At 35.7% G+C, this 57,671-nt stretch carries 58 protein-coding genes and 1 tRNA gene (1 of these 59 cut by a window edge); 12 read left to right on the top strand and 47 right to left on the bottom strand.

From position 1 onward, the window contains the following. Positions 1–1,149, bottom strand: the 5' portion of a protein-coding gene (locus tag RTP52_RS03480; protein WP_312369259.1) for a bacterial Ig-like domain-containing protein. It extends 309 nt beyond the left edge of the window; only the first 1,149 of its 1,458 coding nucleotides appear in the window; the start codon lies at positions 1,147–1,149; its stop codon lies off the left edge, out of view. 459 nt (positions 1,150–1,608) lie between these two features. Then, positions 1,609–1,692: transfer RNA gene (locus RTP52_RS03475), tRNA-Leu, on the bottom strand. A gap of 386 nt (positions 1,693–2,078) precedes the next feature. Between RTP52_RS03475 and RTP52_RS03470 the strand changes: the two genes are divergently transcribed. Continuing rightward, positions 2,079–3,413: a helix-turn-helix transcriptional regulator gene (locus RTP52_RS03470; protein ID WP_312369257.1), complete on the top strand. Its 1,335-nt coding sequence runs from the start codon at positions 2,079–2,081 to the stop codon at positions 3,411–3,413. Between the two features lie 237 nt (positions 3,414–3,650). Next, positions 3,651–3,995 carry a DUF6514 family protein gene (locus tag RTP52_RS03465; protein WP_312104188.1) on the top strand — a complete coding sequence of 115 codons (345 nt, stop codon included), beginning with the start codon at positions 3,651–3,653 and terminating at the stop codon, positions 3,993–3,995. Positions 3,996–4,238: 243 nt separating this feature from the next. Here the strand turns inward: RTP52_RS03465 and dtd are convergent, their stop codons facing one another. Both dtd and RTP52_RS03455 read right to left on the bottom strand, forming a co-directional pair. Beyond that, positions 4,239–4,688 carry a D-aminoacyl-tRNA deacylase gene (gene dtd / locus RTP52_RS03460; RefSeq protein WP_312369255.1) on the bottom strand — a complete coding sequence of 150 codons (450 nt, stop codon included), beginning with the start codon at positions 4,686–4,688 and terminating at the stop codon, positions 4,239–4,241. Positions 4,689–4,799: 111 nt separating this feature from the next. Continuing rightward, positions 4,800–5,972 carry a phosphopentomutase gene (locus tag RTP52_RS03455; protein ID WP_312369253.1) on the bottom strand — a complete coding sequence of 391 codons (1,173 nt, stop codon included), beginning with the start codon at positions 5,970–5,972 and terminating at the stop codon, positions 4,800–4,802. Positions 5,973–6,144: 172 nt separating this feature from the next. On the opposite strand from RTP52_RS03455, the gene RTP52_RS03450 reads away from it, so the two are divergent. Further along, on the top strand, positions 6,145–6,813 hold the full coding sequence (locus tag RTP52_RS03450) for a phosphatase PAP2 family protein (RefSeq protein ID WP_312369251.1): 669 nt from the start codon (positions 6,145–6,147) through the stop codon (positions 6,811–6,813). Between the two features lie 76 nt (positions 6,814–6,889). Here RTP52_RS03450 and RTP52_RS03445 read toward each other — a convergent pair whose 3' ends face one another. From RTP52_RS03445 to RTP52_RS03435, 3 genes are read right to left on the bottom strand one after another with little or no spacing between them, the layout of a single operon-like run. Then, complete coding sequence (locus RTP52_RS03445; protein ID WP_312369250.1) at positions 6,890–7,906, bottom strand: glycosyltransferase family 2 protein; 1,017 nt, start codon at positions 7,904–7,906, stop codon at positions 6,890–6,892. A gap of 17 nt (positions 7,907–7,923) precedes the next feature. Next, complete coding sequence (locus RTP52_RS03440) at positions 7,924–10,461, bottom strand: cysteine peptidase family C39 domain-containing protein (RefSeq protein WP_312104201.1); 2,538 nt, start codon at positions 10,459–10,461, stop codon at positions 7,924–7,926. A gap of 6 nt (positions 10,462–10,467) precedes the next feature. After that, entirely contained in the window at positions 10,468–11,703 is a 1,236-nt protein-coding gene (locus RTP52_RS03435; RefSeq protein ID WP_312369248.1) for a class I SAM-dependent methyltransferase, read from the bottom strand. A 301-nt stretch (positions 11,704–12,004) separates the two neighbouring features. On the opposite strand from RTP52_RS03435, the gene RTP52_RS03430 reads away from it, so the two are divergent. After that, positions 12,005–12,598, top strand: a complete 594-nt coding sequence (locus tag RTP52_RS03430) for a hypothetical protein (RefSeq protein WP_312369246.1) — start codon at positions 12,005–12,007, stop codon at positions 12,596–12,598. Positions 12,599–12,800: 202 nt separating this feature from the next. On the opposite strand, the gene RTP52_RS03425 is transcribed toward RTP52_RS03430, so the two are convergent. After that, a complete protein-coding gene (locus RTP52_RS03425; protein ID WP_312369245.1) occupies positions 12,801–13,559 on the bottom strand; it encodes a sensor histidine kinase in 759 nt (252 codons plus the stop codon). Positions 13,560–13,752: 193 nt separating this feature from the next. Between RTP52_RS03425 and RTP52_RS03420 the strand changes: the two genes are divergently transcribed. Continuing rightward, entirely contained in the window at positions 13,753–14,169 is a 417-nt protein-coding gene (locus RTP52_RS03420; RefSeq protein ID WP_312369243.1) for an HIT family protein, read from the top strand. A 192-nt stretch (positions 14,170–14,361) separates the two neighbouring features. Here RTP52_RS03420 and RTP52_RS03415 read toward each other — a convergent pair whose 3' ends face one another. Both RTP52_RS03415 and RTP52_RS03410 read right to left on the bottom strand, forming a co-directional pair. Then, complete coding sequence (locus tag RTP52_RS03415; RefSeq protein WP_312369241.1) at positions 14,362–15,429, bottom strand: undecaprenyldiphospho-muramoylpentapeptide beta-N-acetylglucosaminyltransferase; 1,068 nt, start codon at positions 15,427–15,429, stop codon at positions 14,362–14,364. 24 nt (positions 15,430–15,453) lie between these two features. Continuing rightward, entirely contained in the window at positions 15,454–15,702 is a 249-nt protein-coding gene (locus RTP52_RS03410; protein ID WP_312104228.1) for a TIGR03905 family TSCPD domain-containing protein, read from the bottom strand. Between the two features lie 290 nt (positions 15,703–15,992). Here RTP52_RS03410 and RTP52_RS03405 point away from each other — a divergent pair, with 290 nt between their 5' ends. From RTP52_RS03405 to RTP52_RS03395, 3 genes are all read left to right on the top strand, one after another. Then, on the top strand, positions 15,993–16,685 hold the full coding sequence (locus RTP52_RS03405; RefSeq protein ID WP_312369239.1) for a 5'-methylthioadenosine/adenosylhomocysteine nucleosidase: 693 nt from the start codon (positions 15,993–15,995) through the stop codon (positions 16,683–16,685). A 102-nt stretch (positions 16,686–16,787) separates the two neighbouring features. Continuing rightward, positions 16,788–17,300 carry a transcription repressor NadR gene (locus tag RTP52_RS03400; RefSeq protein ID WP_312104217.1) on the top strand — a complete coding sequence of 171 codons (513 nt, stop codon included), beginning with the start codon at positions 16,788–16,790 and terminating at the stop codon, positions 17,298–17,300. Between the two features lie 141 nt (positions 17,301–17,441). After that, positions 17,442–18,515 carry a PTS transporter subunit IIC gene (locus tag RTP52_RS03395; RefSeq protein WP_312104220.1) on the top strand — a complete coding sequence of 358 codons (1,074 nt, stop codon included), beginning with the start codon at positions 17,442–17,444 and terminating at the stop codon, positions 18,513–18,515. A gap of 187 nt (positions 18,516–18,702) precedes the next feature. Here RTP52_RS03395 and yfcE read toward each other — a convergent pair whose 3' ends face one another. Next, positions 18,703–19,251 (bottom strand): phosphodiesterase, encoded by a 549-nt coding sequence (gene yfcE / locus RTP52_RS03390; RefSeq protein ID WP_312369237.1) that lies wholly within the window; start codon positions 19,249–19,251, stop codon positions 18,703–18,705. 279 nt (positions 19,252–19,530) lie between these two features. On the opposite strand from yfcE, the gene RTP52_RS03385 reads away from it, so the two are divergent. Then, positions 19,531–20,364, top strand: coding sequence for a glycerophosphodiester phosphodiesterase family protein (locus RTP52_RS03385; RefSeq protein WP_312369235.1), 834 nt, complete (start codon positions 19,531–19,533; stop codon positions 20,362–20,364). A 290-nt stretch (positions 20,365–20,654) separates the two neighbouring features. Here the strand turns inward: RTP52_RS03385 and RTP52_RS03380 are convergent, their stop codons facing one another. From RTP52_RS03380 to RTP52_RS03295, 18 genes are all read right to left on the bottom strand, one after another. Then, the gene (locus RTP52_RS03380; protein ID WP_312101016.1) at positions 20,655–21,515 is read right to left on the bottom strand and encodes a YwmB family TATA-box binding protein; all 861 of its coding nucleotides are present in this window, start codon (positions 21,513–21,515) and stop codon (positions 20,655–20,657) included. A gap of 53 nt (positions 21,516–21,568) precedes the next feature. Continuing rightward, positions 21,569–21,988, bottom strand: coding sequence for an ATP synthase F1 subunit epsilon (gene atpC / locus RTP52_RS03375; protein WP_312101014.1), 420 nt, complete (start codon positions 21,986–21,988; stop codon positions 21,569–21,571). 9 nt (positions 21,989–21,997) lie between these two features. Beyond that, the gene (gene atpD, locus RTP52_RS03370) at positions 21,998–23,416 is read right to left on the bottom strand and encodes a F0F1 ATP synthase subunit beta (protein ID WP_312101012.1); all 1,419 of its coding nucleotides are present in this window, start codon (positions 23,414–23,416) and stop codon (positions 21,998–22,000) included. 18 nt (positions 23,417–23,434) lie between these two features. Beyond that, on the bottom strand, positions 23,435–24,310 hold the full coding sequence (atpG, locus tag RTP52_RS03365; protein WP_312101010.1) for an ATP synthase F1 subunit gamma: 876 nt from the start codon (positions 24,308–24,310) through the stop codon (positions 23,435–23,437). An 18-nt stretch (positions 24,311–24,328) separates the two neighbouring features. Next, positions 24,329–25,837 (bottom strand): F0F1 ATP synthase subunit alpha, encoded by a 1,509-nt coding sequence (gene atpA, locus RTP52_RS03360; RefSeq protein WP_312369232.1) that lies wholly within the window; start codon positions 25,835–25,837, stop codon positions 24,329–24,331. Between the two features lie 58 nt (positions 25,838–25,895). After that, a complete protein-coding gene (gene atpH, locus RTP52_RS03355; protein ID WP_312101006.1) occupies positions 25,896–26,444 on the bottom strand; it encodes an ATP synthase F1 subunit delta in 549 nt (182 codons plus the stop codon). After that, positions 26,432–27,016, bottom strand: a complete 585-nt coding sequence (gene atpF, locus RTP52_RS03350; RefSeq protein ID WP_312101004.1) for a F0F1 ATP synthase subunit B — start codon at positions 27,014–27,016, stop codon at positions 26,432–26,434. Before atpF ends, atpH begins: the two co-directional genes overlap by 13 nt. A gap of 39 nt (positions 27,017–27,055) precedes the next feature. Then, positions 27,056–27,316 (bottom strand): ATP synthase F0 subunit C, encoded by a 261-nt coding sequence (atpE, locus tag RTP52_RS03345; protein ID WP_012201736.1) that lies wholly within the window; start codon positions 27,314–27,316, stop codon positions 27,056–27,058. Between the two features lie 48 nt (positions 27,317–27,364). Beyond that, complete coding sequence (gene atpB, locus RTP52_RS03340; protein ID WP_312101020.1) at positions 27,365–28,108, bottom strand: F0F1 ATP synthase subunit A; 744 nt, start codon at positions 28,106–28,108, stop codon at positions 27,365–27,367. A gap of 38 nt (positions 28,109–28,146) precedes the next feature. Next, complete coding sequence (locus RTP52_RS03335; protein ID WP_312101000.1) at positions 28,147–28,527, bottom strand: ATP synthase subunit I; 381 nt, start codon at positions 28,525–28,527, stop codon at positions 28,147–28,149. A gap of 60 nt (positions 28,528–28,587) precedes the next feature. Continuing rightward, complete coding sequence (locus RTP52_RS03330; RefSeq protein ID WP_312369230.1) at positions 28,588–28,881, bottom strand: AtpZ/AtpI family protein; 294 nt, start codon at positions 28,879–28,881, stop codon at positions 28,588–28,590. A 238-nt stretch (positions 28,882–29,119) separates the two neighbouring features. Then, positions 29,120–29,548: a ribose 5-phosphate isomerase B gene (rpiB, locus tag RTP52_RS03325; protein WP_312100995.1), complete on the bottom strand. Its 429-nt coding sequence runs from the start codon at positions 29,546–29,548 to the stop codon at positions 29,120–29,122. A 209-nt stretch (positions 29,549–29,757) separates the two neighbouring features. Beyond that, positions 29,758–30,213 carry a low molecular weight protein arginine phosphatase gene (locus RTP52_RS03320; protein ID WP_312369229.1) on the bottom strand — a complete coding sequence of 152 codons (456 nt, stop codon included), beginning with the start codon at positions 30,211–30,213 and terminating at the stop codon, positions 29,758–29,760. A 43-nt stretch (positions 30,214–30,256) separates the two neighbouring features. Continuing rightward, positions 30,257–31,315 (bottom strand): L-threonylcarbamoyladenylate synthase, encoded by a 1,059-nt coding sequence (locus RTP52_RS03315; protein ID WP_312100989.1) that lies wholly within the window; start codon positions 31,313–31,315, stop codon positions 30,257–30,259. A 61-nt stretch (positions 31,316–31,376) separates the two neighbouring features. Then, entirely contained in the window at positions 31,377–32,090 is a 714-nt protein-coding gene (locus tag RTP52_RS03310; protein WP_312369227.1) for an N-acetylmuramoyl-L-alanine amidase, read from the bottom strand. A 54-nt stretch (positions 32,091–32,144) separates the two neighbouring features. Next, complete coding sequence (locus RTP52_RS03305) at positions 32,145–33,929, bottom strand: glycosyl hydrolase family 18 protein (protein WP_312100985.1); 1,785 nt, start codon at positions 33,927–33,929, stop codon at positions 32,145–32,147. Between the two features lie 738 nt (positions 33,930–34,667). Continuing rightward, positions 34,668–35,270, bottom strand: coding sequence for a hypothetical protein (locus tag RTP52_RS03300; protein ID WP_312369225.1), 603 nt, complete (start codon positions 35,268–35,270; stop codon positions 34,668–34,670). Positions 35,271–35,483: 213 nt separating this feature from the next. After that, on the bottom strand, positions 35,484–36,809 hold the full coding sequence (locus RTP52_RS03295; protein WP_312100980.1) for a serine/threonine protein kinase: 1,326 nt from the start codon (positions 36,807–36,809) through the stop codon (positions 35,484–35,486). Positions 36,810–37,226: 417 nt separating this feature from the next. On the opposite strand from RTP52_RS03295, the gene RTP52_RS03290 reads away from it, so the two are divergent. After that, positions 37,227–38,009 (top strand): adaptor protein MecA, encoded by a 783-nt coding sequence (locus RTP52_RS03290; RefSeq protein ID WP_312100977.1) that lies wholly within the window; start codon positions 37,227–37,229, stop codon positions 38,007–38,009. A gap of 207 nt (positions 38,010–38,216) precedes the next feature. On the opposite strand, the gene RTP52_RS03285 is transcribed toward RTP52_RS03290, so the two are convergent. Then, positions 38,217–38,417 (bottom strand): DUF1858 domain-containing protein, encoded by a 201-nt coding sequence (locus RTP52_RS03285; RefSeq protein ID WP_312100974.1) that lies wholly within the window; start codon positions 38,415–38,417, stop codon positions 38,217–38,219. 262 nt (positions 38,418–38,679) lie between these two features. On the opposite strand from RTP52_RS03285, the gene RTP52_RS03280 reads away from it, so the two are divergent. Then, positions 38,680–38,847, top strand: a complete 168-nt coding sequence (locus tag RTP52_RS03280) for a DUF362 domain-containing protein (RefSeq protein WP_012201749.1) — start codon at positions 38,680–38,682, stop codon at positions 38,845–38,847. A gap of 148 nt (positions 38,848–38,995) precedes the next feature. Here the strand turns inward: RTP52_RS03280 and RTP52_RS03275 are convergent, their stop codons facing one another. The 4 genes from RTP52_RS03275 to RTP52_RS03260 form a co-directional block, all read right to left on the bottom strand. Next, the gene (locus RTP52_RS03275; RefSeq protein WP_312369222.1) at positions 38,996–39,883 is read right to left on the bottom strand and encodes a MerR family transcriptional regulator; all 888 of its coding nucleotides are present in this window, start codon (positions 39,881–39,883) and stop codon (positions 38,996–38,998) included. Positions 39,884–40,174: 291 nt separating this feature from the next. Further along, positions 40,175–41,503, bottom strand: coding sequence for a replicative DNA helicase (gene dnaB / locus RTP52_RS03270; protein ID WP_312100964.1), 1,329 nt, complete (start codon positions 41,501–41,503; stop codon positions 40,175–40,177). Between the two features lie 14 nt (positions 41,504–41,517). Next, positions 41,518–41,964: a 50S ribosomal protein L9 gene (gene rplI / locus RTP52_RS03265; RefSeq protein ID WP_312369221.1), complete on the bottom strand. Its 447-nt coding sequence runs from the start codon at positions 41,962–41,964 to the stop codon at positions 41,518–41,520. Continuing rightward, positions 41,965–44,019, bottom strand: a complete 2,055-nt coding sequence (locus RTP52_RS03260) for a DHH family phosphoesterase (protein WP_312100958.1) — start codon at positions 44,017–44,019, stop codon at positions 41,965–41,967. Between the two features lie 487 nt (positions 44,020–44,506). Between RTP52_RS03260 and RTP52_RS03255 the strand changes: the two genes are divergently transcribed. Then, positions 44,507–45,304, top strand: a complete 798-nt coding sequence (locus RTP52_RS03255; protein WP_312369219.1) for a hypothetical protein — start codon at positions 44,507–44,509, stop codon at positions 45,302–45,304. Between the two features lie 202 nt (positions 45,305–45,506). On the opposite strand, the gene RTP52_RS03250 is transcribed toward RTP52_RS03255, so the two are convergent. The 13 genes from RTP52_RS03250 to RTP52_RS03190 form a co-directional block, all read right to left on the bottom strand. Further along, on the bottom strand, positions 45,507–46,571 hold the full coding sequence (locus tag RTP52_RS03250) for a DUF6709 family protein (protein ID WP_312369217.1): 1,065 nt from the start codon (positions 46,569–46,571) through the stop codon (positions 45,507–45,509). A gap of 143 nt (positions 46,572–46,714) precedes the next feature. Beyond that, a complete protein-coding gene (locus RTP52_RS03245) occupies positions 46,715–48,046 on the bottom strand; it encodes an MATE family efflux transporter (protein WP_312369387.1) in 1,332 nt (443 codons plus the stop codon). A gap of 266 nt (positions 48,047–48,312) precedes the next feature. Continuing rightward, entirely contained in the window at positions 48,313–48,696 is a 384-nt protein-coding gene (locus RTP52_RS03240; protein WP_312100951.1) for a hypothetical protein, read from the bottom strand. 26 nt (positions 48,697–48,722) lie between these two features. Further along, positions 48,723–49,322, bottom strand: coding sequence for a hypothetical protein (locus RTP52_RS03235; RefSeq protein WP_312369215.1), 600 nt, complete (start codon positions 49,320–49,322; stop codon positions 48,723–48,725). After that, the gene (locus RTP52_RS03230) at positions 49,309–49,476 is read right to left on the bottom strand and encodes a hypothetical protein (protein ID WP_312369214.1); all 168 of its coding nucleotides are present in this window, start codon (positions 49,474–49,476) and stop codon (positions 49,309–49,311) included. Before RTP52_RS03230 ends, RTP52_RS03235 begins: the two co-directional genes overlap by 14 nt. 60 nt (positions 49,477–49,536) lie before the next feature. After that, positions 49,537–50,838, bottom strand: coding sequence for an SPFH domain-containing protein (locus tag RTP52_RS03225; protein WP_312369213.1), 1,302 nt, complete (start codon positions 50,836–50,838; stop codon positions 49,537–49,539). Positions 50,839–51,062: 224 nt separating this feature from the next. After that, complete coding sequence (gene rpsR, locus RTP52_RS03220; protein ID WP_312100941.1) at positions 51,063–51,338, bottom strand: 30S ribosomal protein S18; 276 nt, start codon at positions 51,336–51,338, stop codon at positions 51,063–51,065. Between the two features lie 79 nt (positions 51,339–51,417). Next, complete coding sequence (locus RTP52_RS03215; RefSeq protein ID WP_312100938.1) at positions 51,418–51,858, bottom strand: single-stranded DNA-binding protein; 441 nt, start codon at positions 51,856–51,858, stop codon at positions 51,418–51,420. A 19-nt stretch (positions 51,859–51,877) separates the two neighbouring features. Beyond that, positions 51,878–52,165: a 30S ribosomal protein S6 gene (rpsF, locus tag RTP52_RS03210; protein ID WP_312100936.1), complete on the bottom strand. Its 288-nt coding sequence runs from the start codon at positions 52,163–52,165 to the stop codon at positions 51,878–51,880. A 305-nt stretch (positions 52,166–52,470) separates the two neighbouring features. Beyond that, positions 52,471–53,901 carry a DUF4340 domain-containing protein gene (locus RTP52_RS03205; RefSeq protein WP_312369211.1) on the bottom strand — a complete coding sequence of 477 codons (1,431 nt, stop codon included), beginning with the start codon at positions 53,899–53,901 and terminating at the stop codon, positions 52,471–52,473. 5 nt (positions 53,902–53,906) lie between these two features. Next, positions 53,907–55,358, bottom strand: a complete 1,452-nt coding sequence (locus tag RTP52_RS03200) for a GldG family protein (protein WP_312369210.1) — start codon at positions 55,356–55,358, stop codon at positions 53,907–53,909. Positions 55,359–55,373: 15 nt separating this feature from the next. Continuing rightward, the gene (locus RTP52_RS03195; protein ID WP_312369208.1) at positions 55,374–56,237 is read right to left on the bottom strand and encodes an ABC transporter permease subunit; all 864 of its coding nucleotides are present in this window, start codon (positions 56,235–56,237) and stop codon (positions 55,374–55,376) included. Next, a complete protein-coding gene (locus RTP52_RS03190; protein ID WP_312369206.1) occupies positions 56,221–57,321 on the bottom strand; it encodes an ABC transporter ATP-binding protein in 1,101 nt (366 codons plus the stop codon). Before RTP52_RS03190 ends, RTP52_RS03195 begins: the two co-directional genes overlap by 17 nt. Between the last annotated feature and the right edge of the window lie 350 nt (positions 57,322–57,671).

The raw sequence follows: 57,671 nt of genomic DNA, 5'->3' as shown, positions 1-57,671 counted from the left end.
AAATAAAGATGCATTTAAGTTCTTTGGTAAGTTAACATCAACTTTACCTTTGTATTTTCCATTTACTATATCAAATTTGAGAGCATTCGAAAAGGTGATGTTTTGTGCTGCTACACCCTGAACAATAAATTCAGAGGATGCTCCACCAGCCTCAGCAATCACGATATGGTACCCTTCATAAGTTATTGTTGGAGACGATAGTCTAAAGTCGGTTATTTGTTGTTTCGTACCGTCACTATATGTCGCTATTACTTCAACATCACTTTTACGAACGGAATATCCAACACCAACTGGATCTCCCTTATAGGTAGCCTTTAAGCTGACAATATCCTTTTGTGCTCCAGTTACTTGAAAAGGAGCAGATAATCCATGATAAGATGCCACAACAAGCTGTACACCAATCTTTGTTATTATTTCAGGGCTTAAGGAATAATTATTGATTGTTTCAGTGGAACCATCTTTATAAACCGCTGTTACTTCTAACCTCCTTGGATCAACACCACCACCAATCATTACAGATTCCCCTGTATAGGTTGCATAGAGTGTTAAAAGTTCTTTTGGAGATGTACCATATACTGTAATATTATATGTTAATCCCTTATAAGTTAAAGTTATCGTATTATTTCCAGTTGAAGTAATTACTTTATTTACTATGTTAAAGTCCTCAACATTTTCAATTGTTCCATCACTATATACAGCCGTTGCTGTAATTTTTCTTGGATCTACGGAGTTTCCTACACTTACGGTTGATCCATAATAGTAAGCACGAAAGCTAGATAATGTCTTTCCTGTAATATAAAACTTCGCTACTTTACCTTTGTAAATAACGATACATTCGTTAGATCCAACCTGCGTAACTTTAGTGGTAGCTAACGTATAGCCTTTCACCTCACTAGAAGTACCGTCCTCATAATACGCCGTTACTTTTAATTTTTCCGGTTCAATGTTATCTCCTACCAAAACAGAAGTACCCGTATAATATGCAACAAGACTAACCACTTTAGGTTCAGTTACTGTATCTGCATATGCTGTTTCTATACTATGTAAATCAAGAGTCCCGCCAACATTAGTTATCCCTAGTAAAAATGCTGTGCTAAAACATGCTATTCTTCTAACAACCTTACTCTTTCCTATTCTTTTCTCAAACATTCTGCTACTCCTTTCTCCTTATGTTCTTAACTTTTATAATGAAAGATTATCAAGCATTCATAGTAACTATTCATTATCTCACATTGATGTTTCAATTCTTGATATGCCTCACTTTGATACATCAATTATCTATATATCATCATAAGTTATTATCGTCATGCCTTTGCGTCTACTTTAGCACTTTTCTTCGATTTGTCAATTATGATAACATTAACCATGTTGAATTCATAGCTTAAACTATACTGATGCGAGTGGTATACTATAAGCAAAAGATTTCTACAAAGCACATCCACAAAAAAATCTATACCAGAAACAAATTCTAGAGCTGTTATGATGGCATTGCCAACCATTTGACTAAATTTTTTTATGCGTTTTCGCATTAATTCGAAAAACGAAGCTAAAAATAAAACAGCCGAAAAACCTAGTAAAATCAATGGTTTTCCGGCTGTTTTTCTATACTGCAGTTGATGGGACTTGAACCCACACTCAGTTGCCTGAACATGAACCTGAATCATGCGCGTATGCCAATTCCGCCACAACTGCATTTCACACTAAATGCGACTTAGTAATTATAGCACCACGGATAAAAAATTTCAACTATGAAACTATAGTTAAGTAAGCTATTCTTGTAACGGATTTGTTCCATAAACTATGAGCCTAAAAGTTATTTTTTATTCCTAATTATGTTTTGGTATAAAAATTTATTTTTTTCTACTATAGATTTTTTTCAAATAAATCATCACAAATAGTGAAATGTCTAATGAAATTTCTACAAATATGGACCTCATTTTCTCTAAAAGTCTATTTCGACAAAATAAACCAAAACTTTTCCTATTATTTGTTACCAAATTGTGACTTTATCTGTTATTTATTTGTAATTTTTCCATATTCATGTTATAATAGCAATAGCGTTTCGGCATAAGGAGGTCATGATGCAATCCGAATATGTACATAACCAAGATATGGCTACGTTCATCATAGAATGGAAAGATGATGAATTAATGCTATCCTATTCTGATGAACGTTTTAATCAGTTTCTTAATATTCCCTATTCTACTGTTCCACCTATACCATTAAAAGATTTCATTGAGGGAAAAGAATATCAGATGTTTAAGAAAGCACTACGGAAACTAGATTCTGACTATAATACATTTCGATGCCATAAGAAGGTAAAAATAAAAGATAAGTTCTTACAGTATGTTATATCGGTAGTATTGGTACCACATCTTGGCAATATTTGTTACTTTTGTTTTGCTACATTAATATATCTTCCCATGACACTAAAAAATTTAGATTCAACTCAGAATCTAAATTATGCTTTATACAATTCTATGAATGATCTTTTATTTATAGTTCAACTAGTTGATCCTAAGGAACTGCAGATAACTACATATAATTCACCGTTTCTCGACTATCTTAAGCTTTCAAAAATAGATGTAGAGAAAAAAAAATTAAACGAAATTGTACCACCTTATGTATTTCACTTCATTACTAACAATGTTACACATGCACTTGGATTTGGTAAGACTTATCGAGCTACACTTCACTACATGTGTTCACAACAAGATATTACAAAATACAGTGTACCAAGCAATGGAGCCTATCACCTTGAGGTCACTTTCGTCCCATTGCAGCAGCATAATTATCGACAGGTACTTTGTTGTGCCAGAGATATAACTGCTGAGGTTGAAGCAAAAAAGATAGCGGCGGACTTATTAGAAGAGTATAGTGCCCTTTTTCACGCAACTACAAACGCAGTTGCTGTATTAAGGGTTGAATCAAAAGAAGAGGCTTCGATTGAACGTATTAACCCTGTAATGACTGATATCCTGCAAAAGTACTCCAAATTTAGTGTACCTGCATTGCTAGAAAGTAAACATTGGGTTAAACTTTTTGAAAAGCGTACTACTTTAGAATCTCCTGTGACTTTGCCTCATGGGAGAATAAACTTTTACTTCAAATTAATTTTAATACCTATTTTACATCAAGAACTCATACGGAAAGTATTCGTTATTATTGTAGATAATACCGAACAGGTTCGATTAAATTCCGGAAGTAACGTATCATTAACTCCAAGAGAGAGGCAAATCCTTATCCTTGCAGCAGAAGGAGAGAAAAATAGTTATATCGCTTCCAAACTTGGAATCACCGTTGGAACTGTGAAACGGACTCTTTCTAATGCATATAATAAACTTAATATTAGTTCACGTGTGGAGTTGCTTCACTATTACTATAATGAACAACTAGGGGGCCCACATTTGTGAATGCTAAGTTTGTTAGATGCTGTTTCTACATTATTCGACTTATCAACCAAAGTGGTATATCAAGATGTCGAAATAGAAATTATAATAAAACAAATGGGCAAATGTTAGAAATTTACAAGACGTGTGTAACAAGCAAGAAATCTAAGATTTAACTTGCTTGACACAGTAACTTTAATAAGTTACTGAAATAAAAATAGCGATGGTACCATCGTTTGCGTAAGGAGAGAGATGAAACATATGTCGAACACAAACAAAACAACAAACCCCGTAACTCTTGACAATGAATTCGTAAATCCAGAGCAATGGTCTGTATCCGAGAACAATTATACGATCAGGTATAAATTGCTCTACTCGGTAAATCCATATTTTGAGGAGTACGAGCTATGGGAGTATGGAATTCGTTGTGAGCTCTACAATCAGAATCTTGAGCTATTAAATGATTCCGTAGTTAGAAACATCAGCAAGGATAAAGCTTACGTTAATAGCATCCTTGATTTATTAATCAAACATAAGGTTTTTCCGGTACACCTTATTGATGTTATCTCTGACAAACTGATAGACGATACTTGCTACGCTAGTTAAATATACATACATAATATCCAGAAAAATTAAAATAGGCTACTAAGTAGACTTGCATAGTATCCATAGAAAATCGAAGTAATCTTTTATGGTATTCATAAAATTAAGGTAGACTTTTATGGTATACAAAGAAATATTCAATTAGACTTTTAATGCATCTATAGAAATTTTATACTCTTATCTCATGTAAAAAACTCTCCAGAGAACGTAATCTATTTACCTTTCTGGAGAGTTTTCTCTATTCGCTTATTTCTTTATTGATTCATCCAGTACAATAGTGAAAGGTCCATCATTTACTAAGGACACTTTCATATCCGCACCAAATCTTCCCGTCTCAACTGTAACCCCAAGTTGTTTACACTTCATAACAAAGTAATCATATAATTCTTCTGCTTCTTTTGGAGCAGCAGCATTGATAAAACTCGGCCTGTTTCCTTTACTTGCATCTGCATACAAGGTAAATTGAGATATGATAAGGAGCTCTCCAGATACATCCGCTAATGATAGATTTGTCTTACCTTGCTCATCTTCGAAGATCCTTAATTTTAGTAATTTATTTATATAAAAATCAGCCGTCTCCTTAGTATCCTCTTTCCCTATACCTAAGAGAACTACATATCCTTTTGAAATCTTACCAATGACCTTTTCATCAACTACCACGTTCGCTTCTCTTACCCTTTGTATCACTAACTTCATGTTATCTCCATTCCTGCGTAAGTTTCAATACGAAGCCTTACCAAGTATTCTGTAGGCATAAACTTCCTGTCTGAAAATATAATCTTTCAGACCATCTCTTATTGTAGTAATTTATTTTTTCATACATTCCTCTAAGAAGGAGTCTCCTTGAATTCTACTTGGAACATTAAAGTACTCTAAAATGGTAGATCCTATATCTGCAAAAGTTTTTCTTGTTCCTAAATTAGTATTTCCTTTAATCTGATTTCCATAAACAATTAATGGTGTATACTCTCTGGAATGATCTGTAGAAGGAGTGGACGGATCACAACCATGGTCAGCGGTAATCATTAAGATATCCTCTTCCTGCATTGATTCTAAAAATCTTGGAAGTTGCTCATCAAAATAAGATAACGCCTTCGCATAGCCATCCACATCATTACGATGACCATATACCATATCAAAATCAACTAAGTTAATAAAACATAAACCTTCGAATTCCTTCTTTTGATATTTTAATGTTTCTTCGATACCTTCTGCATTATTCTTTGTATAAACCATTTCCGTAACACCACTACCTGCGAAGATATCATTTATTTTACCAACTGCAAGTACAGAATAACCTGCCTCTTTTAACTGATTTAGCATAGTATCTCTTGGTGGCTGTAAAGAATAGTCATGACGCTTTGCAGTCCTTCTATAGTCTGGATACTCCCCTTCAAATGGTCTTGCAATAACACGACCAACTCCTGTTGCCCCATGGCAAATTTCTCTTGCGATTTCGCAATAGCGATATAATTCCTCAATTGGCACTATACTTTCATGTGCTGCAATCTGGAATACACTGTCTGCGGAGGTATAGACAATTAAAGCGCCTGTTTCCACATGCTCTTTCCCATAGTCTTTGATTACTTCAGTACCTGAGTACGGCTTGTTACAAATTACCTTCCTACCTGTTCTCTTTTCAAATTCCTCTAAAAGCTCCTTTGGGAACCCTTCAGGAAATGTAGGAAGCGGTTTTTCAGAAATAATTCCTGAAATTTCCCAATGTCCGATGGTTGTGTCTTTCCCTTTCGACGCTTCTGTCATTCTTCCATAAGTAGCTTGAGGTACCACTTTACTATTAGCCATATCAGTTAACCCATCCATATGAAAAAGTCCTAACTTTTCTAAATTTGGGGTTGAAAAAAATTCACTTTTAGCGGCTGCTTTTAGGGTATTGCTACCTTCATCTTTATAATTCGCTGCATCTGGCATTTCGCCAATACCAACACTGTCTAAGACAATTAAAAATACTCGTTTCATAGATTCTCCTTTTTCTATTTTAATAATTTGTTGACAGATTTAAGAATTTTTTCATAATGTTACTCAATACAATATTAAGAAATCTATTGTTACAATAATAGAAATATGTTATAATCACAACGATTTACGAAAACGATAGTATATAGTCCCATTCAAGAAAGGTCGTGTTCACTTGAATACATTCATAAAAAAATACAAACATGCATGGGTATTACTTTATTTCTTTATCTATGCTCCATGGTTCATTTATCTAGAAAAAACAATTACTGTAACCTATCATTCCGTTCATATTAAACTTGATGATTACATTCCATTTAATGAATTATTCGTTATTCCTTATTATATGTGGTTTGGCTTCATCGCTTTAGTTGTTGGCTACTTATTTTTTGTGGACAAAAAAGAATATTATCGTTCCACTGCTTTTTTATTTATTGGTATGACTGTATGCTTATTAATATATACCATTTGGCCAAACGGGCAGGACCTACGTCCAGATTTAGCTACCATAGGTCGTGACAATATCTTAATCGATATTGTTCGTAACCTTTACCGGACTGATACTTGTACAAATGTTTGCCCAAGTATACATGCCTTCAACTCAATTGGAGTTTGCATTGCAGTATTCCATACCGATTCCCTTAAGGATAAACGCTATATCACAATTCCTACCGTAATTCTCTCCATATTAATCTGTATGTCTACCGTATTTTTAAAACAACACTCCGTATTCGACGTTATTAGCGCAAGTTTATTATCGAGTGTCATGTATCTTTTGGTATACGTTCCAGATTATGCGAAAATTTTTGAAAAGAAAAAAGAGCGTATAAAATCAACAATTTGATAAAAGTTAACAAACTATTATATGATAGTAACAGAGGTGTTGTTAAGGTATTATTACCCTTAACAACACCATTTTTTTATCCAAACTTAAAAATTTTCTTAGAAATAGAATAACCCATTTTAACGATACTATGCCCTGCTTTCGTTTTAAACTTCATGGTTGTACCTAAAATTCCCGAACTAACCTTCTTACAAAGTTCGCTATCCTTCTCCTCTAGATATTTCCATAAATCATCTCTTTTTTTGAGGCTCTCTTCAGATCCTTCTTTAATTAGATACACCGAAGATACTGTCATAATGATTCCTAAAAACTTAATCATATACCTTTGAAGTTTTTTATTCTCGATTGACATTACATCTGCGGAATCAATCATTATCTTATTTACTCTAAGCTGTTGGTCAATACGTTTTATCATATTAGCCTCGGTAACCGATTGATCATCTCTTCCTATAAAGTATCGATAAAGGTCAACATTCATATAATACATAGTATTTACATAACGAAGTGGTTGATAAACGAATATATTATCTACATAAAAAGTGTGTTTCGGTAACTCTAACTTGCACTCTCTAAGTAGTTCAGTTCGATAGATTACAGAATGCATTAACATGTATTTTCCTTGCTGAAACTGTCCAACATCATCCCAAGTAAACACTTTATGCTGAGGAAGCGCAGTAGTATAATCTATGACCTTTTGTTTATTTTCGTGAACCTTTTCGTAAACATAATTTGCAATAAACATGTCCACATATCGGCCCTCAGCCACCATTTCTTTTAAAACCTTCAATACCTTTAATAATGCTTCCTCTTCAAGCCAGTCGTCACTATCAACAACCTTATAATACATCCCAGTTGCATTTTTTAAACCGGTGTTTACAGCAGAACCGTGCCCTCCATTTTCTTGATTTACTGCTTTCACAATTGTAGGATAACGCTTTTCGTATTCACTTGCAATCTCAGCAGTCTCATCTTTGGAGCCATCATTTACAATAATGATTTCAACATCCTCACCACCAACTAATATAGACTCTATCGCCTTTCTCATGTATGCTGCTGAATTATAACACGGTATCGCCGCTGTTAAAAGTTTCATTACAATTCTCCTCCATTTTACTCAACATAAGTAATAAATATACTGTTTGCACTTTCAAAAGTTTCTTCCGCCTGTTTCAGAGTCCATCGTTTTTCTCCCCTTGTGGATGGGTCTAACACTGTGACAGAAGTGTTGTCATATCCTGTTATTACTACTGCTTCCTCTAAATTTTTAAAAGCAATGACAGGTCTTTGCTTTCCTACAAAATAAAGAGCTTCATCTAACGTAATACCACGTAGTTCTACTGGTGTTGCTTTCATCTGCGCCTTCAAATACTCAACGGCTGTCTGCTCATTTTTATTATAATTTGCAGTATTTACATCAACATTTTTATACTGAAGCAACATTTTCATACACGCCTGCAGACTGGTAAGGCCACTCTCTTTCGTAAATTGGGATACATTTGTTATCTGTGCCTTGCTTGGCTTCGCTCCTCTTTGCCAGATTACTTGCCCAAGATGGTTCATAACAATTCCCACCTGTTCATCTGCAACTTGTATGGCTTTTCCAGCATCACTGGTAAATTCAATGATTTTACCATAAGAGTACGCAATATAGTAAGAGCGATAATCTTCTGGACGACTGACACGAACTGTTGTATCCTCGGTGATAATGGTATTTACTGTTTTCTTTGTCTCTGGTAACTTTTCCATAACATAATCGCTACCAAGAGAAATATAATATTCCGTTAACATACTGTCTGTTACACGCTTTGTAACTGTAACGGTATTATTGGTGGTAGTAAGCTGATTTAAGATATAGTCTGGCTCGCTAGAACGATAACCAACTCCAACCGAATTATCTTTTTCTACTCTTGTAAGTTCCACCACATTATCGTGCGCATATGCATCGATAACATAGTAGCCCTCTTTCGTATACTGTTTTTTCACAGTTCCCATGCTATCTACGATTAAGACTTCATACATTGGCTCTAAAACCGTACCATCTTCATGTACTGTAATGTCTGAATTTTTAAATTTTCCGTAGATAATATTATTATCGATTAATCCTAATAACTTTAGATTCTCACCATTTCCGGTTGTTATTACATTGGATGCACCACTTTCAAGGTCTAAGATATGAATCTTATTTACTTCAGTACTCTTATCTTCCTGATAAACGATAAATTTATTTGTGTAAGAAAAATATAATTTCTTTTTTGGTACATTGGTAGCTATTGTTTTTAGTGTTTCTGTAGTCAAGTTATAAGAATAAATTGTATCAAAAATATGAAGATAAAATACATCAAAATCATTTCGATAACAAAGACTACCTATCTCTTCTTTTAGGATGTTATAAGTAGTATTAATCGGAATATATATCTGTTCTTCGATGCGCCCTACGGTCTTGTCGTAGGAATATAAGATAAGCCCAACTCTTCCTTCATATTCTCCTCGGTTCATGTAACCATACACTAGAAAATCTAGATTCCCATCATCGTCCATCCTTAAAATCTTGATATCATGTTGGTCAAATGTATCTCGAACAAAATCTGTCTGGTTCTGATAAAAAGAAAATACTTTTACCATGGTATTTTCCGCCAAACTATAAGACCATAGTTCACGTCCGCGAACAAAAGAGATAATGGAGTTATCCTTGTTTGCTATCACTTCGACCTCAGGATGATTGGTTATTCCTAATTTAAACTCACTCTTTGCAAGGCTTGTTCGATCTACGTCAAAGATAGCTTCCATTTCCCTGTCGTAATTGTATAAATACGTACGATTTGAGGTGTATTGGAAACGATAATTTTCTTCCACTGTATAATATTCCAACCCACTACCCGTCTTCACACTCACAATAAATCGAAGCATAACAGAAGCTGTATCTTTCGCTATCTCTGTAATCGTTGGCACTTGCATATGAACCAGCTCTGGATTTAAGTCACCATAAGTAACCATATCCAAACTACTGTTGATATTTACCTTTGCAAAGTTATTTTCCTCTAATCCACGCTTTGTTTCCAAATACTTACCGATATTGTCAGCATTATCTTTCTCAAAGGTAGAATTATGAAACTCTGACACAAACGAAAGTTTTTCCTTTAAATAAAAATTATCCATTACTTTGATTCTCGTGTAATAGTAAATACGCTTTGACTGATCCGTAATTAACGTGATTCGGAGAACATATTCTGTGTCTTTATTTAATGTTTCTTTAAACTTTATACGAGCAACTTTATAATCTTGCTCTTTATCAAATACCAAACAAGAGCCTTCTTCTAAAGTAGTTCCATCCTCCACAGAGATCACTTCATATTTCAATTTCTTTACTAAATTTTCTTTTTCAGTAATCAAAACAGCAAGTTCTTGTGAAGAAGAAATCGGTGTGATGGACTCTCGAACAGTTAATACATCAAGACCAGAACAATAGCCATGTAATAAATTTATCTCCTGTCCCTCCGTAAATAAAGTAACATACGGAAGTGTTGCATTTTCCATTTCCATTGTTTTGGTTTCCAAATGAAAAATCTGCTCCTCCATATTCATCCCAAAATAAGTAAGAGATCCTAGGAAAATCGCAAGCAAAATTAGTATACGATAGATTAATTTCATTTTCGATTATTTCCCCTCTATATCTTCTGTCCACTCTTTCGTGGAAGAAATTAATTGATATAATGTTAAGTTACAATTTAAATATTCAAAAGTACTCTTTAGTTGATTTAGGTTCTTTTGTATTTCTTTTGCAGGTGGCTGACTACCTTTTCTCACTGCTCGAATTAAGATATTTTTAGGAGTATGTTCCATATCAATAAATTCTAATATTTGTACCTTGTATCCAAGAGCCTCCATGAGATTAGCTCGTATTGCATCCGTCATTAAAGCTGCCATACGTTCTTTGATAAGACCATACTTTAGCACTGGCTGTAAATCATCACAGGATATCTGCTTATTTAATTCATGCTGGCAACATGGTACCGATAGTACAACTTTAGCCCCCCATAACGCAGCTTTATAAAGTGCAAAATCCGTTGCAGTATCACAGGCATGTAACGTAACAACCATTGTTACCTGATTGGTACCTTGATAGGATTTTATATCACCTTTTCTAAACTCAAGCTCCTGATAACCATAACGTTCTTTTAGTTCATTACATGTTTTTATGACATCTTCTTTTAAGTCTAGCCCTGTTATCTTAATACGATACCCTTTGATTTCTTTCAGGTAATAATACATAGCGAAGGTAAGATAGGATTTTCCACATCCAAAGTCTATCACCTTAATTTCTTCCTCCTTAGGAAGATTCGGAAGAATATCTTCAATAAATTCTAAATAGCGATTTATCTGCTTAAATTTATCATACTTACTTTTTATTACGTTACCATCAATACTCATAATCCCTAAGTCCACCATGAACGGGATAGCAACGCCTTCTTTTAATAGGTATTGTTTCTTACGGTTATGATCGATAAGCTCAAGGTTACCCTCTCCAAGTAATCCATCACTAGACTTCCAAAGTGGATCCTTAAGTATACGCTGTTTCGTTTTTACCGTAACTGTACCTTTCTTACTGATTAGTATATTTACTTGCTTTAATAAAGTTTTTATTTCCACTTGACGAAAAAGCCCAGAAAACCAATCTGGCAATTTTTCTAAAAGTTCTTCTTTTGCATAATTAGAATGTAAAACTTTAGTACCACAAAAACTACTTGCTTGAAAAAAAAGTTCTTTTTTCAAAAGCACGGGACGAATTTTTATTTTACTTATACTTTCTGTATCTGAAGAATTACTTATAATAATCTGCTCTAAATCTTTTGTTAATGCACTCTCAAATGCCTCATATATTTTTTGATCCATCTTAGGATACCATCCCATCTAATTCATCTATAACCGCATGTATGCGCTGCTCTTTGTCGTACTTGCTGACAATACGAATTTTTCACACTTAAAAACTTGCTTGCTAAGAATACTGAATGAAAAACCTTGATTTTTCATACTTCTATCTTATTGTACCCTTTTTTTGTGTAAACTGCAATAAGCCCTGGGGACAAACAGGTTACAAACATCTTAAGATTTGATTAAAAGATAAGAAAACTTCGGTATCGGTCTTGTAATCATTCGCATATATTATTTGTGAGTATATAAATATGAGGTTTTTATGTCTCCATTTGATGATCGAATTAGTCAGTCTTCCGTTGATTACAATCCTCCTTACTATACAAGCTACTCAAAAAACGGAAACAATTATATCATGCGTCAAAACAATACACCCCCACCGGTAAGAATTCCTTTTTACTCTATTCCACAACCATATAAAGTTCCATACAATACCGCGGTTGAAGTTGCAGAAAGCAAATTAGAGCAAGCTGAAACCTGTGAGGATTTATTGGAACAATATCAAAAGGATTTAGAAATGTTTAGATCATTCTATTCCTATCATCTCAAACGACTTAGAAACGAAATTCTAAAAGAAATCAATCGACTGGATCATGATGGCAGTTTCATCTATGATAAAATTCCTGACCGTACTACGATTCTAAAAATGGTTGATTCAATATACCAAAGAATCTTACCGCTAACGGATAATGAAGTAATAAATGAAAATGAATCAACGGAAGATATTATGGCCTTCCCAGAAAAACTTCCAAGTGCGTTCTCTGGTGTTTGGCTAAAACATGTAATTGAGATACTTGTTTGTCAGGAATTGATTGAACGTAGAAGGAATTTTATAAACAAAAACACGAAAAGATAGATAGGAAACAGGATAGGAAAAGTGTATAGAATGTCTGAACAGTAAAAAAGAGGCTTCCGTATAACAGAAGCCTCTTTTTTACTCTCTTACCTACCCGAATCCACCTCTAGAAAATGAACCCGCAGCGCTGATAAATAAGAGATCGTGTGACTGGGCGTCACGAATTCTCTATAATAAGTGTGTACTTATAGCTTTGTAATCGTTAAGCAGTAATCGGAAGGTAGAATTCTATGTAGGACTCTTCATTGTCACAATTTGCGATGACATCGCCACCATGACGTAGTAGGGTAATTTTCATAAACGAAAATCCAACGCCTGTATTATCTTCTCCAGTACTATAATAAGGTTCAAAAATATTTTGGATATCTTCCTCGTGGATAAACTCGCCACTGTCACTCACTTTCACATGAACGCATTTACCTTTTTTGCTCTTTTCTGAACTAATTGTTAACGACACCTTAATTTGATTTCCAGGTTTAAAACCATTTAACGCTTCCTGCAACAATTTTCTCATCACCTGTCTCATTCGTAACTCATCAAAACAGCATTCGCTTGCATAACATTCTGACTTTTTGTCATAGCTAACCGATAACAAGACACCTTGTTTTTCATATTCCATATTTACTTCTTGTACGACAGACTGAATTAATTCCAGTAAATTACCTTTCTTTAATTCTTCCTCCATACAATCGTATAAACGCTCGAATTCTGTTAAGCGATCACAAACTACCATCATGTCCTGCTTTATATACTGCATATAATTGCTATCTGATGTTTCAGGATAATCATCTTCCAGCAACTGCAGTGAACTTCGAATGCAAGCAAGCCAGTTACGAAGCTCATGAATTGTTCTTGTCGCAATAAATCGATGCTCATCACGAAATCGACGAAAAACATACTCTGCCGTCGAGTTGTCTTTTGTCACCTCGTTTAAAAGCTCATAATCCTTCATTGTTAACATATTAATGCCCCCTTTCAACAAATATTTTAGCAAATATTGTAATATTAAACAACAACAACACGTTGACATGCAACGACAAAATATAACAACTTTAAATACGACATTTTCAGCCATTTAGAGGATATTCTCCCTTGCTAAAATTTAAAAATGTATTATAATAAATGAAACAATTTAAACTGAATGGAGGGTTTTTATGAGTGATAATTCCTGCATCTTTTGTAAACTAGCTTCTGGAGAATTTTCATCTGCAACTGTATATGAGGACGACCTTTTCCGTGCGATTTTAGATATTTCTCCAGCAACGAAAGGCCATACACTACTACTACCAAAAAAGCACGCTGTAAATTTATTCGAACTTGAAGAACCTGAGGTTTCTAAAGCACTTTCCGTTGCAAAAAAACTGTCCGTTGCAATACAAAAAACACTACAATGTGATGGTATTAACATTCTTCAAAACAATGGACCAGCAGCTGGTCAATCTGTATTTCATTTTCATATGCACCTAATTCCACGCTATGAGAATGATCGCGTTACAATCCCTTGGGAAACACTTTCTTATTCTGATGGTGAAGCTGCCAAACTAGCAAATAAAATTCATCAAAACTTATAACTGTACATTATCTCTTCCTATCTTCTGTCGAATAATGTCTATGAAAAATACCAATAAGAATAAGAAAAATCCTAGTAAAATTTTTTTAAAGTAGTTGTCGATTCTATATATAAAAAAAAGCAGAAATCAAATGATGTATATTTAAACAAAATACATCATTTGATTTCTGCTTTTTCTACTTTTAATTTCTATCTATTTTATCCGGACTTCTTCAATTAATTCTATTATTTTATCTACAGCATCGTTTTGTTTACTATTCTTCATAGCTTCAATATAGCTTTTCTGATTATCAAAAACATGATTTACAGCTTGTAATAGAGTTTCATTCGATAAATCCTCTTCTTTAATTACATAACTGTATCCTTGATGCTCAAATGACTCTGCATTGAGTATCTGATCTCCTCGGCTCGCTGCTGCGGATAGTGGAATTAATATATTAGGTTTTCGAAGTGCTAATAATTCACAGATGGCATTCGCACCAGCTCTTGAAATCACAATATCAGCTGCTGCAAATAAGTGATTCAACTCCGCTCCAATGTACTCGAACTGAACATATCCTTTCTGTTTCATAAACGAAGGATCCACTTTCCCTTTTCCACATAAATGAATCACCTGAAAATGCTTTAATAAGGTAGGCAGCAAGTTACGTACTGCTTCATTTACCTTAAGTGCGCCAGTACTTCCACCGATTATTAACAGAACCGGAATATTTGCGGTAAAGCCACAATAATCTAGTCCTTTAATCTTGTTTCCTGAAAATAACTCCTTCCTTATAGGAGTACCAGTTAATACTGCTTTTTCCTTAGGAAGATAGTTTATAGTTTCCGGAAAGTTTGCACATACTTTCGCAGCAGATGGAATACATAATCGGTTGGCAAGTCCCGGTGTCATATCCGATTCATGTATTATGGCTGGTATCTTTCTTTTTTTAGCAGCGAGTACTACCGGTACTGACACAAAACCACCCTTAGAAAATACAACATTCGGATCTAAATTCTTTAGTAACTTTTTCGCCTCACGATAACCCTTTAATACCTTGAATGGATCAGAAAAATTCTTAATATCTAGGTATCTTCGTAATTTACCGGAAGAGATTCCATAATAAGGGATACCAAGTTTTTCAATCAAATCTCTTTCAATGCCTTCGTAAGAACCAATATAATGTATCTCATATCCCTGTTCTTTTAACCCTGCTATCAAAGCGATATTCGGTGTTACGTGACCGGCTGTTCCACCACCGGTTAAAACAATTCGTTTCATAGATTGCCTCCCATGCTATAGCTCCTAGCTTAATTGCTTAAGAGCTTTCGCTAATTGATCCGGACAAGAGGTTGCTTTGAATCCACATTTTAATCCCTGTAATTTCTCGATAACCTCATCGACCGGCATTCCTTCTACAAGTTTAGAAATTCCTTGAAGATTTCCATTGCAGCCTCCGGTAAACTTTACTTCAGTAACAATCTGCTTTCCCTCTTTTTCTTCTACCTCAAAATTAATTTCGTTGGCACAAACTCCACTAGTTTTAAATTTCATCTCATCCTCGATTCCGGCACATTTGCACCTTTTCATATGTTATCCTAACTCCCATTGCATAATTTTATATCAGTTTGATTGAATTTGCAATTAAAAATCTTTAGTAAGCGACCATTGATTGATTTTACTAGGTAAGTTCTTGTAGAATCAGGAAATAATCTGTTATAATAAAACAATAAATGATAATAATTTAGGATAATAAGCTAGAAAAACCATTAGCTTAAAGTTTATGCCATGAAAATTAGGAATGATTTTACTATCGTAAAGGGCACAAAAGAATGGAGGATATTATGATTGGAATTATAGGTGCAATGGATGAGGAAGTAACTCAATTAAAAAATAAAATGAAGCAAGTAACAATTACAAAGAAAGCTGGAATGGATTTTTATAGCGGAAACTTCGGGGATATTGCCGTTGTTATCGTTCGCTCTGGGATTGGCAAGGTGAACGCTTCGATTTGTACACAAGTTCTTGTAGATGAATTTCATGCTTCTGCTATTATCAATACCGGTATTGCCGGTTCTTTAAATAATGACATCAATATCGGTGACATTGTACTATCGACCGACGCACTTCAACATGATGTGGATGCTGTAGCTTTTGGCTATAATCTCGGTGTAATCCCTCGTATGGAGACATCAATATTTAAAGCAGATGAAAAACTATTAACGAAAGCAGAGAGTTTATGTAAAAAAGTAAATCCAGATATCTCAGTATTTACAGGCCGCGTAGTAACAGGCGATCAATTTATTGCAAATAAAGTAGAAAAAGATAGACTAGTTACTAATTTTTCTGGACTTTGTACCGAGATGGAAGGTGCTGCAATCGCTCAGGCTGCGTATTTAAACCAGGTACCATTCTTAATTATTCGTGCTATCTCAGATAAGGCAGATAATAGTGCAACCGTCGATTATCCAACCTTTGAAGCTAAGGCAATTGAACATACTGTAAATCTAGTAACCGCTTTAATTCCAGAGATTTAAGCCTCTTACATTTAAGATTTATATTAAAATGAAATTTCTATTCACCTTATGTGTATAAATGTACGCAGTAAGTGCAGAAAATATGATAGGAAGGAAAAGCATATGGAGGGAAAGGAACGTAGAGATAAACTACTTATGATACTTAACGAGGCGAATGTACCTATCCAAGGAAGCGAGCTTGCGAAGCAACTTGGAGTGACTAGACAAGTGATAGTTAAGGATATCGCTTTGTTACGAGCAATCAATAAAAATATCCTTTCTACTACGAAAGGTTATATCCTTTATTGTCAAGAACCGAAGAAAGTAAATCGTTGCTTTTATGTGAAACATTCAACAGCGCAAATCGAAGATGAGCTAAGTTCCATCGTAGACCTTGGAGGAAAAATTCTTGATGTAATTGTTAGCCATGCTATTTATGGAACAATTGAAGCAGATTTAATCATTAGTAACAAACAGGACGTGATTGATTTTGTTACTAAGGTTAATCAAAAGCAGACAGTTCCTTTAAAAGAGCTAACAGGAGGTAATCACTATCATACTGTTGAAGCTGATAATGAGAATATTTTAGACCGTATTGAGACAGTATTGAAAGAAAAAGGGTATCTTATTGATTAAAACTACATGATTGACATTCTTTTCAGTCTATGATATATTTCTGTCTAGACAGCTGTATATACACCTGTATATACAGCTTTTTTATACGATAGAATAACTATGAAACATTTGGCTGTTGTTTCAAACATTGGGAGGAGAACTATGTCTAACATTAGAAAAATTCTAAATCGAATCTTTATCGACGGGTTAAGCGGAATGGCACTTGGCCTATTTTCCACCTTGATTGTCGGTACCATCTTGCAACAGATTTCAAAATTCATTGGCGGTACGGTTGGAGATACGCTATTTTTAATAAGTAAAATAGCTACTATTTTAACAGGCGCTGGTATTGGCTGTGGTGTAGCATATAAGTTTAAAGAATCACCATTGGTTTTATTATCCGCTGCCACCGCTGGAATGGTTGGTGCCTATGCGTCAAATATCTTAAAGGGTACCCTTCTAATGTCTGATAGCGCGATACCAACGATAGCATTTGCAACTCCTGGAGAGCCATTAGGTGCGTTTATCGCTGCTTATATAGCAATTACAATTGGTCATCTGGTATCTGGTAAAACCAAAGTAGATATCCTTGTAACACCAATTGCCTCGATTGCTTCCGGTTCCATTGCAGGCTTATTAGTTGGCCCAGGCATCTCTAATTTTATAACAGCCTTAGGTGAGCTTATCAATTGGGGTACGGAAAGGCAACCTATTCTAATGGGTATTATCGTATCTGTTATCATGGGTATTGTACTAACCCTCCCAATTAGTTCTGCTGCCCTAGGAATTTCTTTAAAATTAGGTGGAATTGCAGCGGGTGCTGCCTGCATCGGATGTTGTGCAAATATGGTCGGCTTTGCTGTTGCAAGTTACCGCGAAAATAAAATAGGTGGTTTGTTTGCACAAGGTGTAGGAACAAGTATGCTTCAGATGCCAAACATCGTTAAGAAACCTATCATCTGGATGCCTGCAATAATCTCTAGTGCTATTTTAGGCCCGATTTCTGCACTCATCGGCATGACCAATAACCCTACAGGATCTGGTATGGGTACTTCTGGTTTAGTAGGGCAGTTTATGGCCTTTGATTCCATGGTTCCTACGTTTGGTACTGCTGGCTCTATTGGTTTAATTCTACTAATGCATTTTATCTTGCCTGCTGCTATCTCTATTATCGTATCGGAATTTATGCGAAAGAAAAACTGGATTAAGTTTGGAGATATGAAGCTAGATGCCTAATATAATTTATTCATAATATGTAATAATATTTTGATACGACATCGTTTTATACAAACAATAAGCGGCGCACTTTTGAAAGTTTTCCTTGCCATGAATAAAAGCACCAAACAGATTCTCGTTGATATGCTCCCTGTCAAGTACCACAAGGGGAGCATATCATATCACGTTCTGTTTGGTGCTTTTATTATTATAAATCACACTTCCATTCTCTAATACTTTCTCCATCCAAAGATTTTATCAAAAACGTACCATTTTCGTAAACCATATAGCTATTCTTATTACCTTCCTTTGGAATTGAAACAGATCCAGGGTTTAGATACATACCTTTCTCCATCTTACGGATTGCTTGAATATGAGTGTGTCCATGAATTAGTATATCTTTATCACTAATTGGAGGAAGTTTCTCTTCATGAAATAGATGCCCATGAGTAGCAAAGATGGTAATTCCATCTACATAAAGTAACAAAGAGTCAGACATTACTGAGAACTCCAATACCATCTGATCCACTTCTGCCTCACAGTTACCTCTGACACATAAGATTTCATTTTTCTTTTCATTTAACATACGAATGACTTCCTTGGGATTATAATCCTTTGGTAAATCATTTCTTGGGCCATGATATAGAAGATCACCAAGTAATATTAATTTCTCCGGTTGTTCCTTATCATAACAATTCATTAATTTTTCACAATAATATGCAGAACCGTGTATATCGGATGCAAACATAAGTTTCATAAGGTGTCCTCCTTAATGTTCTTCTTACTATATATGTTGAACTTTACTATAGAAAACTTAGTTCATCTTTTATATCTTATAAAAGCAGCTAACATAATGCAAGCAATTTTCAAAGAAAAGGACAATCTAATTTTTGCTAGCGTTGACTGGCATAAAATCTTGTGCTAGAATTCAAATATATTACGGCATCTATTTGATGCCATTTGCAACTAAAATAAAGTAACTATAAAACAAAAAGAAAGGATGGCCCTAGGTAATATTTTTAAGGGCAAAACTACTATGAATGTAATAATTACGTTACTTATAATCCTTATTGTTTTTATGCTCCTTGTTATCTTCTTAATTGCTCCAGGTAAATATCAAAAATCTATGGTAGCACCATTGGAATATAAAAATTATGCTCATCGTGGTCTTCATAACAAATCGAAAACAATTCCAGAGAACTCTATGGCTGCTTTTCGTAAAGCTGTAGAACATGGATATGGAATTGAACTAGATATCCAATTTACAAAAGACAAAAAAATTGTAGTTTTTCATGATGATACCTTAAATCGTGTCTGTGGCATTGATAATCGTTTGGATTTTTATACCTATAAAGAATTGAAGCAATTTACACTTTGTAATACAAACGAACATATTCCACTTTTTACTGATGTTCTTAAATTAGTAAATGGGAAAGTGCCTTTAATCGTTGAACTAAAAAATGGTCCAAAAAACAGCTTACTCTGCGAAAAAGCTTATGAAATTCTAAAAAACTACCAAGGAGATTTCTGTGTAGAAAGTTTTCAACCTTTGATAGTAGCTTGGTTTAAAAAGAACGCTCCAGAAATATTACGTGGACAGTTAAGCGCCGGCCCGGATGAATTTAAAAAACAGCTTACAAAGTTTCAAGCTTATGCCATAAGCCGTGTTTTAACAAACTTTGTTGCAAGACCACACTTTATTGCATACCATAAGAAAAAAAACGCTTGGTTAGTAAAATTGTCTGAGTTTCTGGGTGCCATTCCTGCTGTTTGGACAATTCGGAAGAATGATGATTCAGCTTATTATGAGAAAACGAATAAAATGGTCATTTTTGAATACTATTTTCCGGAAGTTAATTATAAAAAATAATGAATAGAAGTAATTTCGAATTACAAAAATAATAAAAGAAGTAATTTCGGATTACAAAAATAATAAAAGATATAAATAGAAATAATAAAAGCAGAAATAAAACATGAAGTCAATTTGAATTTCAAAAAGACTTCATGTTTTATTTTTAATAGTCCTGACAAGGAATAGTTCACAGAACGAGCTTTTTCTTTATGACAATTCTTCTTGTAAGGGAACGGGTTTTCTTAATTATAGTTGTTCTTGTAAGAAAACATAAACAACTCTATTGTATATCCAAATAAGTAATATCTTTACCAGTCTCCACTAATAATAGGGGTTGCAAGATAGATTTTTGTTGTATCATTCTCTTCGTCATAATTCATAGCAACTTGAATATTAATTTTGTTTCCATCTACTTTAATATACTCATCTAATAGTCCAGTATAAGCATAGATGGTATACAAATCATTCTGACGATTTTCGTATACAATTGTACCATTTAAATTATCTATCATACGATCTGCTATTTTGTCTTTTGTCTCCAGGAATAGATTCCCTGCAAATGCTCCACTAAACTGTAAGGTAGTATTAATATTTGTTGTAGCTACTTTTAGCTGCTCAAACAGTGACTTAATAATCTTTTGATACTCTAAAATATCATTATTTGTATCCTCATAGATTGTTAAACGTACCATTACATACTGAGTAACTCCAGAAGCTTTCTCTAAATTTTGTGCAAATGCATCAATAGAGCTGTTACCATTCACCGTAACAACTTTAATCGTCGTCTTTGCTCTTTTTGCTTCTCTTATAAAAACTGTTTCTTTTCTTTCTGACGTCTCATAATTTTCTATCTTCTGATCGAATCGTATTCCTAACCCATTCGAGAGATAAGAAATTAGCGATAGCTTTTCTTCCTGTGTTAAGTACTGATTCCCATAATTTGCAGTTACCTCTAATGTACTTTCCATTAATCCGGAATTCGTATTCATAAAAGCTCCGATAATATCTCCATCTTTCATAAATACTTTATTTACAACGATTTGTGCCCCGACTGCAACCCACAATAGCATAACTATGGCAACTAAAAAACGCATCCTTTTATTGCTTAGAACTTCTCGAATCGGTATGTGTCTACGTTTCCGATCATAACTAAACTGAAAATCACGCATAATAAAACCTCCATTCCTTTCTTTTGATTATTGCCAGGAAATGGAGGTTTATTCTATTTCTGATACTTTTCTACAACTTCAATACGTAATGCGGATCTGCGAAGTGCCATTTCAGCTCTTGCCTCATTGATATTACCTTCTGTACCCTTTAAACGTCTTTCCGCTCGTAATTTTGCTTCTTTCGCACGATTTAAGTCAATTTCATCCGGCCACTCACACGATTCAGCAAGTATCGTTACTCTATCACCAAGAATTTCAATAAAACCCTCATGAAGAGCTGCGATACGTTCTTCACTTCCATTTTTAATTCGAAGAATTCCTGGAGTTAAGATTGCAGTTAGAGGAATATGGTTCTTTAAGATACCCATTTCACCTTCTGTCGTCTTTACTTCAATCATATCAGTCTCTCCGTCAAAGAAGATGCGATCAGGAGAGATTACCTGTAACTTAAAATCTTTACTGTTATCTGCCATCTTCCTCTCCTACTTGTTTGCTTTCACTCTTGCAAGTACATCATCAATATTACCAGCATTTAAGAAGTAGCTTTCCGGAATATCATCATGCTTCCCTTCAAGAATTTCCTTGAACCCTTGAATCGTCTCAGCAACAGGAACATAACGGCCAGGAAGACCTGTAAACTGCTCTGCAACGTGGAATGGCTGCGATAAGAATCTTTGAACTTTTCTTGCTCTCGCAACTAAAAGTTTCTCATCCTCTGATAACTCATCCATTCCAAGAATAGCGATGATATCCTGAAGTTCCTTATATCTTTGAAGAATCTCTTGCACATCACGCGATACCTTGTAATGCTCTTCCCCTACAATACGTGGGTCAAGCATTCTCGAGGTAGACTCTAATGGGTCAACCGCAGGATAGATACCTAACTCAACGATAGAACGAGAAAGTACAGTAGTTGCATCAAGGTGGGCAAACGTTGTTGCCGGAGCAGGGTCAGTTAAATCGTCCGCAGGAACGTATACAGCCTGAACGGATGTGATAGAACCGTTTTTAGTCGATGTGATACGCTCTTGAAGAGCTCCCATCTCTGTCTGTAAGGTAGGCTGATAACCCACGGCACTTGGCATACGGCCAAGTAGCGCAGAAACTTCAGAACCTGCCTGTGTAAAACGGAAAATGTTATCAATAAAGAGTAGTACGTCTTTTCCAGACTTATCACGGAAATATTCTGCCATCGTAAGACCAGTGAGGCCTACTCTCATTCTCGCTCCTGGTGGCTCGTTCATCTGGCCAAACACCATGGTAGTCTTATTGATAACACCAGAATCTATCATTTCGTAGTAAAGGTCATTACCCTCTCTTGTTCTTTCACCTACACCGGTAAATACAGAGTATCCACCATGCTCAGTTGCAATGTTTGTGATAAGTTCCTGTATTAATACGGTTTTACCTACCCCAGCACCACCAAATAATCCAGTCTTACCACCTTTTTGATATGGACATAACAAGTCAACTACTTTGATACCAGTCTCTAAGATTTCAGTCAAAGTAGACTGTTCCTCAAAGGCAGGTGCCTTTCTGTGAATTGGAAAATATTCTACGTCTTTTGGTTGCTCCTTCTCATCGATTGGATTACCAAGAACGTTAAACATACGACCTAGTGTATTTTCACCAACTGGTACGCTGATAGGAGCACCTGTTCCCTCCGCTTCCATACCACGCACTAATCCATCGGTAGGTCCCATAGCGATGCAACGAATGGTATCATCACCTAGGTGCTGCGCTACTTCAACTACCAGAGTATCTCCATCGTTCTTCTTTATCTTAACCGCATCGTATATCTCTGGAAGTTTGCCTTCCTCGAACTTGATATCAAGTACGGCACCGATGATTTGAGTGATCTTACCTAAGCCCGATTTCAACTTATTATTACTATCTGCCAATTATTTGTCACTCCTTTTCTAGTTAATAGCATTTGCTCCAGCGATAATCTCTGTTAACTCCTGTGTAATCGAACTCTGACGAGCACGGTTATACTTAAGTGATAAATCAGAAATCATATCTTCTGCATTATTTGTAGCAGAATCCATAGCCTGCATTCTTGCACCATTTTCACTAGCAAGAGCCTGTACTAAGGCGCCGTAGATAAGGCTGTTAATGTATTTTGGGATAATCAGATTCAATGCTTCTTCTGCTGCTGGCTCATAATTCATTAGAGTCAGACGCTCGTTTAAATCCTCTTTATTATCACCCTCCTGTAATGCTGCTTCCACATCCACTGGTAGCAATTTTATAAAAGTCGGTATATGACTTACTGTATTCTTAAAGGATGTATAGGCAAGGTAGATTTCGCCCACCTCATCTGCTACAAATGCATCAAGCACAGCCTGACCGATTTCAATAGCACCTTTATAGGTCGGTTCATTCATTACTTCCGAATAGTCTTTTGCAATTTGGTAGTCTCTTCTCGCTAATGCCTCTTTTCCTTTACGACCTACGGCATAAATAACAGCATCCTCTTTTTTGATATCACTACCCATAACGAGCTTTATGATATTGGAGTTATAACCACCTGCCAGACCACGATTGGAGGAAATTACAATAATCGCCTTCTTATTTGATTTACCTGCTGATAGATAAGGATGTGATATATTACCGGACTTACGAAGCATTGATAGTACAGTACCATACATATGGTCAAAGTAAGGTTTCGTATTCTCAGCCCTTGCCTTTGCTTTTTGCAACTTTACTGTAGAAACTAACTTCATGGCCTTCGTAATCTGCCCGGTGTTTTGAATACTTTCCTTACGCCTTTTAATATCTCTCATTGAGGCCATAGCTTCACACCCTCTCTATTAGTTCGTAAACTCTTTCTTGAATGTTTCAATTGCTGTGATTAGAGCTTTCTCACATTCTTTATCCATTTCCTTCTTTTCCCGAATGCTTACAGGAATTTCGGGATACTTCGCATCGATATACTCAAATAATTCTTTTTCAAAACTTCTAATTTTACTAACCTCAATATCTAACAAATGCTTCTTTGTTGCAGCATAGATAATGATTACCTGATACTCAACTGGCACTGGTTTATATTGTGGCTGTTTTAAGATTTCTCTAATTCTCTCACCTTGTGCAAGTTTTTCTTTCGTATCTGCATCAAGGTCAGAACCAAACTGAGCAAATGCAGCAAGTTCACGATACTGCGCAAGCTCAATACGGATAGGACCTGCTATCTTCTTCATCGCTTTTATCTGTGCAGAACCACCTACACGAGATACGGAAAGGCCTGCATTCACCGCTGGGCGGAAACCTGCGTGAAACATATCGGTCTCCAGATATATCTGACCATCCGTGATAGATATAACATTCGTAGGAATGTAAGCAGATACGTCACCTGCCTGCGTTTCAATGATAGGTAGTGCTGTCAAGGAACCACCACCAAATTTATCACTTAATCTAGCAGCACGCTCTAACAGTCTGGAATGTAGATAGAATACGTCACCTGGATAAGCCTCACGTCCTGGTGGTCTCTTAAGAAGCAAGGAAAGTGTACGATAAGCTGCTGCATGCTTCGTTAAGTCATCATAAATTATAAGAACGTCCTGTCCAGACTCCATCCATTCTTCTCCTATAGCACATCCGCTATATGGAGCAATATATTGAAGTGGCGCCAACTCACTTGCAGTAGATGCAACTACTGTAGTATAGTCAAGAGCACCATATTCTTCTAACGTTTGCACTATATTTGTAACCGTAGAAGCCTTCTGACCAATTGCAACGTAAATACATTTTACATTTTGACCCTTTTGATTGATAATCGTATCAAGAGCAATTGCTGTCTTACCAGTCTGTTTATCACCGATAATAAGCTCACGCTGACCACGTCCAATTGGAACCATGGAATCAATCGCTTTAATACCTGTCTGTAACGGTGTATCTACGGATTTTCTTGCGATTACACCAGAAGCTACACGTTCTATTTGACGGAATTTTTTTGTTTCTATCGGCCCTTTCCCGTCGATTGGCTGTCCAAGAGCATTTACGACACGGCCTAACAATGCATCACCAACTGGAACTTCTACTACTCTACCAGTTGTTTTCACAGTGTCACCTTCGTTAATATTCTTTATATCACCAAGTAATGTGGCGCCGACATTATCTTCTTCTAAGTTTAACACCATGCCATAGACGTCTCCTGGAAACTCCAGAAGCTCACCTTGCATTGCGTTTGCCAGACCATGAATACGAGCAATACCATCTGCTACTTGAATAACAGTACCAACATCAGATACCTCAAGCTGCATGCTATAATTCTTAATCTGCTCTTTTATGACTGAACTGATTTCTTCAGGTCTTAAATTCAAGAGATAAGCACCTTCTTTCTGCAGATTTCTTCCTTAAGTACCGCTTTTACTATAATGTTTAGCCAAGCTGTATCTTAAAGAGATTTTTTGATAGCGTGTTTAGCTGCGATTTTAGGCTGCTATCCACTATTCTATCTCCGATGCGAATGATTAATCCTCCAAGGATTGACGCATCCACCTTGTAATTCATCTCAAGTTGAACATATTTTGTTGTAGCCAACAGCTTATTTTTAATCTTTTCTTGCTCCTGCTCGCTTAATTCTACTGCAGAAGTCACATAAGCTATTCCAATGTTTTTATGCTCACGAACCTTTGCCAGAAAATAATCAAAGATTCCGGAAATCTCATCATATCTTCCCTTCTTAATAATAATTACTAGGAAACCGGTAACATCATCGCTTACTCTACCTTTAAAGATATTTTCAACAAATGCTACCTTTTCTTCCATCGTAATCTTAGGATGATTTAAGAATTTGATGAGTTCCGTATTCTCATTAAACACTATCTTCACAGCTTTGATTTCTTCTTCTATTATATCAAGAGACTGATTTTCCAAGGCCAAATCAAATAACGCTTCTCCATATGTTTTGGATACTAGTTTTGCCATGTCTCATCACCCATCTCATTCAAAGCTTCATCAATCAACTGTTTTTGTTTTGTTTCATCTATGTTACCAGCAATAATTTTGCCAGCCATAACGGATGCTACAGCAATCATTTCTTGCTTTACTTCATCCTTCATCTTGCTCTTATTCAATTCAATTTCTTTATTTGCTCTATCTTTAATTCTAGAAGCTTCCACCTTTGCTTCATCAACAATTTCATTCTCACGCTTTAATGCCTTCTTACGACCTTCACTTAAGATCTCATCCACTTCCCTAGAAGCTTCTTTTATCTTTGCTTCGTAATTAGTTTTTAATTGCGCTGCTTCCTTTTTATCCTTTGCTGATGAATCCATTTCCTCTTTAATACGGTCTTGACGTTTTTGTAAGAGTTCTCTGGCCGGGTTGAACAGAAAATACGATAAAGCTAAAAATAGTACAAATATGGCAAGTCCCATAATGGCTACATCTGCCAGAAGTTGCGCGTCTAAACCAAAGATACGGTTTACTAGACTTGATTCACTCGCTCCCGTCGCCAATACTGTACTGTTATACATGCTTGCTATCAAATTGCCCACATTTCGGCCTCCCTTCCTTTATTATTTTCTAGAGGCCGATTACAGCTTACCGAGAAGTGGGTTAGCGAATAAGAGAATAATAGCAACCGCGAAACCATAAAGACCTGTAGTCTCTGCTACTGCTTGTCCTAAAAGCATAGTAGACATAATGTTACCTCTTGCACCAGGATTTCTACCTACCGCAGCTGCACCATGACCTGCTGCAATACCCTGTCCAATACCAGGTCCGATACCTGCGATCATCGCAAGACCTGCACCAATTGCTGAACAACCTAAAACAAATGCTTCATTAGAAATCATATATAATTCCTCCTTAATCTTTCTTTTACTCTTATTGTAAACTAATAATTATGCATCCTCAAATGTATTTGAGATAAATACCATCGTTAACATACAGAACACATAAGTCTGAATGGCTCCTGAAAATATATCGAAATATATGTGTAACGGAGCCGGTACAAGTAATAATATTACCTTTGGTAATAATCCGTAAATCAATCCCATCATAACTGTACCCGATAATATATTTCCAAATAAACGCAACGATAAAGATAATGGCGTTGCGAGTTCACCGATAATATTAATCGGGGTTAATGGCAGTGGTTTAAAGAGATTTGTAACGTGTGCAGCTTTTTGATACTTAAATCCATTGTAATGGATAAGTACAAAGGTAATCAATGCCAATGCTAAAGTCACACCATAATCTGCTGTTGGTGGTCTCATGCCAAACAATCCAGAGAAGTTCATTAACAAGATAGATATGAACAAGGTACCGATGTAATTTGAAAACTTCAAACCATGTTTCTCGCCCATATTAGCTTTGGTCATATGATCAATACTTTCTACCAAGTACTCAATCAAATTCAAGAACTTGCCAGGTACCTTATAAGGATCTGCTTTTTTAATACAACGGTTCGCTATCACAGCAAATACTATGATGACAATCATCACAACCAAAAGACTTATATGTGTTGTAGTAATCCATAGCTCATGCCCAAACAGATTATACCGAATCAGACCGTCAACACCAAAGGTTATATCATCCTTTGCCACCTCTACTGCTTGTGGGTTTAATACGCCTGAGGAAAGCATTATGCTTCCTAAACTCACTTTTTCACCCTCCTTTTCTCTTATTTTTTGCTTAATAATTTATGGGTTAACGGCTGCATATACGCCGATAACTTCAAACATAATACTCCTAGTATCACTGTAATTACGTTGATACTGTTGATATAAACTGCAACCAATAATACTACAATAATTAACATAAGACGAAATATTGCATTTCTCTTTGTGTAGCTCACGGCACTCTTTTCATCCATATATAAAGATTTCTCAATCGTTGAATACATACTAAATGTTAATAATACTGATACTAATGTTCCCAAACCAAGCCCAAGATAATAGGCTAGCTTATCTACTTTTAAAAATAAACCTGGAATAAAAAATAAGATTGCAAATACTGCGATACCAATTAATAATTCCTGAAATGTTTTTTTCCCTTCATTCATACTAAGCAACCTCCCATTTATTTTTAATAATAATCTCACTTCTGCGCTTATCTTTGGGTATTATCTATCTTCTTGTCTTCGATTCTCGCGTTCCTTTTTCATTTCATCCAAATAATTTAATTCAGCATCTTCTCTTGCCTTGTCTTTCGCATAAAATGATTTTGTCATAAGATAGATGTTACGAAATGCTGCCATAATTCCAAGTAAAATTCCAATGATAGTAATATAATTGGTCCCAAAACTGTCGTCCAACTTCCTTCCAACATAAACACATAAGAAAATCGGAACAAGCATACTGATACCAATTTGGCTTATCATTATAAGTCCTTTCGCTACACCGCTCTTATTCTTCATACACTGTATAACTCCTTAATACTGTTTTTTGGTATTAATTATATTTTTTCTTCTTTTTGACAGAGTATGAGTAATATTATACCATTTTGTCTAAGATTGTCCACTTTCTTGTATCAGAGAAGTATAGTGCATTATTCTCAACGAATCCGTCAATCACAAAAGCTGCTATACTAACGTTTTTTTAATATGCATACTATAATATATGCAATTTCCGTCATTATAACAGCCCCTAAGTTATTTAATTCTCCAACATAGAGATTCTTCTAATATGTCTATCATCATTGGAAAATTCAGTTTTTAAAAAGATTTCCACAATCTTTAATGCAAGACCAGGTCCAACTACTCTTCCCCCCATGCATAGTACATTTGCATTATTGTGTTGTCTTGTCGCTTCTGCGCTAAAGCAGTCATGGCATAATGCCGCTCGCACTCCAGCCACCTTATTTGCTGCCATGGAGATACCAATTCCGGTTCCACAAATCAAAATGCCGAACTCACATTCCTTATTTGCAACTGCCATAGCGACATTTTTCCCAAAAACTGGGTAGTCACAAGATGCTTTCGAATCAGTTCCAAAGTTCTTATATGGAATCTTCTTCTCCTCTAAGTAAGCGATTACTTCCTGCATTAATTCATATCCACCATGATCACAACCAAGTGCTATCATTATATTTCCTCCAATTCAAATCTTTCGTTTATTCGGTACTATGGTAACATAGAACCGTAATCTTGTATATCATATTTTATCCCGAATCTTACCTTTGATTCGTTTTAAATTGCACCGCCAATCTTATAATTGGAACATACTTGCTATTTCAGTTCAAGTGTGAAGCTTTAGAATTTCTTAGGTGGCATTTGACACCTTAGAAATTCTCTTCACACTTCTCTCATTAACTGGTACATCGTTTTCTTGACTAATAGAGCAAGTTCTTCAAAGCACTCTTCATAATCAAGAAGTGTTCCGCCATATGGATCAACCACATCGCCAATTTCTCCGACATATTCTTTTATACTGTATATGTTACTTTCGATAACGTAATCTAGTATGAGCTTTAATTTTTGTTTGTATGTCATGGTCAATATCAAGGTACTTTCTGTCACCTCGGAAGCTTTAAACTGCTTCGTCGTATGTCCATTAATTGAAATGTTATGATTTTTTAAAACCTCTTCCGATTTTGGATTGATTGGTTCTGAGAATAAGACAATTAATCCTCTTGATCGTATTTTAATCTCATCTTCTTGTATTAAATTTTTTAGAAGTGCTTCCGCCATTGGACTACGGCAAGTATTCCCTGTACAGACAAAGATTACTTTATCATACTTTCGTGGCATGATTTTTCCCCCTACTTTTGTTTTCCTTAAACTTTGTTCTATGTCAATCTATTGTAACAACTTGATAACCAGCAGCCTTTAATAGACGATTCATAATGGCTTGTCCTAAAGAATTATCCTCAAAGCTTTCTGAATAGATATAAGCTGCATTGCTAGTATCAAACTCGCGAAGACATTCAAATAAGTGTGCAGCAATTGTTTCTTCATTTTTTCTAGTTCCGATACTTTTTACATCTCCATAAAAATAAAGATCCTTCGTTTCTTCGGTAGCAAGGATTCCTACATGAAAGCCTTCTTCTGTCTTTTGCTTTGCAACTTCATTAATTGCTTTAATTACCTGATTTGTATCCCCTTCATAAATGGTAAGTTGTCCTTTCGGTGCATAGTGACGATATTTCATGCCAGGAGCTTTTGCTACTACTGGGTCACTTTTCTCCTTTTTTAATACCGCCTGGTCATATTCTGTTCCCCCAATGCACTGATTCAACATCTCTTTTGTAATAAACCCAGGACGTAAAATCACAGGGTTCTCACCAGTCAAATCTACAATGGTTGACTCTAAACCTATCGTAGAGGATCCACCATCGATGATCATGGATACGCATCCATCCAAGTCCTCAATAACATGTTCCGCCTTTGTAGTGCTTGGTCTTCCCGATTTATTCGCACTTGGTGCGGCTAAATAAAGGCCAGACTCTTTTATTAGGCGTCTAGCAATCTCATCCGATGGCATACGGATTGCTACCGTATCAAGGCCTCCTGTCGTCTCCAATGGAACCAAATCACTCTTCTTTAATATCATCGTGAGCGGTCCCGGCCAGAAAGCGTCAGCTAATCGATACGCTTCCTCCGGAACCTCCACTACCAAATCTTTCAGTGCTCCTATATTTGCGATGTGAACGATTAAAGGATTATCGGAAGGCCTACCTTTTGCTTCATAGATTCGCCTTGCCGCTGTCTTATCAAGGGCATCACCACCAAGTCCATAAACAGTCTCTGTAGGAAACGCTACTAGCTGTCCTTCTTTCAATAATTCTACTGCTTCTTTAAAATCTTCTGAATTTAAATTATCTCGATCCATTCGCTTTATTATTGTTTTCACTGTTCTACCTTCTTAACTCTTTCTGCATAATCAATCTACCTCTGGAATGTGAATAAATCAATTATTGCTCTATCGTATTTAAGTACCTCATTACACCCATATGAATTGCCCACGCCATTTCTCTTTGATATTTTTCTGTACTCAAAAGTTTAGCCTCCTTATGATTAGAAAGGAAGCCACACTCAACGATAAGGAGTGGACAAGTGGACTTCTTTAGCAGGTAATAGTCCTTATTTGGTTTTTCCATTCTATGATTACCATCGGTAATACATTCTTTTAATGTTGCTTGCATAATCTGGGCAAATTCTTTTCCCTGTTCAGATTCCGTGTAATAGAATACTTGAGCACCATAACTTGATTCTTGCGGAAAACTATTTTGATGAATGCTTACTGCTAAGACTGGATTTGCCTCTGCCATCAATTGAACACGTTTTTTTAAATCGGAAGCCTTTTTACCTGAGACACCTTCTGTATGAAGCGCTTCATCTGTGGTTCGTAGCATTACTACCTTTAAGTCATTTAGTTCTAATAACTCCTTTAAATGCATCGCAATCGCCAGATTGATATCTTTTTCAAGTACTCCATTCACTCCAACTTTTCCAGGATCAAATCCTCCATGACCAGCATCAATTACAACAGTTAATCTATGATCCTCTTTCGGCTGTTTAGACCTTGAAAACATATGTTTCATGGTTTCAACGCTCTTATCTGAGAGAAGTAGCATCGAACAGAGAACCAAGATTGCAAATAAAACATTAAAGTAACGTTTTTTCATTGTTCTGACCTAGTTTCCTTGCGTTTCTTTATATCATATGAAACGAAAAAGATTCTAATTCACATATTTCTGAATAACATTCCATATGCTAGGTTTTTCAAATCCTAATCTCCAACTTGCAACACCAGCCAAATCAGCTTCAGAGATTAGTTTCATCTTAGCTTCAATAGATTCCTCTTCCTCTAGCCAAATTTTATATTTTGCACCGTCTTTCTCATACTCTGAATAGTATTGTCCTGTCGTTTGATCCCAGCTCTTTGTTGCTTTGTTCGCTTCTAACGTTTTTTCAGCACTCGTCATACTAACTGCCTCAGAAGCAAGTGCTGGATTACCAAGCTCCGTATATTCCTTCCACAGTCTTGAATAAAATGGTATTCCCATAATAAGCTTTTCCTTTGGCACTTGAAGTAACGTATCATCAATTGCTTTTTGTAGAAAACCGATGGACGCAACAGAACCAGCTTCTTCTGATTTACTGTGGTGCTCATCATATGCCATTATTATAACATAATCAAGTACAGCCCCCTGTTCTTGTCTGTCATAGAACTTAGAGTAAGATGCTGGAACATAAGTATCAGATGATAATACAATCTGATTGCTTCGGCACTTCACAGAGAGCTCACGTAAGAATTGAATATAATGTGGACCTGTTTCCACTGATAAATTCTCAAAATCAATATTAATACCATCGAGGTTATATTTTATAGCTTCTGCTATCAATTCATTAATCAAACGCTCTCTACTTGAAGTTTTTGATAATACCTCATAGGTATCAACATTAGGATCAAAATTATCCACTAGCGCCCATACTTCAATTCCCATACCATGAGCTTTTTCTATATAGCTTTCACTTGCCAAAGAGGCTAATGTTCCTTCTTTAGAGTTAATACGATACCAAGTTGGTGATATCGTCGTAACACCCTTCGTAGAATCTATTACCTCTCCTAACTTTTTATTAGCTTCTTGATTGGTAACCTGATGCCAGGTTAAATTAATTTTATAATCTTTTGCAATGCTTGAATATACAGGAGCTTCAAAGGTACTAGTAACCTTATCATAGTAAGAATTTGAAAGGTTCTTTTTACGGACGTATCCTCTGATTCCTTCTTCTGTCATAACGGTTAAAAATCCATTTGCTTGATTTCCACCATTATTGATTAATAAAACACGATCACCTTTATTAAGTTCTTTTAAAATGGGACTTTTTATGGTTGCTCCTGTTCTTACCTGTGTTGCATTCTCCACATCGGCAAACAAGTAATCTCCCCATTTACACTGAATTACAACTAAATCCGGATTTTCATAAGCCATATAACGCATATCAGAATATTCTGCAACAAATGGTAGTGCTACATAAACCTCTGTATTAACCATCTTTACGACTGGATAGTTTGCTGATACTTTGTTTTTATTAACAAGATAATCTTTTGTTCCTACCTCTGCCTTAATAATTTCTGTTGGTGTTGTGTAGATTAATACATTTTCTATCGCATCCCAATAAAATCTCTTATTGAACTTATCTTTTATGGTATCGAGATCCATATATAAAACACCATCTAAAAGTTTTGCATTTTTCTCATAAACGATATCATCCATGATAACCATCGCTTCCCCTTCAGGAACTTGATAGTATTCGGATAATGCTTTTACTTCTTTACTTGGTGTATTTTTTTCAACGATATAAGATACAACAATCGCAAGTACAACAACCACTACCGCGACAGCTCCGATGATTGTAATTCTTTTTCTTTTATCCATCTTAAAAACCATGCCTTTCCATAGCCTGCAAACTTTGGGACGCAGGCTCATATTTGTGTGTGAAACAACTTGTTTTTTCACACTAACCTCTCTTCGTATTCTCCTATGCGTTTTGTACGCATGTGAATACCTAGGTAAACTAATCCATGGTGAATATTATAGCATTTTTCCCAAGTATCGTCATCTATTATTTCGATGATTTCCTCTCTTTTTCCTTAAAAAAATATAAATTAAGCATTAAAATTTCTTGTGTTAGTTTATAAGCTTCTAGCTATCTCTTCCCTTTTAACCATAAAATCAGCAAATTCTACTCTTAGATTTTACCCATATTTGGCACATAAAAAACAGTCTTTTATCCTAATTGCAAGAAGCAGTGTATTGAGATAATTGCTCCTAAAGCGATTTACAGATAAAAGACTGTCTTGTCATGTGAGTTCTCGAATTATTATGCGAAACTCAAGTTGCATTTATACATCTTAAACGATCAAGTAGATTACATCACTGGTGCGAGTGTTTGATTTGGAATAACGGCTGTAGAAATTTTCAGCCCTTCGAAATTAAGACCCTGATATGTATCATAAGAACATTTGATTAATTTGCTTGGAATAAGAAGGTGTGATATGCATCTTAACTCCTATTTGATACAGATTACTGATACAAAGTTGCAATGCTCATTACTTAATCATTTAAGTGAATGCCTAAAAAAATTTAAAAACGAATATCTATTGTAAATCACCTCTGCTTGCAGATGTGCTTGCCATAAATAAGAAAAAGCGTACTTCGTGAAATTTGTTTTTAAAGAATATGAAATTACATTTATTACATACGTAGCATAGATTCAAATAGACATATTGCTTCCGCTGATGGATTAAAACATACTGGTTCTAATCCAAGTACGCTCGGTTTTATCGGTAATTTTAAACCATGTGTTAATGACCTTTTTGTAGCCATATTACATATGGCTGCCTTTTTAAATTGAGTTTTATCATCCGTCATATATCTTAATAACAACTCCTCTGCTTGATACCACGGTGCATTCATGAATACAAAAACCACGATATCTAACTTTTCCTTTACCTCCATAACTTCCTTATAGTTCGTACCAAAATCAATAAGCACGCATCCATTTTTATCAGAATTTTTATACTTATATTTATAATCATTGTTTTCAGTTATATTGCATTTAGTTAAAAACTGAATTCCATGTAACTTAAATCCATCGGTCCACTTTTCGTTAACAGAGTAATAGTTTGGTAGAGAAGCTAAATCAAAACGACCACTCTTTTCAAATACAGTGACCTTATGCCCTAGACACCCACTTAGATACTGAGCCATCAATAACGTAAGATGAGTGACTCCAGAGTTTCTATGCAAACCCAGTAGCCCTATTCTCTTAAACACCTCTATCCTATTCTTTTTCATCCTTCTCCAATCTCGTTCTTTTCTTTCTTCTCATTCTTTTTTTTACTACATTTTTATTCTTTTTCTCATTCGCATCTTTTTCTTTCCATTCATATTTTTACTTTTCTTCATTCTCAATTTTTCTTTCCATTCTAAATCAATTTAAAACTAATTTATTTATCTAAAACTAATTTATTTATCTAAAACTAATTTTTTTATCTAAAACTAATTTATTTATAGGATATCTCTTAGCATTTTCATCGTTTCCGATGTTTTTCCTGTGAGTGTAATTGATTCATATGGCAATCGTTCAATTTGTAAATTCATGGCGCGTAATAGCTTTGCCTGCTCCTTTGTAGTGATAAAATTTGCTAAATAAATCACTTTACTACTTTTTAATAGGTTTTGTTGCTGTTTTGTGTTAGTTATCTCCCAATCCTTTGCCCCAACAACAGTAAAACAATGTTTTCCTTTTAAGAAGTCCTCTCTATATTCTTCTCTGAGAACTCCATAATCATAAACAATATGCTTATACTTAGATAACATTTCATCAGAGAGAATCCTCCCTTCGTAGAAAGGTAACATAGGAATTCCTTCATATTCGTAGATTCCATCTGAATTTAGTCTCCCATTTTCCGTTAACATATCACATACTGCACGTGTAGGATTGCTTTCGATATAAAGGCAATTTCCATATTGATATTTTAAAAATTTACATAATTTTATTGCAAAATGAGTACATCCAATATGACGTTGTGAACCACTCACTGAATAACTAGCTGACGCTTTTCCTTCTCCGGCTTTATTTTGTTTTTGTTGTATCTGTAATAATCGTTTTTTAATCTCCATGATAGACGAATACCTGATTGTCTTCTTAAGCATTAAGCAACGATTAATAACCGCTGATAATTCCTTGCTACATCGGTTATTTTCTTCAATATTTTCCCCTTTTCTCCTCGTATATTCTTGTCCGAATACCATATAATACAATACCATACCAAATGCATAGATATCCGTGCGCTCATCAAGAATCGATTGTTCATACTGTTCCGGTGGCGCAAACCATCTTGTTCCAAAAAAATCTTTTCGTATATCTGATTTTCTTATCGCACTACCAAAGTCAATTAAATAAAGTTCAGATTCAGATATCAAAAGATTTGAGGGTTTTATGTCAAGATGAAGTACAGGTTGCTTTTGGGAATGAAGATACTTAAGAATATCACATAATAAGATTGCATATGATAGAATCAACTTCTCAGAAATATCAAAAGATTGACAGACACTTAATAATGTTTTACCTGGCAGGTATTGAAGTATTAAACAAGTAAAACTCTCAGTTTCAATGAAATCAAAGACACATGGGATTGATGGATGATGTAGACTGCTAAGAACTTTTGCCTCTTGGTATAATCCCCTACACAAAGGAGATTTCTTATCAATTTTCTTTAAAATACAAAGACTATGTAACGATATATGTTCCGCTAAATATACTATAGTATCCTCATGTCTTTTCAGTACTTTTTGGATACGATATTTTCCAAACCAAAGGTCGTTTTGCATACTCTCCTTTCTACCGGAAAATAGATGATCATTAAGCAATATAAATTCATGAGCATAACGCGTCTCATAAGTTTATCAAGATGAATTAGCAAGTCAATTCGCTTGACATGTACAAGAAAAAGAACTTTGAGAACTTTCCTTGTCATGAATTAAGATGGGAAAGAATCTATCTCTATTATAGATAACTTTTCTTTCCGATGCAATGAGAATCGTCAATCTGTGCTGTACAAAGTAATGTGATATTTTTAGTAATTCTGACGAGAGGACTAAAATGCATAGGTTATTGACTTCTCTAAGGTTATCAATTATACTTTGTACAAGACAATAGGGTTACCAGCCCTTGTTGTATACACAGTGCAAATGATGTTAAAACTCAAAATAGAATAGAGCCGTAAGAATAGAAAGGGGTGTGATTCTATGAAACTTGAAAAAATAAGCGATACTCAAATTCGATGCACACTGAATAAGGAAGATCTTATGGACCGGGAACTACGCATTAGCGAATTAGCATACGGTAGTGACAAAGCGAAACAGCTCTTTCGAGAGATGATGCAACAGGCTGCTTATGAATTTGGTTTTGAAGCGGAAGATATTCCACTGATGATAGAAGCAACACCGGTATCGGCAGATTGTTTGGTTCTTGTGATTACTAAAGTAGAGGACCCAGATGAACTAGACACTAGATTTTCAAACTTTACACCTTATGCATCTGATGATGATGACTTAGAGGAAGAGGAAGAAGAGGAAGATGCTTACGCAGATGAGATTTTAAATTGTTTTGAACACCTTGGTGAATTACTTGGTAAACGCGATAAAAGTAATACTTCTAAGCAAGAATTTGTTCCAAACCAAAAGCAATCCGAACAACAGGCGAAGGCTAACGAGGAGTTTGTTCAGTTAGCAAGCTCTCTCTATAAAATATTCTCCTTCCGTAATTTAAGCGAACTCACCAACCTAGCAAGAATCATCGTACCATTTTATCAAGGATATAACACATTATATAAAAATCCGGTAGATTCTAAATACTACTTGGTAGTGCATATCTCAAGGCATACACCAGAAGATTTTAATAAGGTATGTAACATTATCTCCGAATACGGGAAGTCAGAGAAGACAAATTACGCAAGTATTTCCTACTACAAAGAACATTATGATGTCATAATTGCAGACAAAGCAATTCAAAAATTAAATTCATTATAATGACTTGAAAACTCTTACACAATTTAAAAAATTATATAGAAAATGGGCTGTAATTCTACAGCCCATTTTACTTTAAGTTTTTATATTATCGAAACTAGATGCATGTTTCGATAATCAGGTTGATGGTGCAAAAAACGCACCTTTTTATTATCGAAACTTGATTCCTGTTTCGATAATCAGATTGATGGTGCAAAAAACTCACCTATATTATTTTGCTTCCTCAAAAGCATTTAATTTTGCAACTAACTCGTCCACATCGATTCCATGAACCATACATGCTTCTTCTAATGTCTCTCCTTGAGCCGATGGGCATCCTATACAATGCATTCCGGTATCTAATAAAATAGGGATTAAATTCTGGTCAATTGCAATGATATCTGCGATAATCATATCCTTCGTAATTTTCATATTTATTACCTCCTTATGAGTAAAACCTCTCCATATAAACACGACATCGTGTTCATTACATTATAGTTTACCCAATAGTTGTCGTCAAGCCTCTTAAAAAGAAATATTTTCTTAAAAAGATTATAAAGAATTACTCAAATATCCACTCTTTCTATATATAGCTATTTTTATTGGACAGATAAGGATGGCATAAAATTTGACTTGTATTCTTTGTCCATTTAGAGTAAAATGATATCACAAATATTTAAAGGAGGTAAACAAAATGGCATACGTAATTAATGATGGTTGCATCAGCTGTGGAGCTTGTGCAAGCGAATGTCCAGTAGGAGCTATCTCTGAAGGCGCTTCTCATTACGAGATTGATGCAGATGCATGCTTAGATTGTGGCGCTTGTGCATCTACTTGCCCTACAGGTGCTATCGAGGGTTAATTAAAACATAGGAATCGTTAGATTCTATCAATAGACATACACATCATGTGATTCTATTGTCATGATAAGGAATATTATCATGTACAAAAAAGAGCTGTTGTATTTGATACAACAGCTCTTTTTTCCTTTGGTAATCTTGATACATTTACTATATCCTAACTTTATTTTTCTTAAAAAATTTACTTTCCTTTTTTTTATTATTACTACTATATTCTCTTGTTGCAGCTACCTGACCTTTCGTTTGTGTTTCACGGATAAGCCTATCTAGCTGTTTAAAGCGTTCCTCTTCTCTTTCTTCTCTTAACCTCATGCGATAATCAATCTCTTTCACTACAGAGTCCGATACCGTTTTGCTAATGTCCTTTGCTAAATACTGTGTGTTTTCTTGCATTGCGTCCACCATAATTCCCTGCATGATTTGTATAAATTGTTTTACTTTATCTTGATTGTTCTTCTCAGGCTTAATGCCAATAGCCTCTACTTCTTTGGAAACTCTCACTTCCTCCTCTACGATCTCCACAGTTTGTTCGATATCGTATGGTTTTTTTTGTTCTACCACATCATGAAACTCTAAGGAATCCCCATTTTTTTTCGTTACCTTTTCCATTGTCTGCACGTCTATTATCGCTCCTTTGGCATCCAAATTATCTAGCTTTTTTAATTCCTCCATACTATCTAAATTCATTGCATCACGCCACTTCGAATATTGAGTACGTAAATTCTGCTGTGCCTTTGTACCAAAAAGCCCTGTCGCTACACCTAGTTTGTCCTTAAACAAATCGATACGTCCAGGCTCCATGGAAAATAACTTATCTATGTAAGGCAATATCATCTGAATGACCTTAAAAGAAAATCCTTCATTCTTTAATATGTTTACTGTTTTTAATAATTCTATATGCTGTAGTTTATAATATCGATATCCTAACTCATTGCGGGGGATATCCAGTTCCAATTGTTCTTCCATATATCGAAGCTCATTTGGCTTGACCTCAATCATCTTTGAAGCCTCCGTTATCATATAAATCCTATCTTTCATATGCGTCCTCCGAAATGTAATAAATTTCCACTTCCTAATTATAACATCTGGACATTGAAATGCAACAACTCGTCCCAATGTTTTAAAAAAACCCTTCGACAGTAATCTGTAAAAAAAAAGAGGGTGTTGCAAAAACACCCTCTAAAACTTTATACTTTGTCGATTCTTTTTCAATTAACACCCATTGTATACCACATCAGCTTGCAGATGTGCTACTACCAGATATAAGAGAATGTACGCTTCGCGAACTTTCCCTTAATAAAAATGTGAAAATTGTTTATTACTTTTACATTATCGCTCTAAGTTCGCAAACTTTGTAAACTGAGATAACCAAGCAAGTTTTACAGTACCTGTCGGACCATTTCTCTGTTTACCAATAATAATTTCTGATACACCAGCATCCTCTGAATCATGATTATAATAATCATCACGGTAAATGAACATAACAACGTCGGCATCCTGCTCAATCGCACCAGATTCACGAAGGTCAGATAGCATCGGACGTTTATCTGGACGTTGTTCTACTGCACGAGATAACTGAGATAATGCAATTACTGGACAGTTAACCTCCCTAGCTAAAGCTTTTAAAGAACGAGAGATCTCCGAAATTTCTTGTTGTCTCGATTCAGATTTCTTACCACCTGACATCAACTGAAGATAGTCGATAATAATTAAACCAAGATTATGTTCTAACTTAAACTTTCTGCACTTTGAACGCAGCTCTGTTATCGAGATACCTGGTGTGTCATCAATGATTAGACCAGACTCACCGACAGTTCTTGCACTCTCCATTAATTTTGCCCAATCCTCATCATTTAGCTCACCGCTTCGGATTGCTTGAGAGTCAACTTTGGAGTTCATCGATAAGATACGATTTACAAGTTGGTTCTTTGACATTTCCAGACTAAAAATTGCTGTCGTTATTTTATTTCGTACTGCAACATATTCTGCTATATTTAAGACAAACGCTGTTTTTCCCATAGAAGGTCTTGCTGCAATCAAAATTAAATCCGATGGCTGTAAACCAGCCATCTTATAATCCAAATCATAAAAACCAGTAGCGATACCTGTTACGCTGCCTTTATTCTTTGATGCTGCCTCAATACTATCCAGAGACTTGATAACAATATCTTTGATACTTACAAAATCACCAGAACTACGATTTTGAACAATGCTAAAGACATCTTTCTCTGTCTGCTCTAAAACCGCTTCTACCTTTTCTTTATCAAGATAGCACATGTTGGTGATTCCTTCTGTCACCTTAATTAAACGACGAAGCAATGCTTTTTCACTAACGATTGTTGCATAATATTTTACATTCGCCGAGGTTGGAACCGAACGAATCAAATCACTGATAAATTCTAAGCTACATAACTCCGGAGGTACTTCCTTTTCTTTTAATTTACTCTGTAGTGTAATTAAATCAACAGGTTTTCCTTCCTGAAATAGCTCTATCATAGCATCGTATAATACTCCATACTGATGCTGATAAAAATCTTCTGCATTCAATATTTCAGAGGCAGTAATAATCGCATCACGGTCCATAATCATGGAGCCAATTACCGATTGCTCGGCTTCTGCACTATGCGGTTGAATCTTCTTAATAAATGCCTCATCCATGGCTAATGCTCTCCTTACAGACTATCTACTTTTACCTTAAGTTCTGCAGTTACTTTCGGGTGTAGCTTTACCGGTACGGTATAAGTTCCCATGTTCTTAATTGGATCATTTAGTACAAGTTTCTTCTTATCAATGTCATATCCTAATTGCTCTTTTAATGCAATTGCAATTTCCTTTGTAGAAACAGAACCGAATGTTCTTCCACCCTCACCGGATTTGATCTTTAATAAAATACTCTTTGACTCAATTTCTTTTGCAAGGGCCTGTGCCTGTTCTAAAATCTCTTGCGCAAGCTTTGCCTCTGCTGCTTTTTGTAACTTTAAATCATTCAAATTCTTAGGAGTTGCCTCTAATCCTAATTTTTTTGGTAGGATAAAGTTTCTAGCATATCCGTCACTTACGTTAACCACTTCGCCCTTCTTTCCAAGAGCTTTTACATCATCTAATAATATAACCTGCATCTATATGTCTCCTTCCTCTGTCATCTTTGTTAATACATCCTTTACTTTTTGCATTGCTTCTGCAAGTGTGCAATCACTAAGCTGTGCACCTGCTACACTCATATGACCGCCACCTCCAAGTTTTTCCATAACTACTTGAACATTTAATTCATCAATAGAACGTGCACTTATATAAATCTTTCCATTGAAATGTGTGAATACAAAGGACGCTTTCATGTTGTTAATATTAAGAAGCTCATTTGCCACCTGTGCACCAAGAACGGTTGGACTATCAACACCCTCGCTGCTACACTCTGCAAATGCATACTTATCCATGAAAACTTCGGTTGAAGTGATCGCCTCAGCCTTTGTTATATATTCTGGCATCTCGGTACGAAATGCCTTTCGAATCCTCGTAACATCAGCACCACTACGACGAAGGTATGCTGCAGCTTCAAATGTTCTTACTCCAGTTTTGTTTAAGAAATTATTCGTATCAATCACGATACCTGCATACATCGCATCTGCTTCGCACTGACGAAGTTTTAGACCATCGCCAATGTATTGTAAAATCTCTGCAACCATCTCACAAGAAGAGGAAGCATATGGCTCAATATAGGATAATACTGCATTTTCAACAGCTTCTCCCGTTTGACGGTGATGGTCAAGGATTACTATTGTTTTTGTCAATTCCAATAACTCAGGGCATTCGGTGTAACTAGGCCTATTAACATCTACCACAATTAACAGGGTATTCATATCAACCGCTTGTATCGCACTGGAACTATTTAAAAACATATCTTCCTCATAGTCCGGATTGTTTGTAAACCTTGAAAGTATTGGACGAACTGAACTTGTAACCTCGTTTATTACAATATGAGCCTTTTTCCCTAAGGTTTTTGCAATTCGGTACATACCAATCGCTGCACCAAAAGAATCTACATCTCCAATGGAATGACCCATGATTACAATTTTATCTTTTGCTTCCACAAATTCTCGTAACGCATGTGCTTTTACTCTTGCTTTTACTCTTGTATTTTTCTCAACAGTAACACTCTTTCCACCATAATAAGAGATTTTTTCACCCTCTTTAAGCACTGCTTGATCGCCGCCACGACCTAGGGCAAGATCAATTGCTGCACGAGCAAATTCATAACCTCTCATATAAGTGTCTGCATTCACTCCAAGACCCATACTGATCGTAACTGACATCTCATTTCCGATATTAACGCTACGTACTTCCTCAAGTATTGAGAAACGATTGCTTTGAAGCTGTTGCATGTATTTGTTTTGGAATACAAAAATGTACTTATCTTTTTCAATCTTCTTAATTACTGCATCGATACTTTGCATGTACTTATTAATTTTTCGGTCCACGAGAGCTGTCAGTAAGGATCTACGAACCTCATCTACACTCTCTAATGCCTCTTCATAATTATCAATGTAGAGTAGACCAATAATTTGGCGCTGGTCACGATTTTCCTTCTGTAATGCCACAATTTCAGTCTCATCATGAAGGTACATTGCAATTAAATATGAGGTATTTTGAATCGTTGTTTCATCTTCCATATAGTAGCTATCTTCTTCAAAATCCGGAATCGAAACGCGTCGTAAAACTACCTTATAGTTTGCATCACCATAAGACAAATGCACTTCCACATCCATTTCACTGAACGGTAAAATATCGTTCGTAATCTCTGGAAAAATATTTGTAATCGCATGTCGTGCCCTACGTTCCGAATGAATGATATCGCAAAATTCATCATTTGCCCATAGCATCTTTCCGGTACTATCAATAACTGCATAGGGAAGTGATAGTTCCTTTAACAGCTTACTTTGCACTTGACCATAGTTTGATGCAAAACGTACCATATCTCCCATGATACTAGGACGTTTTACAAAAAACAGCGAAAGTGCTATCACAAGGTACAACACTACAAAGCAAGTCATAACTACACTTGCCTTTCGGTCAATCATATATATGCAAATATTCATAACCACTAATAATGAGGTAAGTAAGAGTGGCCATCTTAAATAAGCTCGTAAGGATCCACTTAATCTTCTTCTATTTCTCATATAAACTCCCATCTGCGTGCTTTAGCACGCATGCAAATCAGGATATCGAAAATTGTTTTCTATCATTTTAATAATCCCATCTGCATGCTTAAACATATAATTACAAAGAAAGAAGGCAGTTCTAAAATACTTTTTTCTTTCTTCCTATATGTTCTAGCCAAGGATGTGATATGTATCCCGTTTTGCAGTTAACCCTTAGTTTCTGCTGTTAAGATTCATATAACACAAGCTTTAAGACTGCAATTGTATTCTTCATTATACCATCTTAGGCGCGATTAATAAAGCCCCTTTTCAATTGTTACCCAAATTTCAATCTCTAGAACTATTTCTAATCTTCGTAAAAAAGATAATTGGTATTTCGGGGATAATTACCCAGAAGAAGATAAATGGAACATTTTTATTAAAAAATGGAACTATACTTTCCTTAATTTCGTCTAAACCATGTATCTCAACATGGTTGAAATTACAAAGGAAAAGGAGAATTATTATGAAAAAATCATTATGTTTATTGCTATCAGCAACCTTAGCTTTTACTATTACCGCTTGTTCTGGGAAAAAGGAAGCAAGTGACGTGGATCCTACCACTACACCAACAGTGACAGAAGCTCCTACAACAGAACCTACTAGTACACCGACCGAAGCTCCAGTTAATACACCAACTGCAGAACCTACTGCTGAGCCTACAACGGAGCCTACTACCGAGCCAACGAAAGAACCTACCGATGTACCTACAGAAGCACCAAAAGCAACTGCCCAGCCTACAAAAGCACCAGAAGCTACGAAGGCCCCTGCAAAGACACCAGCTCCAACAAAAACTCCAACAAAAGCTCCAAGTAAACCAACCAGTACTCCAAAGCCAACTAGGACTCCAAAACCAACAAAGGCCCCTACTCCTACCCCAGAAGCTCCAGCAGAAAAGAAAAGCTTAGAAGATATGATGAGTGCTATTCTAGACGGAGTTGACCTTCCAATGGTTATGAATACACCAATTGATGAAGATCATTTTTCCTATTTTTTAAATATTGATGTAATTCCTGGGGCAGAGGCTCTCGCTTCGGATGCTGCTATTATGTCTACAGCACATTCCGTCGTACTCTTACGTGTTCCAAGCACAAGTGATGTGAAAAGTGTTGCAAAAGAGGTGGAAGCAAATGCAAATCCAAGAAAATGGATCTGTGTAGGTGCTGAAAAAGTATCAGTTTCTTATAAAGATGACGTTATTTTATTAGTTATGTCTAAAGAAGAAACAGTGGATGCGATTGTTAAAAATTTTGAGAACCAATAACAATATTTCAAATGCTGCTTAGTAAATTTGTGGCAAACTTTATACCCTGCCGAATTAGATGGGTGTTTACATTGTATATCTATGATTACTTATCGTGAACTAAAAAAAGAACAGACTAAAATACCCTGAGTCTATTGACGGATAATTTAGTCTGTTCTTTTTTATGTCTTATAACTTAACTTTTAATAATCTAAACTAATGATTAAAAGAATAGATCTTCTGTTTCCTGCTTTGCTTTCGCATCATTATAACAGTACCCTAAAAATGTCTGAAAATCTTTATTAAAACATTTTTCCAAATCCTTATCATAACCGACCATCATTTGAGGTTGAGATTCTTGATAATATTGTAATAATGCCCCTGCATCTGCCTTGCAGGCATTGATCTCTAGCTTTTTCTTATTCATGTTAAACGTACGAACTAAACTTTGAGAGTGCTTTCCACTTCTGCTGAAATAATATGCCCATACAAATTCCGTATGATCTACAACATGCATATAGGCTCCAGATTGATAAAACGTGTACTTTCTTCCTGCAACAATCTTCTTACCAATCAGATTCCCCTTACTAAACTCCAGCTCCAACTGTGAAAGAGAAGCTTTATTATTGCTATCTAAAAACTTCTTAATGTATTTATCTGAACTGCCAGCAAATAATCTAATCAGTCCAATAATTGCAACAATAAACATAATTGCAGCTCCTGCTGTTAGAATATAAACAAGAGTAATATCCATACCATTCACTTCTTCATCAAAGATAGCATATGGAATGGCATCTTCTGGTACAACTTCAAAATACTCCTCTAGCGTCTCATTATAGTACTGCAAAATCTTCCCATCCATTTTCTTAAAAGTACCTGTGATTTTGTGCGTCTTGGATGGGTATGTATCATTATATAAATCATCCATTATACTTTCTAATCCATCTTTATTCGCGTTGCTAACTTTAATTCCGTAGATAACTCCGTATTCCGAAGCTTCGTCAAAGTAGCCTCCTAGATAACATAGACTTGTTGTTGTAGTTTTATTCGTCTTAGTATTTGTACTGGTTTCTTCTGCAAATGTTCCAAATACCAAATCTACGTCTAGGGTCACATATTTTCCTTCTAACTCTTCTGGATTCCATTTACCAGATAGCTCTACCGGCCCTTTTAGAATAGCGATTATTCCAAATTTACTAGCCACAAGCATCGCAATAGCTACTACAACGCTAATAGCGATCCATTTTAAATTATAATTTCTATACCTATATTTTAGATCTTCAACCATGAGGTCCCCCTTTTTTCGTCATTGTCATAGTATTAACAAGCACTCCAGAAATACATATCGACATGTTTTAGAAATACATAACTCTTTTTTTATTTTATCTTATGAAAATTTAGTTAAAATTAATACTCATTCTATAATAACGATTAATTTCCTTTCTCCATAAGATATCTCCTGCTATAAGGAATCTCCACCAAAAGCATACCAATCCACCCAAGTAGACTTGCAAATGCTACACCAACCATTCCCACCTTGGGTACAAGCAGAAAAACAAAGAATACTCGAAGAGATATCTGCGTTATCGTACCAACCAGTGTTATCTTCATATCCCCCATTCCTCGGAAGAATCCCTGTAATCCATTTGTAATTGCAGGCAGCAAGTAGAAAAATGCCATATAACCCAAATAAGTAGTACCCGCATTTATTAAAACCTCTTCTTCTCCCGAAACAAAAAGCTTCATAATCGGTGTCTTAAACAATGTAATGACAATGCATATAATCCCCCAATATAAAACTTCTACAAAAAGCCCATTACTTAGTCCCTTTCTCATCCGTTCCTTCTTGCCAGCACCTCTATTTTGAGCTACAAAGGTCATCATAGCACTCGCTATGCTTTGCTCTGGTGTAAATGCAAAATCATCTACCCGATTTACCGCATTAAAAGCTGCCATCATATCTACCCCAAGAGGATTGATTGCTCCTTGGATTAAAAGCTTTCCGATAGGCTGACAGGATTGTTGCAGTGCAGTTATTGAGCCATGTTTTAAAGTTTCTTTCAGTAAAAAACGATCAAATTTTAACTCCGCTCTTTCTAGACGAAGCAATGATACCTTACGGTTTATGTAGATGATACACAATATCGCAGATGCTGCCTCTGCAATTATGGTTGTTAGTGCAGAAGCTGCAATCCCAAATCCAAGGCCTGCAATAAAAATTAAATCTAGTAGCCCATTTAATATTGATGCAAACGAAAGAAATAGAATTGGAGTTTTCGAATCTCCTACACTTCGAAGTGCTGATGCAAATGTATTATAAAGATATGTAAATGGCATACCTAAAAATATTATTTTTAAGTAGATAGACGCATCTCCTAAGATATCATCCGGTACCTCCATAAGTCTTAGAATTCCTGTTGAACATAGAATTCCAAGCAATGTAATAACTACAGAGAAAAACGCTCCGAACAATAACGTTGTAGATAACTCTTTCTTTAAATCCTCATATTTACCTGCCCCAAACAAGCTACTCATCAGTACGGATGCACCGATACAAATTCCTGTGATACCAAGAATCACAATATTCATAATTGGATTTGCAGTTCCTACCGCCGCCAGGGCATCCTTTCCGATAAATCTACCCACAATAATGGAATCTACTGCATTATAAGTTAATTGAAAGATGTTTCCCAATATAATTGGAATAGAAAAACCAATTAATTGCTTTTTGATATTTCCTTCGGTTAAATTTTTCATAACTATTTTGCCTCTTTCGTTTTATTACCTTACCACTATGCATTCCCTCATTATATCACTGGCTTTCATAAAAAGGAACATAAAATCAAACTAAAAAACGGAAACAAGAAGTCTATAAAGAGTACGCTTACAATTAAATAGTAAATTTAAAAATTTGGAAAGGACTGTACACGGGTTGATAAAAATCAGCCGTGTACAGTCCTTTCCAATCCTGTTTATGTAACGTTACTTTTTAAGCGTCGCCCTTATCGCCTATGAAGCTATTCTCAGATTTATTCAAGGCCAGATCCACAATACTCGCAAACCGCGTCCGCTCCGGGAGCAACCATATTCCTAGCACCACAGCTTTTACACTCAAAAACCCTTGGCTGACTTTCAAACACAGGTGATGAACCCTCTAAATCCGTTACTTCACTTGTTTTCGAAATACCAGCCCGCCTCAGTGTATTCTGCACAAATTTAGCAATATCATCCGGATCACTGTTCACATTTATAGTATTACCTTCACCAAATATTTTACCAAACTTCCTCTGCATATTATCCATCATTGCTTCTACTTCAGGACTATTATCCGATACTACTTTACCATTCACAATCACAGTCTGTGTTCGAAACGTTGTGCTTGACTTATCATTATTCTTCTTAAAAATCGACATGATCTTCTGCCTCTCTAAATTCTATTTTACTTCCACTTCATCATCGACCCACAATATTCACAATTTACAGCAGAACCTTTTAATATCCTATTAGATGCCCCGCAGTTTTTGCAGTTTACTTCAACGTATTCGTCCAATTTCGGCTTGTTGATTGGCTTCGTATTTGGTATAGTATTTGGCTCTAATCTTGGCTTCTCAGTCCTATAATTCTGAGAATGTTGATTATAACTTTTATTATTTATGTTTACAGTGTCTGTAAATCCCATTTTAACTATTGTATCCAAGTCTTTTTTTACTGAACCTAACGGCCTCCTTAATACAAGTGCTAGCTGGTCAACGTTAAAGGCTGGGTTCTGCCTATGCTGCTGTGCACATGTATAATATATCCTAGTCAGTCTTCTTCGCTTGAGGCCTTTTTTCAGCATTGTAACAAATAAAATAAATAAAATAAAAATAATAGATGTCGCAACAATTCCTGCTGTCTTTTCCTGGCCAAACATAGTCATAATACACCCTATTAATCCTAATCCAAAAATAAATGAGCAGAAGCCACCTATTGAAATTTGTAATAAGCCAATGACATTGTTATAATAAACCTTTCTATTTACGTTTTTATTTCGAAACAATTAATATTCCTCCTGCCTTAATCCTTCTCATCTCCATTGCTCTCTTTTTTATGAGAACCATAATATCATCAATTAAACTTTCCGCTGCTCCGGCCGATTCTTCCGAATTACTTTCTATCAGTTGCGCAAGCTCTGTTAGCTTAACAGCAATCACATCATCAGTTGCTACTGTTGCCGATACATCACAAAAACGAATTCCACATCCTATTCCCCCTTAACTTAGTTTTTCTCCACACTCCGGACAGAATTTAGGGCTGCCTTCAACTACAGTTTCACATTTTGGACATTTCTTTACTAAAGGAGAACCACATTCCGGGCAGAATTTATGCTTTTTACTATGAACAAGATTGCCGCATTTCGGACAAGGAACCGGTAATTCGTATCCGCAGGAGGAGCAATTGGTTGCACCTTCCGGTATATCTGCTTTGCAGTTAGGACATGGGCTGTATCTATTTCCGCACTCCGGGCAGAATTTTATATTTTCAGAATAAAACGTCCCACAATTATCACATTTTATTGTATTACTATTTTCAGATTCCGTTATACTAGTATCATACCCACAAGAAGGACAAAAACGAGCACCTGCCTCAATCGCCGCATGGCACTTTACACACTCCTTCTTATTCCCACCTGTTGTATTCAATGCATTTGAAACAGAGCCAAATTGGGTACCGATTGCATTTCCCACATTGATCCCCATTCCTAATCCCATTCCGGCACCCATAATACCGGACGAAACTCCACCTTGGTTATTTGCTGCACTCTCTAATGTATCGAAGGAACGCTGCTGTTGGTAATCATAACCTATAATATCCATTTCAGCACGCTTAGCCAAAGCATCCTTTAGCTTCTTTACTGCTGCATCCTCCTCCGGTACATTAATATCATTTACATAGAAATTTGCTAAACCAATACCGTAATCATCCATAGTCGGCTTGATTCGCTCTACGATATAATTTGACATTTCATCAAGATATGCATTAATTTCCAATACACTTATCTTCTTCTGAATGAGATAGGAAGAAATGGTATCTTTCGCCATTGTCAGATATAGTCCTCTAAAATACTGTAAAATACTATTATCGTCAAACACATTTAATGTTCCGACTAATTTTAACAGGAACTTCTTAGAATCTTCTATATGGATACCAAATTGCCCATAGGAACGAACCGGTATAAAAACCCCATATTTAGGATCCTGTATCTGTATTGGAGATGTTGTACCCCACTTAATATTCAAAGAGTAAACCTTATTTACATACCATACTTCAGCAGTAAAAGGAGATTTTCCTCCAAAGGGGAGATTAACAATCTTATTTAATAAAGGTATATTTGCAGTATCTAGTGTATGCCTTCCACCTCCGAAGACATCCAATGCCTTACCACCTTTAAACAGAACAGCTTCCTGTGATTCATTTACAATTAATTGTGTCCAGGTTCCTAATTCATTACTTGGATATTTCCATGCAAACACATTCGGTGCTCCATCATATTTAACTACTTCAACGATTGCCATATATCATTTCCCCCATATGTAGTAATAATAATTTTATTGTCGTTATCTTAACTGTATATTAATATTATGTGTGCTATATTAACCTTATTATACCACCTCGCCCAATATGTGACAATCGTCCTAGTGTATTTACATAAAAACTCACTAAAAAAGCCGCTACACAACCTAAGTGAAATATTTCACTTTCATCATGTAACGGCTATTTTCATTTAATTTTACTGGGATTAATCTAATGTGTATGGCATTAAAGCGATGTGACGAGCACGTTTAACAGCTACTGTAAGAGCTCTCTGGTGCTTAGCACAGTTTCCAGTAATTCTTCTAGGAAGAATCTTACCTCTTTCGGAAACGTATCTCTTTAACTTGTTTACATCCTTATAATCGATCTCTGTGTGATTCTTATCTGCACAGAAAGCACATACTTTCTTTCTTCTACGGGTCATACGTCTCTTCATTGGAGCGTCGCCCTTATCGCCTTTATCTTGTCTATTAAAAGCCATTATTATTTCCTCCTTATTCGATACTGTAGACTTACGCCTACGATTCTGTTCTTATACATATCAGGATTTTGTTTGGGTATTAGTTAAATGGTAACTCCTCGTCAATCCCGTCTGGAATGTTCATAAAACCATCACCAACAGCTGCGCTTGGAGTAGGTCTTGCAGATGGCTGATATCCACCAGACTCACCGCCTGATGCATTTTTACTTTCTGCAAATTCCTGCTCGTCCACGATAATCTGAACGCTGTAAACCTTTTGGCCATCTTTGTTCGTATAATTATCTTGTTGGATTCTTCCGGAAATTAAGATTCGAGTACCTTGTTTCAAATATTTTTCTGCAAACTCAGCATTTCTACCAAAAGCAGTACAGTTAAAAAAGTCTGCATCTGGCTCGCCTTCCCTCTTAAAGGAACGGTTTACTGCTAAGGAATATCTTGCAATTGCAAGAGAATTTGCTCCTTGGGAATATCTGATTTCTGGGTCTCTGGTAAGTCTACCCATTAAGATGACTTTGTTCATTTAAGGATAACCCCCTTTGTTATGCGTCCTGTCTAATGCATAAAAATCTGATTACATTCTCCATAATACGAAGTCTTTGTTCAACTTCGCTTGGAGTTGTAGAATCACCATCGAATTTGATGAAATAATAATAACCTTCTTTCATCTTCTGGATTTCGTAAGCAAGTCTCTTCTTACCCCAATCATCAACGTTAGTAATGTTACCGCCGAATCTTGTAATAAGCTCTTTTACAGCTTCCACTGTAGCGTTCTTTGCTTCATCCTCGATTTTTGCATTTACAACTAAGGATAATTCATATTTGTTCATAGTTGCGTGCACCTCCTTTTGGTCTCTGGCCCTCTTCTTTAAGAGAGCAAGGAATTAATATACATATCACAATTCGATATTATAGCATAATAGAAATGCTTGTGCAAGCCACAATTTATAGGAAACTTTAAAAAACATGATAGAAAATATCTTGTTTTTCTATACAAACTGCCCACAACCAAGGGGCACCCAGTAGTTGTAGGCAGATATAGTATAAGGAAAAGCACGTAGACAACTAGAGATATAAGGTTGCACGAAAAAAGTCAAAGCCTAAGAAGCACCTATTTCTAAAGTAGTAAGGTATGTTACTTACTTAGAATTGTTTTAACAAAATCATCTATCTCTGCCTTATCAGCTAGTACACTAGTTTTTCCATCCACGGTTACCGTATAACGTTCGGCATTATATGGATGATACTCTACAATCAATTCCTTACCATCTGTCTTTACAAGGGTTAGCGTTACTACTGAATCTCCTGCTACCGTCACAGCCTCTTTTAATGGCTCTGCCATCTTAAGACCAATCATTTGCTGATAGATGGATCGAAACTCGGTTTCGTCTGCCTCTTCTCCATCAACAAAGAAGGTTTCTGTAGTGGTAGTTTTACCATCCGAATCCGTATTATCCGTCCGCTTAATTTCATAAACTTTATTCTCTCCGGATGCAGATAATAACACCTTCTCAACATTTGATATATTAATCATATGAGTAAATTTGCTTAGAAGACTGTCCTTATCTTCTATTATAATTTTCTTTTCTACCGCATCCTTTGGCATTAGATAAGTTCGGTTCGATCCCTCTGGTGAAACATAGTAGTTCCCATCAGAATCGGTGTCTCCTATTAGGAGTGTGTAGGTCTTCTCCTCCCCTTCTGTAGATAAGTATCGTACAAAAACCTTTGCCCTAGGGTTCGTAAGACCATACTTTTTCTGATTCTCTGCCTTATAATCAATTCCTTTACTAAAAGAAAATACGGTATAGTTAGAAAGTATTTCACTTGTCATTGTATTATCCATATTGATTGGATTTACATAACCATCTTTCATAAACCAAGGATAAGTCCCCATTCCACTATAATCAGTAGGATTATTTTCATCGTATTCCATATGAAAATCACCATATGATTGACTTGTTACCTTAACTTCTCGAATATTGTCTGCGGTAATCGATGGAGAACTTTCCACATCAAACAGCTCTTCCTTAGTAACTGCATATTTTGTTCTAGTGGCCATAGGTATTACGTATACGGTATCATCTGATGTTGTTCCAAAATAATCAGTGTCTGTTGGGAGTTTATCCCCGATTTGTAACGAATATTCCTTGCCTTCAGTCGTTACTGCTTTTATCAAGATACTTGGTTGATTAAGGCCATATTCGGATAAATCTTCTGGATTTTCTACCACCATGCGTGTTGCTGATAATTTTGCGATTCCTGCTGCCATTGAGGTGAGTTTTGACTGACTAAGAGGATAATCCTCTTCTCCTTGTAATATCCAAGTATCCCCTTCTTTTACAAAGGCAAAGTTTTCATCCTTCGAAGTCACAGTTAGATTGACAATACTATCTGCCTCGAAATCATTCAACATTACTGAATTATCTTCAGCTTCTTTCTCCGCTTTTTCTCTTTCAACTCTATTATTGTGCGACTTTAGCATCCCGTAGCCTATCCCTGAGAGTATTAGGACTAAAAGTAAAAGAATGATTGTAATCGTATTTTTCTTCTTTTTCTTATTCATAGGCACTATTTTCTCCTCCTGCGAACTACAACCGTGATGCCAGTTGCAAGGAAGAACAATGGAAGTAATACAACAGTGACAAGACCGATTCTATCCTTTTGCGCTGTATTCATAGATACCATTGGCTCATCTAGGCTGGTGGAACGAATCGATAGTGCATTTTCCTGACCCGACATCGCATTAATTGTGTTAATGATTAAGTCAGCATTACCAAAGCTGGTGGTTTTTAAATATTGATCCTCTAGGAATGCTTTACCGGTATAAACAGCGATTCTTGTTTCTTTCTCTCCAACTGCCTCTTTTACTTCAAGCCCGAGAATAAATGGACCTGGAATATCATTTTCCTCTTTTTCCGCTACGGTGGAGTTTACGTTAATCTTAGAGTATGCTTTGTCAGACGTCTTTAAGATGGTATTGGTTTCTATCGTATCTCTTAAATCATTACGTATTGCAAGTCCGCTTCCTACCGGTACTACAATGTATTTTTTATCCTTAATATTTTTAACAAACTCATGACTTGAGATTTTTGGTACTAAGAGTGTCGGATATCTACTACTTATCGTATACTGAGAATCTCCTTCAACGACAAGACCATCTACAACATCTACCCCGTAATAATTTAAAAGACTTACTACATTAGGCAGAGAATTAGTGACATAATCAACGAAGAAGATTGCATCGCCACCTTTGGCTAAGTAGTCCTTAAGAAAGGCTGTCTCTTCTTCTGTCAAATCGTATTGTGGCATATTGATGAGCAAAACATCACAATCTTCCGGAACAGACTGTGCCGTTAAAGAACTGAATTCTGTTGCTGTAATATTATTGTCCTTATACAAACCAGATAAATACGAAGTTACGGAAGCCTCCCCATGCCCAGTCAGAGTATAAACTGTTGGTAAATCTTCATTCGTTACAAATGAAATTGCAGCATCAATCTGCTCTTCCACCTTTAACCCTGTCACATCGTATTGGTAGGTAGAACTGTTAATTTCATAATCAAATAAGTTCTGATAGGGAATATATTTTGCTACATTGGTATCTTCATTTACAACAAGAAAGCTCTGTGCACCAATTTCATCCTCCACATACTGAGAAGCAAATTTCGGATATTGAACTGGGTCTTTATATTTTACTGATACCTTACTATTTAGATTGTCATAATTATCGACGATACGTTTAAACTCATCGATCTCACCACCGCTTTCTACTAGATAATAAATCGTAATATTATGATTGATATTCTTAATGAAATCTTTTGTCTCTTCGGTTAGAGAATACTTGTCATCCTCGGTTAAATCCTTTTTTATACCAAGCTCCTGAACAAATAAATTAATTAGCAATACAATGACGATTACAACCGAAGAAATTATTGTTGCATAGGCTCCTCCCTTAAACTTACGACTCTGAAAGGAGGATTTGATTTTTTTACCTAAGTTATGTTCTCTTTTCTCACTCATGACGTTTTCCCCCTCCTAACTCCATCTTCTCTTTTTTATCACTTGAATCGTTAAGAATACAAAGATTCCTATTATACTTAGATAATAGACTATGGAGGATAGATCAAAAACTTCGAACACAAAACTATCGAATCTTGTGCTAATCGTTAACCAGTCAAAGAATTTTACCACGGAGCCATCATAAATACTTGGTTTTATTAGATATAATCCGATAACACCCCCGGCTCCTAATAACCCAACCAAGATTGTAAAAGTTATGTTATGCATAAGGACATACGTGATGATTGCAAGTAGTAAAACAAGAAGCAGAAAAACCTTTACTGCTGTAAAATTATCGGTTGGAAGTACTTGCCCAAGTGTAGAGCTAAGCGTTGTTATCAATACCACCGCGAAGGTAATAATCGCTGCAAGTGCCTGACTTTCCGTCATCGCTGAGATAAACAATCCGATGGCTAGGTAAGCCGCACCCAGAAAAAAGAAAGCAAGTATTGCCACATAGGAGGAAACTAAATTTACATCCCCATACTTACTAAGTACGAGTGGATAAACACCTGAGATCACCATTACAATTGCAAAAATTGTTAAAACTGCAGCATATTTTCCAAATATAATTCTCTCTATGGAAACTGGTGAAGTTAATAAAAGTTGATCTGTTTTCTGGCGATTTTCTTCTGCCATAATTCGCATCGTAATCATCGGAATTAAAAGTGTAAAGAAAAAACGTATCCCATAAAGAGAATACGAGAAATTTGCATATCCGGAATAAACATTATTTATATAAAAATAAAGTCCGATGAAGAATAGAAAGAATGAAATAAATAAATAGCCGATAATGGAATTAAAATAAGCTCTAAGCTCTTTTTTATAAATTGCTATCATCGTTGATATCCTCCTCTCCATTCTCTTTTCCTAAGCCATTTTCTTGATCTAGTATATTTTCTAGCTCTAGTATATTTTCTTGATCTAGTATATTTTCTTGATCTTTTTCCTGATCTTTTTCTTGCTTTTTTTCTTCCTCTAGATTATTCTCTTCACCTTTTGTTAACTCCAGGAAGATATCTTCAAGAGTTACCGATGTTGTATGCATTTCAAAAATTGGGCACTTCTGTTTTGCAAGGGCATAAAAGACCTCCTCACGAATATCCATGTCAAGACTTTGCCCAATGGATACCTCGATTAGATGTGTTTCTTCATTTTCCTTCACTTCCAATTTCTCAATTCCATCTAAGGAGTTAAGAGCCTCTATTACAGTACTTTTATCACCCTTTATAGAAAGTGATAAATTATTCGTACCTTTCTGATGCTTTGCTAACATCTCTGGTGTATCACTTACTACAAGCTTACCATGATTTATAATCATAATCGTATCACAAATCGCACTAATCTCTGAAAGGATGTGAGAACTTAATATAATTGTATGTTGTTTGGCAAGATCACGAATCAAGTCACGAACTTCAATAATCTGCATAGGGTCTAAACCTACCGTAGGTTCATCTAAGATAATTACTTCTGGATAACCAATGATTGCTTGTGCAAAACCGACTCTTTGGCGATAACCTTTGGAAAGGTGTTTAATTAAGCGAAACTCAACCTCCTTAAGCCTTACGCCTACTATAATTTCTTCAAGCATTGCCTTTCTCTGCGACTTTGGTACTTTCTTAAGTTCTGCTACAAATTCCAGATATTCTCGAACAGTCATATCGGGATAGACTGGCGGTTGTTCTGGTAGATAGCCAATACTTTTTTTCGCTACTTCCGGTTCTTCATACATATCGTGCCCATTAATAATTACCGTTCCTTCTGTGGCTGATATGTAGCCTGTAATCATGTTCATGGTTGTAGACTTACCAGCTCCGTTTGGGCCTAAAAATCCCAATATCTGTCCGCGTTCTACTGTAAAGCTAAGGTGATCAACAGCCAAATGATTTCCATACTTCTTCACCAAACCTTTTACTTCAATCAACTTCTTCTCCTCCTTTTAATCCAATCCATGAAACTCCCTAATTTTACCGCCCCATTATTCTAGTGATACAGGTAAATGGTAACAACTTATTGTGAAGAAATGTGGAAAATATTGTGTTTTTTCTGTGAATAAAAAAAACATGGTACTAAATCTTTTGGACTTAATACCATGCTTTTTACATGCAATATTCTTTCTATAAAATTGTTATATCTGATAGTATCCTTATGCTTTTTTCTATATATACGATTCTATTTTTATCAATTCTGCTTTTATCACGATTCTATTTCTATTGCGATTCTGTTTTTATTACGGTTCTGTTTTATTACAATTCTATTTTTATTACAATCCTT

It is taken from the genome of Lachnoclostridium sp., assembly GCF_031997925.1.
In the GTDB taxonomy this organism is placed as follows: Bacteria; Bacillota; Clostridia; order Lachnospirales; family Lachnospiraceae; genus Lachnoclostridium.
This window is presented reverse-complemented; position numbering and strand designations above follow the sequence as displayed.

Bases quoted from the DNA above. Each gene is read 5' to 3' on its own strand.
- RTP52_RS03470 (WP_312369257.1), top strand. From the start codon at position 2,079: ATGATGCAATCCGAATATGTACATAACCAAGATATGGCTACGTTCATC.
- RTP52_RS03465 (WP_312104188.1), top strand. From the start codon at position 3,651: ATGTCGAACACAAACAAAACAACAAACCCCGTAACTCTTGACAATGAA.
- dtd (WP_312369255.1), bottom strand. From the start codon at position 4,688: ATGAAGTTAGTGATACAAAGGGTAAGAGAAGCGAACGTGGTAGTTGAT.
- RTP52_RS03455 (WP_312369253.1), bottom strand. From the start codon at position 5,972: ATGAAACGAGTATTTTTAATTGTCTTAGACAGTGTTGGTATTGGCGAA.
- RTP52_RS03445 (WP_312369250.1), bottom strand. From the start codon at position 7,906: ATGAAACTTTTAACAGCGGCGATACCGTGTTATAATTCAGCAGCATAC.
- RTP52_RS03440 (WP_312104201.1), bottom strand. From the start codon at position 10,461: ATGAAATTAATCTATCGTATACTAATTTTGCTTGCGATTTTCCTAGGA.
- RTP52_RS03435 (WP_312369248.1), bottom strand. From the start codon at position 11,703: ATGGATCAAAAAATATATGAGGCATTTGAGAGTGCATTAACAAAAGAT.
- RTP52_RS03430 (WP_312369246.1), top strand. From the start codon at position 12,005: ATGTCTCCATTTGATGATCGAATTAGTCAGTCTTCCGTTGATTACAAT.
- RTP52_RS03425 (WP_312369245.1), bottom strand. From the start codon at position 13,559: ATGTTAACAATGAAGGATTATGAGCTTTTAAACGAGGTGACAAAAGAC.
- RTP52_RS03420 (WP_312369243.1), top strand. From the start codon at position 13,753: ATGAGTGATAATTCCTGCATCTTTTGTAAACTAGCTTCTGGAGAATTT.
- RTP52_RS03415 (WP_312369241.1), bottom strand. From the start codon at position 15,429: ATGAAACGAATTGTTTTAACCGGTGGTGGAACAGCCGGTCACGTAACA.
- RTP52_RS03410 (WP_312104228.1), bottom strand. From the start codon at position 15,702: ATGAAATTTAAAACTAGTGGAGTTTGTGCCAACGAAATTAATTTTGAG.
- RTP52_RS03405 (WP_312369239.1), top strand. From the start codon at position 15,993: ATGATTGGAATTATAGGTGCAATGGATGAGGAAGTAACTCAATTAAAA.
- RTP52_RS03400 (WP_312104217.1), top strand. From the start codon at position 16,788: ATGGAGGGAAAGGAACGTAGAGATAAACTACTTATGATACTTAACGAG.
- RTP52_RS03395 (WP_312104220.1), top strand. From the start codon at position 17,442: ATGTCTAACATTAGAAAAATTCTAAATCGAATCTTTATCGACGGGTTA.
- yfcE (WP_312369237.1), bottom strand. From the start codon at position 19,251: ATGAAACTTATGTTTGCATCCGATATACACGGTTCTGCATATTATTGT.
- RTP52_RS03385 (WP_312369235.1), top strand. From the start codon at position 19,531: ATGAATGTAATAATTACGTTACTTATAATCCTTATTGTTTTTATGCTC.
- RTP52_RS03380 (WP_312101016.1), bottom strand. From the start codon at position 21,515: ATGCGTGATTTTCAGTTTAGTTATGATCGGAAACGTAGACACATACCG.
- atpC (WP_312101014.1), bottom strand. From the start codon at position 21,988: ATGGCAGATAACAGTAAAGATTTTAAGTTACAGGTAATCTCTCCTGAT.
- atpG (WP_312101010.1), bottom strand. From the start codon at position 24,310: ATGGCCTCAATGAGAGATATTAAAAGGCGTAAGGAAAGTATTCAAAAC.
- atpH (WP_312101006.1), bottom strand. From the start codon at position 26,444: ATGGCAAAACTAGTATCCAAAACATATGGAGAAGCGTTATTTGATTTG.
- atpE (WP_012201736.1), bottom strand. From the start codon at position 27,316: ATGATTTCTAATGAAGCATTTGTTTTAGGTTGTTCAGCAATTGGTGCA.
- atpB (WP_312101020.1), bottom strand. From the start codon at position 28,108: ATGCTTTCCTCAGGCGTATTAAACCCACAAGCAGTAGAGGTGGCAAAG.
- RTP52_RS03335 (WP_312101000.1), bottom strand. From the start codon at position 28,527: ATGAATGAAGGGAAAAAAACATTTCAGGAATTATTAATTGGTATCGCA.
- RTP52_RS03330 (WP_312369230.1), bottom strand. From the start codon at position 28,881: ATGAAGAATAAGAGCGGTGTAGCGAAAGGACTTATAATGATAAGCCAA.
- rpiB (WP_312100995.1), bottom strand. From the start codon at position 29,548: ATGATAGCACTTGGTTGTGATCATGGTGGATATGAATTAATGCAGGAA.
- RTP52_RS03320 (WP_312369229.1), bottom strand. From the start codon at position 30,213: ATGCCACGAAAGTATGATAAAGTAATCTTTGTCTGTACAGGGAATACT.
- RTP52_RS03310 (WP_312369227.1), bottom strand. From the start codon at position 32,090: ATGAAAAAACGTTACTTTAATGTTTTATTTGCAATCTTGGTTCTCTGT.
- RTP52_RS03300 (WP_312369225.1), bottom strand. From the start codon at position 35,270: ATGAAAAAGAATAGGATAGAGGTGTTTAAGAGAATAGGGCTACTGGGT.
- RTP52_RS03295 (WP_312100980.1), bottom strand. From the start codon at position 36,809: ATGCAAAACGACCTTTGGTTTGGAAAATATCGTATCCAAAAAGTACTG.
- RTP52_RS03290 (WP_312100977.1), top strand. From the start codon at position 37,227: ATGAAACTTGAAAAAATAAGCGATACTCAAATTCGATGCACACTGAAT.
- RTP52_RS03285 (WP_312100974.1), bottom strand. From the start codon at position 38,417: ATGAAAATTACGAAGGATATGATTATCGCAGATATCATTGCAATTGAC.
- RTP52_RS03280 (WP_012201749.1), top strand. From the start codon at position 38,680: ATGGCATACGTAATTAATGATGGTTGCATCAGCTGTGGAGCTTGTGCA.
- RTP52_RS03275 (WP_312369222.1), bottom strand. From the start codon at position 39,883: ATGAAAGATAGGATTTATATGATAACGGAGGCTTCAAAGATGATTGAG.
- dnaB (WP_312100964.1), bottom strand. From the start codon at position 41,503: ATGGATGAGGCATTTATTAAGAAGATTCAACCGCATAGTGCAGAAGCC.
- rplI (WP_312369221.1), bottom strand. From the start codon at position 41,964: ATGCAGGTTATATTATTAGATGATGTAAAAGCTCTTGGAAAGAAGGGC.
- RTP52_RS03260 (WP_312100958.1), bottom strand. From the start codon at position 44,019: ATGAGAAATAGAAGAAGATTAAGTGGATCCTTACGAGCTTATTTAAGA.
- RTP52_RS03255 (WP_312369219.1), top strand. From the start codon at position 44,507: ATGAAAAAATCATTATGTTTATTGCTATCAGCAACCTTAGCTTTTACT.
- RTP52_RS03250 (WP_312369217.1), bottom strand. From the start codon at position 46,571: ATGGTTGAAGATCTAAAATATAGGTATAGAAATTATAATTTAAAATGG.
- RTP52_RS03240 (WP_312100951.1), bottom strand. From the start codon at position 48,696: ATGTCGATTTTTAAGAAGAATAATGATAAGTCAAGCACAACGTTTCGA.
- RTP52_RS03225 (WP_312369213.1), bottom strand. From the start codon at position 50,838: ATGGCAATCGTTGAAGTAGTTAAATATGATGGAGCACCGAATGTGTTT.
- rpsR (WP_312100941.1), bottom strand. From the start codon at position 51,338: ATGGCTTTTAATAGACAAGATAAAGGCGATAAGGGCGACGCTCCAATG.
- RTP52_RS03215 (WP_312100938.1), bottom strand. From the start codon at position 51,858: ATGAACAAAGTCATCTTAATGGGTAGACTTACCAGAGACCCAGAAATC.
- rpsF (WP_312100936.1), bottom strand. From the start codon at position 52,165: ATGAACAAATATGAATTATCCTTAGTTGTAAATGCAAAAATCGAGGAT.
- RTP52_RS03205 (WP_312369211.1), bottom strand. From the start codon at position 53,901: ATGAATAAGAAAAAGAAGAAAAATACGATTACAATCATTCTTTTACTT.
- RTP52_RS03200 (WP_312369210.1), bottom strand. From the start codon at position 55,358: ATGAGTGAGAAAAGAGAACATAACTTAGGTAAAAAAATCAAATCCTCC.
- RTP52_RS03195 (WP_312369208.1), bottom strand. From the start codon at position 56,237: ATGATAGCAATTTATAAAAAAGAGCTTAGAGCTTATTTTAATTCCATT.